Source organism: Streptomyces sp. NPDC012794, assembly GCF_042901085.1.
Taxonomy (GTDB): domain Bacteria; phylum Actinomycetota; class Actinomycetes; order Streptomycetales; family Streptomycetaceae; genus Streptomyces.
Map to the genome: position 1 here is coordinate 1 of NZ_JBIBCI010000023.1, position 56,120 is coordinate 56,120.

A 56,120-nucleotide genomic window follows, 5' to 3' on the forward strand; every position below is an offset into this window, starting at 1 on the left:
TCCGTGCGGTGAGTTCCTAGACAGCTCCCACCACACCGGAGGTCTTCGCCATGTTCAAGACCAGCCGAGTGTCAACAACGCTCGTGATCAATACATCTAGGCCCTGTCGTCAAAGTCCCGCGTGGCGGCGCTGCTTTGACGGCCTAGCGGACGCCCACCGTGAACGCGGCGCGGTAGCCGGAGCCGTCGGGGGTGGGGGAGAGGGTCATCTTCCCGGCGGCGGCCCGGAAGCGGTCGTCGTGCGCGTTGGGGTCGCGGGGGGCCTTGCGGCGCGCGTACGGCTGCCGTCCGTAGACCTCCCTCAGGAAGGTGTCGGGCAGGAAGAACTGCGAGGTCGTCTCGGAGCGCCCGTCGGGGCGGACCTTGAAGTGGATGTGCGGCGCCAGCCCCGCGTACCAGCCGGGCACGATCGTCCGGAAGGCGCAGCGGCCGGAGGCGTCGGTGACCTGGATCCCGCGCAGGTGCGTCTCCTTGCCCTCCGAGTACGCGCCTGCCGCGTCGGCCTGCCAGATGTCGACGGCGGCGCCCGCCAACGGCCGGCAGCCGTCCTTGACGCCCACCACGGTCAGCTCCAGCCGGAGCGGCACGCCCTCGCGGCCCTCCGTGACGTCCGAGCGGGTCCGGCTTCGGCCGGTGTAGTTCGGGCCCGCACCCGACGTCAGGGCCAGGACGCAGTTCGGAGCGGCTGCGCCCGTCGGTGCGGCTCTGCCGGGCGCGTCCGGACGGGCGCAGGCCGCGGTCAGCGCGGCGATACCGGCGGACCCGGCGGTCAGCAGGAGGGCCCGGCGGCTGGTCGGGAAGGTGTCCTCGTCGGTCATGCAGGCCTCTCGCGCGTGCGCCCGGGGCCGTCGCGCTGCGGACGGCCGCCCACCACGGCCACCGTGTCGCACACCGGCGGCCGGGCCCGCGACCGACACACGGCCGACCGGGTCCTCGTAGCGGATGGGGGGCGGCGCGCGGGGGAGAAGCCGCGGGCAACCACCTGAACTGACGAGAGACGGTGAACCGCCGGGGTGATCATGGCCGTGTTGCGGGCCTGGCCGGTGCGGGCTGCGCGATCATCGGCCCGACATGCTCGACACATCGCAGGGTGAGCCGCAGGCTCCCTCCTCCGAGGCCCCCATCGCCCGGGCCGCTGCCACTCTGGCATCCAAGGCCTCGCAGGCCACGACCGTCGCCAAGGCCGCGACAGCCTCCAAGGCCTCCACAGCGTCCACGGCCTCCGACGTGACGGAAGGGCGCGGATGTCTCTACGCGCTCTCCCAGCCGCCGCTGATGATCTTCCTAGCGGTGATCGGGACCCTACTGCTGCTCGCCGCCCTGCACGACCTCTATCTGCTCTGAGACCTCCGGGTGGACGTCCGCCTCCTTGCGGCGGGCCCGGTACGCGGCCACGTGCAGCCGGTTCCCGCAGGTGCGGCTGTCGCAGTAGCGGCGGGAGCGGTTGCGGGAGAGGTCCACGAAGGCGCGTCGGCAGTCCGGGGCCTCGCAGCGGCGCAGCCGTTCCCGCTCGCCGGAGACCACGATGAAGGCCAGCGCCATGCCGCCGTCCGCCGCCAGGTGGTCGCCGACCGAGGCGCCGGGCGCGAAGTAGTGGACGTGCCAGTCGTAGCCGTCGTGGTCGGTCAGCCGCGGGGTGGTGCCGGCCGTGGCCACCAGCTCGTTGATCAGTGCGGCGGCCGCACGGGAGTTCGGTGCCGCGAAGACCTGGGCGAACTTGCCCCGCACCGTCCGCACCCCGGCGAGGTCGCGCGCGCTCAGCTCGCCGACGTCGCTGATCGCGTACTCCTCGACGAAGCCGCGCAGCGCCGGGACGTCGGACAGCCGGTCGGGCCGGTCGGGCTCGGCCGCGGTGTTCACCAGCGCGACGACGACGTCGAGCGCGCGACGGGTGTCGTGGGGGATCTGCACGGGGTCGCTCCCTGGGGCCGGGCCTTGCGGCGGCGGGCCGCTGCCGCCCGCTGGGGGCCGACAATAGCGCCTACCGCCGGAAAGGTACCCGAGCACACCGGCGCCGCCCCCGCGGGTGGCTTCCGCGAGGACAGCGCCGGCACTGCCGTATGTGGTTGTCCCTCCCGCACCGTCGCCCCGAGTCGGACGGTGGGGGGCTGGGGGCCTGGCTCAGCTTTCGGCCAGGATGTGCGACAGCTCCTTGTCGAGGTCGAAGTGCCGGTGCTCGGTCCCGGGTGGGACCGCGGCGTCCGTCCGCTTGAGGAACGACTCGAGGGCTCGGGCGGGTGCCTCGAGCAGCGCTTCTCCCTCCGGTGAGCTCAGGGCGATGCAGACGACGCCCTGACCGTGGCTGCGGGACGGCCAGACGCGGACGTCGCCGGTACCGGTGGGCCGGTGGAGGCCCTCCGCGAGGAGGTCGCGGGCGAACACCCATTCGACCGTTTCCTCGGCGCCGGTGTGGAAGGTGGCGTGCACGGCGTAGGGATCGGCCGTGTCATACCGCAGGCCCGCGGGAACAGGCAGTGAGGACTCGCTCGACACAACGAGGCGCAGGTGCAGCTCGCAGCTGACCGTGGTGTTCATAAGCGCCAGGGCCTTTCGCTCAGTGTGCGCTCGGGGATTCGCACGTCGGCGAAATCGACATGCCACCTACGGTGCCGTTGTAAACCCCTCTGACCGTTTTGCGGACCTCTGGGTCCCTCGGACGGCGGATCCAAACCGGTATGCACGTGTGCTTCCGGCTCCGGTAGATTCGGTGCCATGAATACGGGGAGTGACCGCGGAACCAACGCATCCGCCAGCGGCGAGCCGACCGCCGAAGAGCCGGCGCACGAGTCGAAGGCGCCCGCCTTCATCAAGGCCAACCGCAGCCTGCACCTGAGCTGGCAGGTCGGCGTCTTCATCGTCGGCCTCGCCGTCATCGGCGCGGGCGTCGCCATGCTCGTCCTGCCCGGCCCCGGCTGGGTCGCGATCTTCGCCGGCCTCGCGATCTGGGCCACCGAGTTCGCCTGGGCCTCCCTCGCCCTGCGCTGGACCAAGCGCAAGGTCACCGAAGCCGCGCAGAAGGCCCTCGACCCGAAGGTCCGGCGCCGCAACGTCATCCTCACCAGCGTCGGCCTCACCATCGCGGCCGCGTTGATCGGCTTCTACCTGTGGAAGTACGGCCTCACCCTGCCGTGGAACCTCAAGGACCAGTGAGCCGGTCCGTACCGGCCCGGGGGCGGTCACGGAGCACCGCTGACATGCGGTAATGTTTGCGGTGCGTCCGGGCGATTAGCTCAGTGGGAGAGCACTTCGTTCACACCGAAGGGGTCACTGGTTCGAACCCAGTATCGCCCACCCGGAGCAGAGGCCCGGAGACTCGGAAGAGTCTCCGGGCCTCTGTCGTACCCGGCCGCGCGCCGCCCTCAGCGCAGCCGCCCGAACGCCTCCCGCAGCCTGCGCGCGTCCCGCAGCCGCTTCTCGTACGTCGCCCCCGTCACCAGCAGCAGCAGGCCCGCCAGTGCCGGCGGCAGCCAGCGCGGCAGTACGCCCGCCACCTGCACCACGTACGGCGCCAGCTCGTGCAGCGCCACCGCCGCCAGCGTCGCGCCACCCAGCAGCAGCGGCGCCTGCAGCCGGCGGTGCGCCCCCGCCAGGGTCACCACCAGCGCCGCCGCGCCCAGAAGCAGCGGACGCTGCCAGTGCGCGTCGCCCCAGGCGGCCACCAGGCTCGGCAACAGCGTCACCGCCAGCCCCGGCCCGTACGCGGACCAGGACGAGGCCCCCGGATCCCGGCGGCGGCGCAGCAGCCCCACCGCCAGCGCGGGCACCGAGACCGGCAGCGTGTACGCCTCCGGCACCGTCACCCCCGACGCCGCCAGCCGCACCCACGCGGCCGCCACGAACAGGGCCCCCGCCGCCAGGGCGGCCGCCCGCCGCTCCGGGCGCAGGGCCGCCCCCGCGCAGATCACCCCGGCCAGCCCGAGCACCAGCGCCAGCACCGGCGCGTCCCCCGCCGCGAGCGCCACCGCCACCGCCGGCACCCCGGCCGCCGCCGCCTCGGCCGGGACCCGGACCGGGCCCAGCCGGGGCGCCAGGGCCGCCACCAGGGCCGGGACCGCCAGGACCGCCACCGCCCGCCAGGACCAGCCCAGGCCCGCCACCGCGCCCAGCGCCAGCACCAGCGCCGCCGCGTACCCGACGGCGCCCACCGCGAAGCCCGCCCGTACGGGCACCGGCGCGGCCCTGTGAGCCGCCCCCAGCGCGCAGCCGGCACCCAGCAGCCCGAACACCGCGAAGGTGGCCGTACGGCCGTCCAGGGCGGCCAGGGACAGGTTCAGGGCCCCGAGGGCCGTGCAGCCCGCCGCGGCCCACCCGACGGCCCGCGCCCCCGGCCGCACCGCGACCCGCGAAGCCGCCACCCCGGCCGCCGCCGTCACCGCGAGCTGCGCGGCGAACACCGCCCCGGCCGGCGTGCCCGGCAGCAGCGGCGCCGCGAACAGCCCCGCCCACCCGCACACCACCGCCGACGCCCCGGCCACCGGCCGCGGCAGCACCCCGCCCGGCAGCCACAGAGCGCCCGCCGCGAGCAGCAGCGCAACCGCGAGCGCCGCCCCGGGCCCCGCCGGGTGCGGGGTCGTCCCGGCCCACACCTCGCGCAGCACCCCGGCCCGCGCCACCAGCACCACCGCCACCGCCGACAGCCCGGCCAGCGCCCCCGCGGCGGCCACCCCCGCGCCCGCCCGCAGCAGCCCCCGCCGCACCGGCTCCGGGACGGCCCCCGCCCGCACCGCCGCCGACAGGGCGAGCGCCGCCGCCACCCGCGCCGCCACCGCCCACCACACGGAGCCCGCCCCGGCCGGCACCAGCGCCCCCGCCGCCGACACCGCCGCCAGACCCCCCACCAGGGCGGCCGCCGAAGCCCGCGGCTCGCGCCAGGCCACCGCCACGCCCAGCACGCCCCCCGCCGCCAGCAGCAGCGCCGGACCGGCCGCCCCGGCCCGCGCCAGGGACAGCGCCAGCCCCAGCGCCAGCGCCGCCCCGCCCAGGACCCCCGAGCACACCCACGCCGGCACCCGTACCGCCCGGCGGGCCACCAGCACCGCCAGGCCCGCGTCCAGCGCCGCCGTCGCCAGCAGCGTCGCGCCGGCCCCCAGCGGGTCCGTCCCCGCCGCGGCCGCCGCCAGCGGCAACGGCAGCTGCGCCGCCCCCACCGCGGCGAGCGCCGGCAGCCGCAGCCCCCTCAGGGCCGCCCCGTACCCGGCCCAGAGGCCCGCCAGCGCGGCCGCCGCCCAGGCCGCGTACGCGACGCCGTCGGCGTCCGGCAGCCCGACCGCGTGCACCGCGTACGCGTCCAGCACCGTCAGCAGCAGCCCCACCCCCGCGACCGCCTCGGCCGTCGACCGCAGCCCGCGCCGCAGCAGCGCGGCGGGTGCCGCGAGCGCCGCCACCGTCACGGCCGCCAGCACCGCGGAGCGCCCGCCGATGCCCAGGGAGCCCCAGCTGACGAGGGTGAACGCCAGCGCCGCGACGGCGAGCAGCACCGCGCCGAGCGCCAGCAGCACGTTCTGGGCGCTCGGCTTCGGCGCCCCGGCCGGCGCGGACGGCGGGAACTGCGGGAACTGCGGGAACTGCGGGAACTGCGGGTGCGCCTGCGGCACCGGCTGGGCCAGCACGCGCAGCAGCCAGTCGCGACGGGCCAGCAAGTACACGCGCCGGGTGTCCAGTTGGGCCAGCTCGCCGTCGATGAGCGCCAGCTCCTGGGCCGGCGGCAGGGGGGAGTCCATAGCCGGAGTGTGGCGCCCGTCACGCCATCAGGACATGGGCGTGCCTACTCAGATCACCGCTGAGTACCTACTCGGGCCACCGCCCCGCACCGGCGCCCGCCGGGCCACACTGGAGCCATGCCCCGCTGGACGCACTACCGCTTCCGCAGCGTGTGGGACCTCGACGCCCCGCCCGCGCTCGTCTACTCCCTGCTGGCCGACCCCGCGGGCTACCCCGACTGGTGGCCCCAGATCCGCCGGGTCGAGCGGATCGACGCCCGTACCGGGAACGTCCTGATCCGCTCGGTCCTCCCGTACGGGATCCGCGTCACCCTCACCGAACTGCTCCACGACCCCGGGCGCGGGGTCCTCGAAGCGGCGCTGCGCGGGGACATCGAGGGCTGGGCGCGGTGGACCGTACGCCCCCGGGGCGCGGCCGGAGCCCTCCGCACGCGGGCGGTCTACGAGCAGGAGGTCGAGGTGCGGGCCGCCCCGCTGCGGCGGTTCGCGCTCGCCGGCCGGCCGCTGTTCCGGCTCAACCACGCACTGATGATGCGGGCCGGGCGGCGCGGCCTGCGGGCCCGGCTGGCCGCTCCGCCGGAAGCGGTTTGATCCGGCCCCGGGGCTCTTGTATTGTTCAGTGCGTTCCCGGGCGATTAGCTCAGCGGGAGAGCACTTCGTTCACACCGAAGGGGTCACTGGTTCGATCCCAGTATCGCCCACCGGGACAGGCCGGTCCGTCTGATGACGGACCGGCCTTCCGCATGTCCGGGGCCGTTCCGGAGCTCCGGAACCCGTCGGGCGGCCTGAGGCCGGCGGCTCAGGCCGCCTGCGGCAGGTCCGGACGCAGCGGCCAGTGCGGATCCACCGCCTCCGGAGTGCCCTGCCGGGCGTACCACGCCTGGAGCCCCCGCGCCTGCGCCGCGTGCCACACCGCCTGGAGGGTGTGCAGCTCAGCCGGGCTCAGCCGCTCCAGCCGCGCCGCGAACCGGCGCCCGACCGCCCGTACGACCTCCAGCGCCGCCTGCGCGTCCACCGAGGCGTCGTGCGCCCCCTCCAGGTCTATCCCGTAGTGCGCGCACAGGTCCGTCAGCGTGCGGCGGCCCTTGCGGTAGCGGTCCAGGTGCTTGTCCAGGACCCGCGGATCCAGCACCGTCAGCGGCCTGTTGTCCAGGTACCGCGCCAGCGAGGACGCCCGGTGCCGGCGCAACTCCCGGTCCAGCAGCGTCAGATCGAACGGCGCGTTCATCACCACCACCGGCCGCCCCGCCGCCTGCTGCTCGCCCAGCGCGCGGGCTATCTCCTCCACCACCGGCGCCGGCCAGCGGCCGTTGCGCTGGAGGTGCTCGTCCGTCAGGCCGTGCACCTCCGTCGCTCCCGGCGGCACCGGAACGCCGGGATTGACCAGCCACCGGGTGGAGCGGACCCGGCCGCCCGCACACTCCTGCACGACGAGCGCGGCGGACACGATCCGGTCCTGCTCGACGTCCACCCCGGTGGTCTCCGTGTCGAAAGCGGCCAACGGCCCCTCGTACCAGCGCGTCATGACGAACTCCTCGTTCCCGGTGGGCAGATGGGCCGCACCGGGCACCTCCGCCCACGGAGCGCGCCGACCCCCGCCGAATCCGTGATACCCGGCCTTTTCGCCCCGTACGCCGTTTGGCGGCACCCGGCTGCGGAGACAACTTCTGCGGGGGGTCGTACCCGTGACCACCCGTCACCCCCTCACCCGTTCACGGCAGAGCCGGAAGGCATGGGGAGCCGGCCATGGCGCTCACGCAGCCCGAACCGGGCGGGGTACCGCACGGACAGGGCGATCCGCCGACCGGACCGCTGCGCGGCACACTCGCCACCACCGCCTGCATGGAGACCCTCCAGGTGGGCTACCTCCACGCCGTCGCCGCCGCGGCCGGCTGCTCGCTCTCCCAGCCCTTTCCGGACAACGGCATCGACTGGCACGTGAGCCACGGCGCGCCCGAGCACGTCGTCGACGACGAGGTGACCATCAAGGTGCAGCTGAAGGCGACCTACCAGGTACCGCCCCGCCCCGCCGGGACCAGCTTCGGCTTCACCCTCGACAACGAGCACCTGGTGAAGCTGGCGCGGACGCCGGTCGCCGTCCACAAGATCCTCGTGGTGATGCTCGTCCCGCGGGAGCGGGAACTCTGGCTGAGCGCCGGGCACGACCGGCTCGACCTGCGGCACTGCTGCTACTGGACCAACCTCGCCGGGCACCCCGTCACCGGCAGGCGCCGCACCACCGTACGGATCCCGACCGGGCGGATCTTCGACGACCGGGCGCTGTGCGAGATCATGACCCGCGTCGGGTCGGGAGGGACACCCTGATGGACCGGTACCCGCCGCACCTCGAACCCCTGCCCCGCCCGCGGCCCGCCCCGGGCACTCCCGATCCGGGGCAGGTCGACCCGCAGGTCCTCGGGGCGCTGCTGCACCGCCACGGCTGGCTGAGGCGCGGCGGAGCGGCGGGCCGCTACGGGCGCTGGACCCCGCCGGACCGGGCCGGGACCAGCCTGCTCGTCCCCGAGAACCGGACCTTCCCCGACTGCGCGGACCTCCTGGAAGAGGCCCTGACCGCGCTCTCCCGCAGCGGGGTGCCCTCCGCGCGGGAGGTGCTCTTCGGGCTGAGCGTGCCCAGCGACGAGGTCCGCTGGGAGCGGGAGGTCCCGCCGGGGCCCTACGGGCTCCAGGGCGAGGCCGCATGGCCCGCGCAGGAGCGGCTGCGCTCGGCCGCCCGCCGGCTGCTGCTGGCCGGGGCCCTCGCCGACCGGGCCCGCGCCGGTTACTACGGCGCCCGCCACCGCGCGCAGGCCGAACGCTTCCTCGACGGGGTGCTGGTGGGGCCCGCCCCCGGCGGGCGCAGGCTCGCCGCGTACGTCCCGGTGGCCGCGGGGCGCGGGGCGGTGACGCGGCTGCACCACGCGCTGCACGCGGCCCGTGAGGCGGTGGACTACCGGAGGGCGACCGGCGGCATGGAGGCCTTCGACGCCGCGGTGGCCGCGGGGGTCAGCCGGGAGCTCGCCGAGGCGCTGATCGCGCTCGTACGGGGTTCGGAAGGGGCCCGGATCACACTGGCCTGGGCTCCCGCGGCGGGGGTTCCGGCCGGGTGCGCGGCGCGGCCCGAGCCGGTGGAGTTCTCACCGGGCGACCTGCCGGTGCTGCGCGAGGCCGCCGCCCGCTACACCCGGGCCGAGCCGGCCGTCGCCGTCCGGATCGCGGGGGCCGTGGTCCGGATGCGGCGCTCGGCGTCGCGCGGCGGGGGGACCGTCCGGCTGCGGGTGCTGTCGGGCGCGGAGGTCCCGTACGTCCGGGCCGCCCTCGACGAGGAGGGGTACCGCACCGCGGTCCACGCCCACCTGGCCGGGCTGCCGGTCCGGGTCAGCGGCCGGCTCACCCGCCGGGGCGGCTTCCGCAGGCTGGCGGGGGCCTCGGAGGTGACGCCGGTGCCGCTGGACGAGATGGAGCGGGACCGGCTGATGAAGTCCCTGGACGCGTCCCTCGACGCCGACGAGGTGCTGCCGTCGGACGGCGACTAGGGCGTTTCCCCTCGGATCACCTTGCCGACCTGGTGAGGACGGCGGCGAGGCGGGGTCCGGTGAGGACCGAGGCGGTCCTGCCGTACCGGATGGCCGGACCGCACCGCGCCGTGACGGTCCGTGGGGACTACGTCCACGGCCGGGCCCCCTCTGCGCCTTCGGCCCGATCCCCTCGCGCGGGGCGAGCCGTAACGTGCTCGCCGTACGGATCGTCCGCGCAAGGGGGAAGAGCATGAGCACCGCCGCACCGATATCGCTGGTCACGGGCGGCAACAGGGGCATCGGCCGCGAGACCGCGCGCCGGCTCGCCGGACTCGGTCACACCGTCCTGCTGTCCGCCCGCCGTCCGCAGGACGCCGCACGGGCCGTCGCCGGTCTGGCCCCGGGACTGCCCGGCAGGCTGCTGCCGTGCCGGCTGGACGTGACCGACGCCGACGAGGTCCGTGCCCTCGCCCGGCGCGTGGAGGAGGAGTTCGGGCGCCTCGACGTCCTCGTCAACAACGCGGCCGTCAACTACGACACCTCCCGGCGAGCCGTCTCCGCCGACCTCGACGAGGTCCGCCACACCCTGGAGACCAACCTCTTCGGCGCCTGGCGGACCGTGCGGGCGTTCCTGCCGCTGCTCCGCCGTTCGCCGCGCGCCCGCGTGGTGAACGTCTCCAGCGAATCCGGCTCCCTGGAGCTCATGTCCGGCGGCACCCCCGCCTACGGGGTTTCGAAGGCCGCCCTGAACGCCCTGACCCGCAAGCTCGCCGACGAGCTGCGCGCCGAGGGGATCCTGGTCAACGCCGTCTGTCCGGGATGGGTCGCCACCGACATGGGCGGCCCGGGCGGCGGCCCGGTCGGCGAGGGCGCCGCCGGCATCGTCCGGGCCGCCACCCTGCCCGACTCCGGACCCACCGGCGGCTTCTTCCGGAACGGCGAACCCCTGCCCTGGTAGAGGCATCCGGTGGTCGCGCCGTGGAGGCCCCGCGCCCCCGTCGGGGGGCGACGGACCCTACGGAGCGACCGGTGATGCCGTGTCCCCGGCCCTCCGGAGCTTGTCGCCCCCCAGGGGCGTGGCCGGGTCGCCCCTTTCCACCGTGACCGGGACACCTTCGGTGATCTGCTCCAGGCGGGCCTTCAGGTCCTTCGAGGCGGCTCCCTCGGCGGTGCTCGTCGCCACCACCCCGGAGGCGTCGGCGGCGGGCGAGAAGCTGTAGAGGGGGAAGGCGGGCCGCCCCTGGTCGGCGGTGAGCCGCTCCACGGCGGTGACGAGCGCGCGGTGGGTGTAGCGGCTCAGGTAGAGGTCCGCGCGGCCGGGGTCGACGGAGGGGTCGGCCTTCCCGGCGGCTTCCAGCAGCCGGCGGCCCCGGGCGAGGTCGGTGACGCACACCGCGACCCGCCCGGCCGGGCGGTCGGTGACGTGGGTGCCGTACACGTCGGCGAAGGCGCCGTACCCCTGCGCCGCGACGGCCTGCGACAGGCGTGCGGCCTCGGGGGTGTTCGCGGGCGTGCCGTCGACGGTGGCGGGCGGGGCGCCGGGCCCGGCGCGGTCGTGCCCGGGGCAGGCCGGTGCCCCCTCCAGGGACGGCGGCGCGGGCGGCTCGGCCGCCGGGCCGGAACCGCCGGGGGCCGAGCAGCCGCCGAGCAGCGCGGCGGCGAGACAGGCGAACGTGACGGCGGTACGGCGCATGGTTCCTCGATCCGGCTCGGTTCCCGCTTCGGGTGCCCCTGTGACGTGCCCGGCCGCCGGCCGGTTCCCCGGGCCGGCCGCTACGCGGTGCCGCGCAGGGTGAAGGAGGCCATCCGCAGGCCGGGGACGGGGGTGAAGTCCGCGCCCCGGGTGAAGCCGAGGCGTTCGTAGAGGGCGACCGCCGGGGCGTTGTCCGCGCCGGTGGAGACCTCGACGGGGCGGCCCGGGAAGAGCTCCGCGAGGGCGTGGCGCACCAGCAGCGAGGCGATGCCCCGGCGGAACCGGGCCGGGTCCACGCACAGCCGGTCGACGGACACGCCGTCCGGTGTCTCCTCCCAGGCCAGGAAGCCCGCGACCGCGCCGTCGCCGGTGACCGCGCCCAGCCAGCGCAGCGGCCGCGCCCGCATCGCCTCCAGGCCCTCGCGGAGCGCGGGGATGCCGTCGAAGCCGATCAGCTCCGCCTCCACCGCGTAGGAGGCCAGGCCCACCGCGTGCACGGCGGCCGCCGTCGCGTCGTCGGTGAGGTCCAGCGGGCGGAGCTGCGGCATGAGGGTGTCCCTTCGGGGGGTCGGACGGGAACGGCCCACGCTACCCCCGCCGCGCCGGGCTCGCCGGAGGTTTCCGGGCCGGCCCGGACCCGCCCCGGGGCCCCGGGGTTTAACCGTTTCGCGGCGCGGCCGCTCGGCTCGGTACGATTCAGGCGCGCGGCGTTCGCCCGCGTGCCCCCTGAGTCAGGAGAGACCGGTGTCAGACGTCCGTGTGATCATCCAACGCGATTCCGAGCGGGACGAGCGCGTGGTGGCCACGGGCACTACGGCGGCGGAGCTCTTCGCCGGCGAGCGCACCATCGTCGCCGCGCGCATCGCCGGTGAGCTGAAGGACCTCTCGTACGAGGTGCGGGACGGCGAGACCGTCGAGCCGGTGGAGATCTCCTCCGAGGACGGCCTCAACATCCTGCGCCACTCGACCGCGCACGTCATGGCGCAGGCCGTGCAGGAGCTCTTCCCCGAGGCCAAGCTGGGCATCGGCCCGCCGGTCCGCGACGGCTTCTACTACGACTTCGACGTCGCCAGGCCCTTCACCCCCGAGGACCTGAAGACCATCGAGAAGAAGATGCAGGAGATCCAGAAGCGCGGCCAGCGGTTCGCCCGCCGCGTGGTCTCCGACGAGGCGGCCCGCGAGGAACTCGCCGACGAGCCGTACAAGCTGGAGCTCATCGGCATCAAGGGCTCCGCGTCGACCGACGACGGCGCGAACGTCGAGGTGGGCGGCGGCGAGCTGACCATCTACGACAACCTGGACGCCAAGACCGGCGAGCTGTGCTGGAAGGACCTCTGCCGCGGTCCCCACCTGCCCACCACCCGCAACATCCCGGCGTTCAAGCTGATGCGCAACGCGGCCGCCTACTGGCGCGGCAGCGAGAAGAACCCGATGCTCCAGCGCATCTACGGCACCGCCTGGCCCTCGAAGGAGGAGCTGAAGGCCCACCTCGACTTCCTCGCCGAGGCGGAGAAGCGCGACCACCGCAAGCTCGGCAACGAGCTCGACCTCTTCTCCATCCCGGACGAGATCGGCTCCGGCCTGGCCGTCTTCCACCCGCGCGGCGGCATCATCCGCCGGGTCATGGAGGACTACTCGCGCCGCCGGCACGAGGAGGAGGGCTACGAGTTCGTCTACTCCCCGCACGCCACCAAGGGCGCCCTCTTCGAGAAGAGCGGCCACCTGGACTGGTACGCGGAGGGCATGTACCCCCCCATGCAGCTCGACGGCGGTACCGACTACTACCTCAAGCCGATGAACTGCCCGATGCACAACCTGATCTTCGACGCGCGCGGGCGCTCCTACCGTGAGCTGCCGCTGCGGCTGTTCGAGTTCGGCACCGTGTACCGGTACGAGAAGTCGGGCGTGGTCCACGGCCTGACCCGCGCCCGTGGCTTCACCCAGGACGACGCGCACATCTACTGCACCCGCGAGCAGATGGCCGAGGAACTCGACCGCACGCTCACCTTCGTGCTGAACCTGCTGCGCGACTACGGTCTGACCGACTTCTACCTGGAGCTGTCGACCAAGGACCCGGAGAAGTTCGTCGGCTCGGACGAGGTCTGGGAGGAGGCCACCGCGGTCCTCCAGCAGGTCGCCGAGAAGCAGGGCCTCCCGCTGACCCCCGACCCGGGCGGCGCGGCCTTCTATGGCCCGAAGATCTCCGTGCAGGCGCGCGACGCCATCGGCCGCACCTGGCAGATGTCGACCGTCCAGCTGGACTTCAACCTGCCGGAGCGCTTCGACCTGGAGTACACGGGCCCGGACGGCTCCCGCCAGCGCCCGGTCATGATCCACCGCGCGCTGTTCGGCTCCATCGAGCGGTTCTTCGCGGTGCTGCTGGAGCACTACGCGGGCGCCATGCCGCCGTGGCTGGCCCCCGTCCAGGCGGTCGGCATCCCGATCGGCGACGGGCACGTGGAGTACCTGCAGGAGTTCGCCGCGGCGGCGAAGAAGCAGGGCCTGCGGGTCGAGGTCGACGCCTCCTCCGACCGCATGCAGAAGAAGATCCGCAACCACCAGCGCATGAAGGTTCCGTTCATGATCATCGTCGGTGACGAGGACATGGCCGCGGGCACCGTCTCCTTCCGCTACCGCGACGGCTCGCAGGAGAACGGCATCCCGAAGGACGAGGCGCTGGCCAAGCTGGCCAAGGTCGTCGCCGACCGCGTCCAGGTCTGACCCGGACCGATGCGAGAGCGGGGCCCCCGGAAAGGGATCACTTTCCGGGGGCCCCGCTCGTCGGTCCGGACGAGGTCATATGCTGCGCCTATGACGATTGAGCCGGAGCAGCAGATCGGTGTGGGCACGCAGGACGCGTTCCAGCGTCTGTGGACGCCCCACCGGATGGCCTACATCCAGGGCGAGAACAAGCCGACCGGCCCGGAAGCCGGGGACGGCTGTCCCTTCTGCGGGATTCCGGAGATGTCCGACACCGAGGGCCTGGTCGTGGCGCGGGGCAAGCACGTCTACGCCGTGCTGAACCTCTACCCCTACAACGGCGGCCACCTGATGGTCGTCCCTTACCGTCACGTCGCCGACTACACGGAGCTCGACGCGCCGGAGACGGCGGAGCTGGCGGACCTGACCAAGCGGGCCATGGTCGCGCTGCGCAAGGCCTCTGGGGCGCACGGCTTCAACATCGGCATGAACCAGGGCTCGGCGGCGGGCGCCGGCATCGCCGCTCACCTGCACCAGCACATCGTGCCCCGCTGGGGCGGGGACACGAACTTCATGCCGGTCGTCGGGCACACCAAGGTGCTGCCGCAACTCCTCGCGGACACCCGCCAGATGCTCGCCGACGCTTGGCCGAACGACTAGGTCGTCTCTTTCGGATCTTGCCGGTCAAGCAAGATCCGGAAGAGACGGCCTAGCCCGAGGCGGAGCCGGCAGCGCGGAACGGCCGGCTTAACCCTCCGTACGGCCGGACCGCCGCTCCGCCAGGACGGCCTCGACGTCGAACTCGGCGAGGCCGAGCGGCGGGCCCGGCGGCGGCCGGCGCAGGGCCGTGCGGATCTTCTCGTTGACCTCCGTCAGGATCGCCCTGGCCCGCCGCTCCGTTCCGGCCGCCAGGGCGGCCTCCCGGGCGTCCTCGGCCTCCTTGCGCAGGGCCAGCGCGGGCGGCAGCGTGGAGAAGCCCTCGCGGTGCAGCTTCTCCTTGATCCACCACATCTCGTCGTACGGGGCGTCCAGCGAGGACAGCGGCTGGCCCCAGCCCGGCAGTTTCTCGAACTCGCCCCGGTCGGCGGCCTCTCTGATCTGCCGGTCCACGAAGGACTCGAAGCTGACTCCTGGCGGTTTGCGCTCGGTCACGGTGCTTCCTTCCGGCGGCTGCGGCTCCTCCAGCGTAGCTAGGCGTCGTAGACGTCCGCCTTCCGCGGGGCGGGCTCCTGGACGAGGCCGTTCATGATCGAGGAGCGGTTGGTGAAGGCCGAGGTGTCCACGCCGTTCTCCTCCAGCACCCTGAAGGTCGCCCGGTGTACCGACCGCAGGACCGGGGCCACGGTGCGCAGGGCGTCGTCCGCCATGAAGCGGTGGCGCCACATGGAGCTCGCCCACACGTGCCGCAGGCCGAAGGGCTCGGGCAGGACCAGCTTGCCGCCGAAGTACTCCAGCAGCGGCGGGTACCAGGTCAGGGGGGCGCGCACGGCCAGGCGTACGACTTCCATGGTGTCCACCAGCGGCAGCGGGCGCTCCACGGTCTCCCAGAAGCGGATCGACTTGGGGACCTCGACCACGGGGGCCTTGGACTTGGTGGTGAACAGGCCGTGGACGGGGCCGAGGGCGTGCGCGGTGACGTCCACGCGCAGGGTCTTGTAGAGGACGGTGACCGTGACCAGCATCGTGATGACGAGCTGGCCGTCCCAGAGCGGGTACTGGATGCCGAGGTAGTGCCGGTTGCCGGCGCTGAACTGCTGCTCGTTGCAGATCCGGGTGATCTCGTGCGGCTTGACCAGGAAGGTGTCGACGTCCTCGCCGCTCGGCCGGGCCACTTCGGCGGCGCCCTCGCCGACAGGGGTGACGATCCAGTGCTGGATCGAGGCGGGCGGGAAGCCGCCGGTGTGCAGCGGGCCGCGCTCCAGCTTGCGCAGCTCGGTGTCGATCGCGCGTATGACGTCCCAGCTGCGGAAGGGGTGGATGTCGCGCCCGTCCACCTTCGGGGTCAGCTCCTCGGCCATCTGCCAGCTGCCCCAGCGGGTGCCCATGCCGAGGATGCCCTTGGGGCCGGCGTAGAAGACGGAGTTGCTGCGGTCCTCCGCGGTCAGTTTCGCCAGCTGCCGGCGCAGGTCCTCGCGGGCCTTCTCGTCGGGGTTGCCCGGGACCGCCTCCGGGATCTTGGCGGCGACGGGTGCGCCGCCCCCGAGCAGGCCGTCCCAGCGGGAGCGCAGGTCGGCGGCGGTGGTCTCGCAGATCCGTCGGGCCAGGTACCAGCCGAGGACGGGGGCGAGGAGCGCGCCGAGCAGGTAGAGCTCCAGCAGGCCGCTGCCGGGCTGGCGGTACACGACCCGGTAGAGCAGCACCGCGCCGAAGAGGACCACCCCGACCAGCAGGGCGGTGCCGATCCAGCCGCTCTTCTTGCCCTCGCCGCCGGACAGGGTCCTGCGGAGCTGGAAGAGGCCGAGCCACAGCAGCAGCCCGGGCAGGAACGCCACTCCGCTGACCAGGGTGATCAGGCGCAGCTTGCGGTCGCGTTCCTTGCGGATCCGGGAGGCGGCCAGGCAGTGCTCGACCACGGTCTGCGGGTCGGCGCCGAAGGACTGGATGAGCGGCTTGCGGCCGGCGCCGAGGGTGCGGGCTTCGACGGCGCGGCAGAAGGCCTCGCCGAGGTTGGGTTCGAAGAGGGAGATCTTGGGCGGCTTGACCGAGGCGGGGTGGTTCTCGCTGTTCGCGGTGAGGATGGTCGCCAGCTTGGTGTCCCTGCCGCCGTCGCGGTACGCGGCGGAGGCGAGCGCGTTGGTCGCCGCGGTCTGGCCGCCGCCCCCCTGCAGAGGAATCTGTGCTCCGGGCCTGAAGTCGAAACCGTCGTCCGCCACCGCTGCCCCCATCGCCGTGCCACTGTGCTCTTTGCCCGTGGTGCCGTCGTACTAGTCGTTCCGGTCGTTCCGGTCGTGCTGTACTTCCGTACTGCCGTGCCGCTTTCGCGGCGTGTCGCGCTCTGTTGTGGTCCGTTGTGCTCTCCGTCGCGGCGAAGAGCCTATAGGCGTACTCGTCCCCATGGTCATGGGACAGGGAAATACCGCCCACCGCAAGCGGGTTGGGTGGGCGGCCTCCGGGCGTTATGTCAACTAACTCCCCTTCTGCTCCTGTTCGCGAACTTTGTCCGCGAGATGCGGCGGCATGGGCTCGTGCCGGGCGTACGCGCGGCTGAAGCGGCCCGTGCCGTGGGACACGGAGCGCAGTTCCACGGCGTAGCGGCCGATCTCGATCTCGGGGATCTCGGCCCGCACCCGGGACCGGCCGGGGCCGGCCTGCTCGGTGCCGACGACGCGGCCGCGGCGGCCGGCGAGGTCGTTCATGACCGGGCCGACGTACTCGTCGGGCACCTCGACGTCGAGTTCGGCGACGGGCTCCAGCAGGTGGATCGGGATGTCGGCGGCGGCTTCGCGCAGGGCGAGGGCGCCCGCCGTCTGGAAGGCGGCGTCGGAGGAGTCCACCGAGTGCGCCTTGCCGTCGCGCAGGATGACGCGTACGTCGACCAGCGGATAGCCGGCCGCGACCCCGCGGGCGGCCTGGGCGCGTACGCCCTTCTCCACGGAGGGGATGAACTGGCGGGGCACCGCGCCGCCGACGACCTTGTCGACGAACTCGATGCCGCTGCCGGGCGGGAGCGGTTCGACCTCGATCTCGCAGATGGCGTACTGGCCGTGGCCGCCGGACTGTTTGACGTGCCGGCCCCGCCCGGCGGCCTTGGCGCCGAAGGTCTCGCGCAGGCTGACCTTGTGGGGGACGGGGTCGACCCGGACCCCGTAGCGGGTCTTCAGCCGCTCCAGCACGAGGTCCTGGTGGGCCTCGCCCAGGCACCACAGGACGAGCTGGTGGGTGTGCGGGTTCTGTTCCAGCCGCAGGGTGGGGTCCTCGGCGACCAGGCGGGCCAGGCCCTGGGAGAGCTTGTCCTCGTCGGCCTTGCTGTGGGCCTCGACGGCGAGGGGGAGCAGTGGGTCGGGCATCGGCCAGGGCTCCATCAGGAGCGGGGCGTCCTTGGCGGAGAGGGTGTCGCCGGTCTCGGCGCGGGTGAGTTTGGCCACGCAGGCGAGGTCGCCCGCGATGCAAGCGCCGAGGGTGCGCTGCTGTTTGCCGAAGGGGGAGGTGAGGGCGCCGATCCGCTCGTCTGCTTCGTGGAGGGCACGGCCCTCGGGGCCCCGGTCCTCCGGGCCGTGGCCGCAGACGTGGACGGCCTCCTCGGGGCGCAGGGTGCCGGAGAAGACGCGGACCAGGGAGACGCGGCCGACGTAGGGGTCGGAGGAGGTCTTGACGACCTCGGCGAGGAGCGGCCCGGCCGGGTCGCAGGTGACGTCGGGGCGCAGGGAGCCGTCGGGGGCGGTGACGCCGAGGGGGGCGCGTTCCGCGGGGGTGGGGAAGCCGCCCGTGATCAGTTCGAGGAGTTCCACGGTGCCCAGGCCCTGGCGGGCGCCGTCGGCCGCCGGGGCGGCCATCAGGACGGGGTGGAAGGTGCCCCGGGCGACGGCCCGCTCCAGATCGTCGATCAGTGTCTTGACGTCGATGTCCTCACCGCCGAGGTAGCGGTCCATGAGGGTCTCGTCCTCGCTCTCGGCGATGATCCCCTCGATGAGGCGGGAGCGGGCTTCGTCGATGAGGGCGAGCTCGGCGGGGTCCGGGTCGCGCTCGGCCCGCTCGCCGGAGGTGTAGTCGTACACGCGCCGGGAGAGCAGGCCCAGGAGCCCGTTGACGGGGGAGTGGCCGTCCGGTCCGGCCGGTCCGTGCAGCGGGAGGTAGAGCGGGACGACGGCGTCCGGGTCGTCGGCGCCGAAGATCTCCCCGCAGACGGTGGTCATCTGGGAGTAATCGGCGCGGGCTGCCTCCAAATGGGTGACGACGATGGCGCGCGGCATGCCGACGGCCTCGCATTCGTCCCAGACCATCCGGGTGGCCCCGTCGATCCCGTCGGAGGCGGAGACGACGAAGAGGGCCGCGTCCGCGGCGCGCAGACCGGCCCTGAGTTCCCCGACGAAGTCGGCGTATCCGGGGGTGTCCAGGAGGTTGATCTTGATTCCGGCCCATTCGACGGGGACCAGGGACAGCTGTACGGAGCGCTGGCGGCGGTGCTCGATCTCGTCGTAGTCCGAGACCGTGGTGCCGTCCTCGACCCGTCCGGCCCGGTTCACGGCCCCCGCCGTCAGGGCCAGGGCCTCGACCAGGGTCGTCTTCCCCGCGCCGCTGTGGCCGACCAGCACGACGTTCCGTACGGAATCGGGGCGGTCGGCCGTCAGTGCCCTGCCGGCGGCTCCGGCTTGGTGTGATGTGGCTCCCATGGCGCTCGTGCCTCCTGGTGTCGCGGTGAGGAGGGTGATCGGGGTCCTTCGAGCTTTGCACTGCCGTCACACCGCGTCCATACGTGGTACCGGCCACGGCCGCCCGCGCGGCGGGCGGGTGACACGGGCCCGCCGCGGGCGGCGAGCGGGAGCCAACCGGTGGGTGCGCGGCACTGCGGGCGCGGGGCGCTGGCTACGATGGGCCAGCCGGTGGCCGTGGTGGCCGCTCGGCCCACCGACCCTCTGGGAAGGCCATGCTGAACAAGTACGCGCGTGCGTTCTTCACGCGTGTTCTCACGCCGTTCGCCGCGTTTCTCCTGCGCCGGGGGGTGAGCCCGGATGCCGTCACCCTCATCGGTACGGCCGGAGTGGTGGCCGGGGCGCTGGTCTTCTTCCCCAGAGGCGAGTTCTTCTGGGGCACCATCACCATCACCCTCTTCGTCTTCTCCGACCTGGTGGACGGGAACATGGCCCGCCAGGCGGGGCTCTCCAGCCGCTGGGGGGCGTTCCTCGACTCCACGCTCGACCGGGTGGCCGACGCCGCGATCTTCGGCGGCCTCGCGCTCTGGTACGCCGGTCAGGGGAACGACAACGCCCTGTGCGCGGTGGCGATCTTCTGCCTGGCCAGCGGGCAGGTGGTCTCGTACACGAAGGCCCGCGGCGAGGCGATCGGGCTGCCGGTCGCCGTCAACGGGCTCGTCGAACGGGCCGAGCGACTGGTGATCTCGCTGGTCGCGGCCGGCCTGTCCGGGCTGCAGACCTTCGGCGTCCCCTCGTGGATCGGGGTGCTGCTGCCCGTCGCGCTGTGGATCGTGGCGGCGGGCTCGCTCGTCACGCTGGTGCAGCGGGTGGTCACCGTACGCCGTGAGGCGGCCGAGGCCGACGCGGCGGCCGCCGGCGCCGAGGGCGGGGCGGCCTGATGGGCAAGGCGCAGGACAAGCTGGTCGACGGGCTGTACGGGCTCGGCTGGGCGGGCGTGAAGAAGCTGCCCGAGCCGGCGGCGGTGGCCCTCGGCCGCAGGATCGCCGACGTGGCGTGGAAGCGCCGCGGGAGGAGCGTGCTGCGGCTGGAGTCCAACCTGGCCCGGGTGGTGCCCGACGCGACCCCCGAGCGGCTGCGCGAGCTGTCGCACGCGGGCATGCGTTCGTACATGCGCTACTGGATGGAGTCCTTCCGGCTGCCCACGATGGATCCGAAGCGGTTCTCCACGGATGTCGCGTTCACGGACGAGCACCTGCTGCGCGAGGCCCTCGCCAGCGGGCGCGGAGTCGTCGTGGCCCTGCCGCATCTGGCGAACTGGGACCTCGCGGGCGCCTGGGCCATCGGCCACATCGGTGTTCCCTTCACCACGGTCGCCGAGCGGCTCAAGCCCGAGACGCTCTACGACCGCTTCGTGGCCTACCGCGAGAGCCTGGGCATGGAGGTGCTGCCGCACAACGGCGGCGCCGCCTTCGGCACCCTCGCCCGGCGGCTGCGCTCCGGCGGGCTGGTCTGCCTCGTGGCGGACCGGGACCTGTCGGCTTCCGGGGTCGAAGTGGACTTCTTCGGGGCCACCGCCCGCATGCCGGCGGGGCCCGCCCTGCTGGCCCAGCAGACGGGCGCGGTGCTGCTCCCGGCGACGCTGCACTACGGGGACGAGCCGAAGATGTACGGCCGGTTCCACCCCGAGGTGGAGGTGCCGCGGCAGGGCACGCGGATCGAGAAGACCGCCGCCATGACGCAGGCGGTCGCGGACGCCTTCGCGACGGGGATCGCCGAGCACCCGGAGGACTGGCACATGCTGCAGCGCTTGTGGCTCGATGACCTGGAGGAGCGCCCGTAGTGAAGATCGGCATCGTGTGCCCGTACTCCTGGGACGTCCCGGGCGGCGTCCAGTTCCACATCCGTGACCTGGCCGAGCACCTGATCCGCCTGGGCCACGAGGTGTCGGTGCTGGCCCCGGCGGACGACGAGACCCCGCTGCCCCCCTACGTGGTCTCGGCGGGACGGGCGGTGCCGGTGCCCTACAACGGGTCGGTCGCCCGGCTGAACTTCGGCTTCCTCTCCGCCGCCCGGGTACGCCGCTGGCTGCACGAGGGCGTCTTCGACGTGATCCACATCCACGAGCCGGCCTCGCCCTCCCTGGGCCTGCTGTCCTGCTGGGCGGCCCAGGGCCCGATCGTGGCGACGTTCCACACCTCCAACCCCCGCTCGCGGGCGATGATCGCCGCGTACCCGATCCTCCAGCCGGCGCTGGAGAAGATCAGCGCCCGGATCGCGGTGAGCGAGTACGCCCGGCGCACGCTGGTGGAGCACCTCGGCGGGGACGCCGTGGTCATCCCCAACGGCGTCGACGTCGACTTCTTCGCGCGGGCCGAGCCCAAGGCCGAGTGGAGCGGGGGGACCCTCGGCTTCATCGGCCGCATCGACGAACCCCGCAAGGGCCTCCCGGTGCTCATGGCCGCCTTCCCGGCCATCGCCCGGGCCTGCCCGGACGTACGCCTGCTCGTGGCGGGCCGGGGCGACGAGGAGGAGGCCGTGGCCTCCCTCCCGGCGGAGCTCCGCTCCCGGGTCGAGTTCCTCGGCATGGTCTCCGACGAGGACAAGGCCCGCCTGCTGCGCAGCGTGGACGTCTACGTCGCCCCCAACACCGGCGGCGAGAGCTTCGGGATCATCCTGGTCGAGGCCCTCTCGGCGGGCGCCGCCGTCCTGGCCTCGGACCTCGACGCCTTCGCCCAGGTCCTGGACCAGGGCGCGGCGGGAGAGCTGTTCGCCAACGAGGACGCCGCCTCCCTGGCCGCGGCGGCGACCGCCCTCCTGCGCGACCCGGCCCGGCGCGCGGAACTGAGCGCCCGCGGCTCGGCGCACGTCCGCCGCTTCGACTGGTCGACGGTGGGCGCGGACATCCTCGCCGTGTACGAGACCGTCACCGCCGGCGCGGCCGCCGTCGCCGCCGACGAACGGGTCTCCCTCCGCACCCGCCTCGGCTTCTCGCGGGACACGTAGGCGTCCGCAGCGGGTAGTGTCGCCGCCCGTGATCGAAAACCTTGTCTGGATCGCGGTGGCGCTCGCCGTCGTCGGGGTCTATCTCAGCTGGACCGCCGGGCGGCTGGACCGGCTGCACACGCGGATGGACGCCGCCCGGGCCGCCCTCGACGCGCAGCTCGTGCGGCGGGCCTCCGTGGTGCTGGAGGTGGCCACCTCCGGGGCGCTCGACCCCGCCTCCTCGCTGGTGCTGTACGAGGCCGCGCACGCCGCGCGGCAGGCGGAGGAGGAGCACCGGGAGGTCGCCGAGAGCGAGCTCAGCCAGGCGCTGCGGGCGGTGTTCGCCGACGCCGACCAGGTGGAGGTGCTCAAGGCGGCCCCGGGCGGCGAGGAGGCCGCCGAGGAGCTCGCCGCGGCGGTGCGCCGGGTGCCCATGGCCCGCAGGTTCCTCAACGACTCCGTACGGGCCGCCCGCGCGCTGCGCCGCCATCGCAAGGTGCGGTGGTTCAGACTGGCGGGACACGCGCCGTTCCCGCTGGCCTTCGAAATGGACGATGAGCCTCCGGTGGACCTCGCGGACCGCCCCGCCTGATCCTCATAGGGCCGCGGGGGACAAGTGAAAGAGCCACCGGCTCCACATTGGCCCTTGTAGTGGACTGGTCGGTGGGGTTTTCTCAGCGAGTACCGCCCGTCTTCCCTTTCGAGTTCCTTTCGAGTGAGGTCAACCCGTGAGCACGCTTCCCACCTCTTCCCAGTCCGCTGAGTCGGCCATCGGCACGTCCCGCGTCAAGCGCGGCATGGCCGAGCAGCTCAAGGGCGGCGTGATCATGGACGTGGTCAACGCCGAGCAGGCGAAGATCGCCGAGGACGCCGGCGCCGTGGCCGTCATGGCCCTGGAGCGGGTCCCCGCCGACATCCGCAAGGACGGCGGCGTGGCCCGCATGTCCGACCCCAACATGATCGAAGAGATCATCGAGGCCGTCTCCATCCCGGTCATGGCCAAGTCCCGCATCGGCCACTTCGTCGAGGCCCAGGTCCTCCAGTCCCTCGGCGTCGACTACATCGACGAGTCCGAGGTCCTGACCCCGGCCGACGAGGTCAACCACTCCGACAAGTGGGCCTTCACCACCCCCTTCGTCTGTGGTGCCACCAACCTGGGCGAGGCCCTGCGCCGCATCGCCGAGGGCGCGGCCATGATCCGTTCGAAGGGCGAGGCCGGCACCGGCAACGTCGTCGAGGCCGTCCGCCACCTGCGCCAGATCAAGAACGAGATCGCCAAGCTGCGCGGCTTCGACAACAACGAGCTGTACGCCGCCGCCAAGGAGCTGCGCGCCCCGTACGAGCTCGTCAAGGAGGTCGCCGAGCTCGGCAAGCTCCCCGTCGTGCTGTTCTCCGCCGGCGGTGTCGCCACCCCGGCCGACGCCGCCCTGATGCGCCAGCTGGGCGCCGAGGGCGTCTTCGTCGGCTCCGGCATCTTCAAGTCCGGTGACCCGGCCAAGCGCGCCGCCGCCATCGTGAAGGCCACCACCTTCTTCGACGACCCGAAGGTCATCGCGGACGCGTCCCGCAACCTGGGCGAGGCCATGGTCGGCATCAACTGCGACACCCTCCCCGAGGCCGAGCGCTACGCCAACCGGGGCTGGTAACCAGCATGAGCAATCCCCCCGTCATCGGTGTCCTGGCACTCCAGGGCGACGTACGGGAGCACCTGATCGCCCTGGCCGCGGCGGACGCCGTGGCCAGGCCGGTCCGGCGTCCCGAGGAGCTCTCCGAGGTCGACGCCCTGGTGATCCCCGGCGGCGAGTCCACGACCATGTCCAAGCTCGCCGTGCTGTTCGGCATGCTGGAGCCGCTGCGCGAGCGCGTGCGCGCCGGCATGCCCGTCTACGGCACCTGCGCCGGCATGATCATGCTCGCCGACAAGCTGCTCGACGGCCGTGACGACCAGGAGACGCTCGGCGGCATCGACATGATCGTGCGCCGCAACGCCTTCGGACGCCAGAACGAGTCCTTCGAGGCCCGGATCGACTTCGCGGGCATAGAAGGGGGCCCCGTCGAGGGCGTCTTCATCCGCGCCCCGTGGGTCGAGTCGGTCGGCGCCGCCGCCGAGGTGCTGGCCACGTACGACGGCCACACCGTCGCCGTGCGCCAGGGCAACGTCCTCGCCACCTCCTTCCACCCCGAACTGACCGGCGACGACCGCGTCCACGCGTACTTCGTCGACATGGTGCGCGCGGGGCTGTGACGAGGTCCCGGTAGGATCGTCGGTGAACACTGTTGGTTACGCGAAGGAGACAGGCGGATGTCCGGCCACTCTAAATGGGCTACGACGAAGCACAAGAAGGCCGTGATCGATGCCAAGCGCGGCAAGCTCTTCGCGAAGCTGATCAAGAACATCGAGGTCGCGGCCCGTATGGGCGGCACGGACATCGAGGGCAACCCGACGCTCTTCGACGCCATTCAGAAGGCCAAGAAGCAGTCGGTCCCGAACAAGAACATCGACTCCGCGGTCAAGCGCGCCGCCGGCCTCGAGGCCGGCGGCGCCGACTACGAGACGATCATGTACGAAGGCTACGGCCCCAACGGCGTCGCGGTGCTCATCGAGTGCCTCACCGACAACCGCAACCGTGCCGCCTCCGACGTCCGCGTCGCCATGACCCGCAACGGCGGCTCCATGGCCGACCCGGGCTCGGTCTCGTACCTGTTCAACCGCAAGGGCGTCATCCTCCTGCCCAAGGCCGGCCTCTCCGAGGACGACGTCCTTGACGCGGTCCTGGACGCCGGTGCCGAAGAGGTCAACGACAACGGCGACACCTGGGAGATCATCAGCGAGGCCACCGACCTGGTCGCGGTCCGTACCGCGCTCCAGGAAGCCGGCATCGACTACGACTCGGCCGACTCCAGCTTCGTCCCGACCATGCAGGTCGAGCTCGACGAAGAGGGCGCGCGCAAGATCTTCAAGCTGATCGACGCGCTGGAGGACAGCGACGACGTGCAGAACGTCTTCGCCAACTTCGACGTCTCGGACGAGGTCATGGAGAAGGTCGACGCCTGACCGGCGCCGCGCCTTCCCGCTCTCCCTCCGGCGGGCCGACAGGACACACCCTGTCGGCCCGCCGCTTTGTCAGTGGGGGCGGATAGCCTGCACCGACAGGCGAACGGTGGTCGGAGGAGGGGGCGCGCGTGCGCGTACTGGGCGTGGACCCGGGGCTGACGCGATGCGGTGTCGGCGTGGTCGAGGGGATCGCCGGACGGCCCCTGACCATGATCGGCGTCGGGGTCGTACGGACGCCCGCCGACGCGGAGCTGGGGGACCGGCTCGTCGCGATCGAGGCCGGCATCGAGGAGTGGCTCGATACCCACCGGCCCGAATGCGTGGCCGTGGAGCGGGTTTTCAGCCAGCACAACGTCCGCACCGTCATGGGCACCGCCCAGGCCAGCGCCGTCGCCATGCTGTGCGCCGCGCGCCGCGGGATACCGGTCGCGCTGCACACCCCGAGCGAGGTCAAGGCCGCCGTCACCGGCAGCGGTCGCGCCGACAAAGCGCAGGTCGGGGCGATGGTGACCCGGCTGCTGCGGCTCACCGAACCGCCCAGGCCGGCCGATGCCGCCGACGCGCTCGCCCTCGCCATCTGCCACATCTGGCGGGCCCCCGCCCAGAACCGCCTCCAGCAGGCGGTGGCCCGGCACGCCACCGGCGCGCGCGCCGCGCACGCCCTGAACGCCGTCCACGCGCCGAGCGCCCCGAGCGCGGGCAGGACCCCGAACGCCCCGAAAGGCCGTACCCGATGATCGCCTTCGTCAGCGGCCAGGTCGCCGCGCTCACCCCCACCCTGGCCGTGATCGAGGTCGGGGGCGTGGGGATGGCCGTGCAGTGCACGCCCGGCACCATCGCCGGACTGCGGGTGGGCGAGCAGGCGCGGCTGGCCACCTCGCTGGTCGTACGGGAGGACTCGCTGACCCTGTACGGCTTCGCCGACGACGACGAACGCCAGGTCTTCGAGCTGCTCCAGACCGCGAGCGGCGTCGGCCCGCGGGTGGCCCAGGCGATGCTCGGCGTGCACAGCCCGGACGCGCTGCGGGCGGCCTTCGCCTCGGGGGACGCGAAGGCGTTGACGGCGGTCCCGGGGATCGGGCCGAAGGGCGCGCAGAAGCTGCTGCTGGAGCTGAAGGACAAGCTGGGCGCCCCCGGCCCGGTGGTCGGAGCCCAGCGCGCGCCCGCGTCGGGACCCGCCCCCTGGACCGAGCAGCTCACCGCCGCGCTGATCGGCCTCGGCTATGCCGCACGGGAGGCCGACGAGGCCGTGTCCGCGGTGACGCCGCAGGCCGAGGCCGCCATCGCCGCCGGCGGCTCGGCCCCCGTCCCGCAGCTCCTGCGGGCGGCGCTGCAGTCCCTCAGCCGGGCCCGCTGAGCCGGCGCGGGGCGCGTGCCGGACCCCGTACGAACGCTCCGCAACCGCCGCCCCGGTGGAACGGCCCCCGGCGGGGCCGGGCCGGCGCGGGGGTAACGGCGGGGCCTGGATTGAACAACGCAACGACGGAGAAGGCAGACTGACCACCGTGAACTGGGACGACGACGACACCGGCACCTCCGAGCCCGACAGGCTGGTCACCGCGGCGGCCGACGGGGAGGACACCGCCGTCGAGGCCGCGCTGCGCCCGAAGGACCTCGGCGAGTTCGTCGGCCAGGAGAAGGTCCGCCAGCAGCTGGACCTCGTGCTGAAGGCCGCCCGCCAGCGCGGCGCCACCGCCGACCACGTCCTGCTGTCCGGCGCGCCCGGCCTCGGCAAGACCACCCTGTCCATGATCATCGCCGCCGAGATGGGGGCGCCCATCCGGATCACCTCCGGCCCCGCCATCCAGCACGCCGGGGACCTCGCCGCGATCCTGTCCTCCCTCCAGGAGGGGGAAGTCCTCTTCCTCGACGAGATCCACCGCATGTCCCGGCCCGCCGAGGAGATGCTGTACATGGCCATGGAGGACTTCCGCGTCGACGTGATCGTCGGCAAGGGCCCCGGAGCCACCGCCATCCCGCTGGAGCTGCCGCCCTTCACCCTCGTCGGGGCAACCACGCGCGCCGGCCTGCTCCCGCCGCCCCTGCGGGACCGCTTCGGCTTCACCGGGCACATGGAGTTCTACGCCCCCGTCGAGCTGGAACGCGTCATCCGGCGCTCCGCCGGCCTCCTCGACGTGGAGATCGACACCGCCGGGGCCGCCGAGATCGCCGGCCGCTCCCGCGGCACCCCCCGCATCGCCAACCGGCTGCTGCGCCGCGTCCGCGACTACGCGCAGGTGAGGGCCGACGGAGTGATCACCCGCGAGGTGGCCGCCACCGCCCTCCAGGTGTACGAGGTGGACGCGCGCGGACTGGACCGGCTGGACCGGGCCGTGCTGGAGGCCCTGCTCAAGCTGTTCGGCGGCGGGCCCGTCGGGCTGTCCACCCTCGCCGTCGCCGTGGGGGAGGAGCGCGAGACGGTCGAGGAGGTCGCCGAGCCCTTCCTCGTCAGGGAGGGGCTCCTCGCCCGCACCCCGCGCGGCCGGGTCGCGACCCCCGCGGCATGGGCCCACCTGGGGCTCGCCCCGCCGCAGCCGGGCGGCCGTGGATCAAGCGGACAACAGGGCCTGTTCGGGGCCTGACGGCGCGGAGGTTCGACCGGTCAGGAACTGCGGTGCCATGCTGGGCGTTGTTCCATCGGTGCGGACTCGCCTAGACTCCGCCGATGCCGACCCTTCGGGTCGGCGTGCCCACCCCCGTAGAAATGGCCGCTCCCCGGCGCGGCCGTGCGAAGGATCCTCGTCCCGTGAACAACATCAGCTTCTTGCTCCCGTTCATCGTGCTCATCGGGGCGATGTTCCTGATGACCCGGTCCGCAAAGAAGAAGCAGGCCCAGGCCGCTCAGATGCGTGACCAGATGACGACCGGCACCGGCGTGCGCACCATCGGCGGCATGTACGCCACCGTCAAGGAGATCGGCGAGGACACCGTCACCCTCGAGGTGGCCCCCGGTGTCCACGCGGTCTACGCGAAGAACGCCATCGGCGCCGTGCTGGAGGACGCCGAGTACAACCGGATCGTCCATGGCTTCTCCGAGACTCCGGAGGAGGACGCCCCGGTCGTCCCCGACGACGCCTCCTCGCTGACCGAGGGCGACGCCCCCAAGCTCGACCTGGGCAAGAAGGACGAGCCCAAGGGCGACGACGAGCCGAAGGACGGCAAGACCGACGGCGAGCCCGGCGCCAAGTAGCGTCCGGCAGGGGCCGCGGCGGTGTCCGACCGGCATCCGCCGCGGTTCCCGCAGTGAACTTCTGCGGGGGGCAGGGGTCCCCACCACACATTTCGTGGCCGTCCGCGCGCTGACCCGGCGCGGGACGGTTGGACAGGGAGATACGACAAGGTGGCAGCACCGAAGAAGGGCCGGCGGCCCACGGGGGCTCAGGGGAGGCCGGGGCGTGCCCTGGCCCTCATCCTGATCGCGATGGTGGCGCTCACCGCGGGGATGTTCCTCACGAAGCAGACGACGCCCCGTCTGGGCATCGACCTCGCCGGTGGTACGAGCATCACGCTCAAGGCCAAGAGTGAGCCCGGCAAGCCGGACGCCGTCAACGAGACCAACATGAACACGGCGGTCGGCATCATCGAGCGCCGCGTCAACGGTCTCGGCGTCTCGGAGTCGGAGGTCCAGACCCAGGGCCGCGACCACATCATCGTGAACATCCCCAAGGGGACGAACGAGCAGCAGGCCCGCGAGCAGGTCGGTACCACCGCCCAGCTGTACTTCCGCCCCGTGCTGGCGTTCGCCGACGGCGCTCCCGTCGCTCCCGAGCCGAAGCCGAGCACGCCCGCGAACCCCTCCGCGAGCCCCTCCGCGAGCGGTTCCGGCGCCCCGAAGTCCGAGGGCTCCAAGCCCTCCGCGTCGGCCACCCCGTCGTCCAGCGCCACTTCTCAGGGCCGTGTGCTCAGCGAGGCCCTCAAGGCCCCGGGCACCCCCACTCCCTCGCCGTCGGCGAGCGAGTCGAAGAAGGCAGACGACAACAAGGCCACGCCCCCCGCCTCGGCCCCGGCTCCCGCTCCGACCCCGTCGGCCGACCCGGCCGCGGCGGACCTGCAGGCGAAGTTCGCCGCGCTGGACTGCACCAAGGAGGACCAGCGCGCCGCCGCCGGCAAGGGCGTCAAGCCCGAGGAGCCGATGATCGCCTGTGGTCAGCGCGGCACCGTCTGGGGCAAGTGGCTGCTGGGTCCGGCCCAGGTCAACGGCCAGGACGTGAAGGACGCCCAGGGCGTCATCGACCAGCAGCGCGGTCAGTGGATCGTCACCATGCAGTTCACCGACAAGGGCGCCGACAAGTTCGCCAAGATCACCGGTGAGCTGGCCACCAAGCAGTCCCCGCAGAACCAGTTCGCGATCGTGCTCGACGGCGAGGTCATCTCCGACCCGTCCGTCAGCCAGGCGCTGACCGGCGGCAACGCCGAGATCTCCGGCGGCTTCACCCAGCAGTCCGCGCAGGACCTGGGCAACATGCTCTCGTACGGCGCCCTGCCGCTGTCCTTCCAGGAGGACAGCGTCACCACCGTCACCGCCGCGCTCGGCGGCGAGCAGCTGAAGGCCGGCCTCATCGCCGGCGCCATCGGCCTCGCGCTCGTGGTGATCTACCTGCTCGTGTACTACCGCGGTCTGGCCTTCATCGCCATCGTCAGCCTCATGGTGTCCGCGGTGCTCACCTACACGATCATGGCGCTGCTGGGCAAGGGCATCGGCTTCGCCCTGAACCTGCCCGCCGTCTGCGGCGCGATCGTCGCGATCGGCATCACCGCCGACTCGTTCATCGTGTACTTCGAGCGCATCCGTGACGAGATCCGCGAGGGCCGCACCCTGCGTCCGGCCGTCGAGCGCGCCTGGCCGCGGGCCCGCCGCACGATCCTGGTCTCCGACTTCGTGTCGTTCCTCGCCGCCGCCGTGCTCTTCATCGTCACGGTCGGCAAGGTCCAAGGCTTCGCCTTCACCCTGGGTCTGACCACCCTCCTCGACGTGGTCGTGGTGTTCCTGTTCACCAAGCCGATCATGACCCTGATGGCCCGCACGAAGTTCTTCTCCAGCGGGCACCCGTGGTCCGGGCTCGACCCGCAGCGGCTCGGCGCCAAGCCGCCGCTGCGCCGGTCCCGCCGCAGCGCGCCCGTTCCCGCCCCCGTCGACGCAAAGGAGGCGTGAGAGATGTCGAAGCTGGGAGATCTCGGCGCCAAGCTGTACCGCGGTGATGTCGGCTACGACTTCGTCGGCAAGCGCTTTCTCTGGTACGGCGTTTCCATCCTGATCACCATCACGGCGATCGTGGCCCTGGCCGTCCAGGGCCTCAACATGGGCATCGAGTTCAAGGGCGGGGCCGTCTTCACCACCCCGAAGACCACCGTCTCCGTCGCCAAGGCGACGGAGAGCGCGGAGAAGGCCTCGGGGCACGACGCGATCGTCCAGGAGCTCGGCACCGGCGGCCTGCGCATCCAGATCTCCGGTCTGGACACCGACTCCGCCGCGTCCGTGAAGAAGCAGCTCGGCACCGAGCTCAAGGTCGACGCGGCCCAGATCAACGCCGACCTGGTCGGCCCGAGCTGGGGCGAGCAGATCGCGAACAAGGCCTGGACCGGCCTCGGCGTCTTCATGATCCTCGTGGTGATCTACCTGGCCATCGCCTTCGAGTGGCGGATGGCCGTGGCCGCGCTCATCGCGCTGATCCACGACCTCACCATCACCGTCGGTGTGTACGCGCTGGTCGGCTTCGAGGTCACCCCGGGCACCGTGATCGGTCTGCTCACCATCCTCGGCTACTCCCTCTACGACACCGTCGTCGTCTTCGACGGTCTCAAGGAGGGCTCGAAGGACATCACCAAGCAGACCCGCTACACCTTCAGCGAGATCGCCAACCGCAGCATCAACGGCACGCTGGTCCGCTCGATCAACACGACCGTCGTCGCACTGCTCCCGGTCGCCGGCCTGCTCTTCATCGGCGGCGGCTTCCTGGGCGCGGGCATGCTCAACGACATCTCGCTCTCGCTGTTCGTCGGCCTCGCGGCCGGCGCGTACTCCTCCATCTTCATCGCGACCCCGCTGGTCGTGGACCTGAAGGAGCGCGAGCCGGCGATGAAGGCGCTGACCAAGCGGGTGCTCGCGAAGCGCGCCGCCGGCGGTGCCAAGGGCGAGGACGCCGACGCGGACGCCGAGCCGGAGGACTCCGCGCAGGTCGTGGCCCAGGGCGGCCAGGGGAGGCGGCGCCGGTGACCGCGGCCTCCACTCCCGAACTGCGCGAGCTGCTGCTCGGCCGCATCAAGGACGTCCTGGACTACCCGAAGCCCGGCGTGGTGTTCAAGGACATCACCCCGCTGCTCGCCGACCCGAAGGCCTTCGCGGCGCTGACGGAGGCGCTGGTGGAGCTGGCGGTCCGGTACGGGGCGACGAAGATCGTCGGCCTGGAGGCGCGCGGGTTCATCCTCGCGGCCCCGGTCGCCGTACAGGCGGGCATCGGCTTCGTGCCCGTACGCAAGGCCGGCAAGCTCCCGGGCGCCACGCTCGGGCAGTCGTACGAGCTGGAGTACGGCACCGCCGAGATCGAGGTCCACGCGGAGGACCTGTCGGCGGGTGACCGGGTCATGGTCATCGACGACGTCCTCGCCACCGGCGGCACCGCCGAGGCCTCGCTGGAGCTGATCCGGCGGGCCGGTGCCGAGGTCGCCGGCGTGGCGGTCCTGATGGAGCTGTCCTTCCTCCCGGGGCGGGCCAAGCTGGCCCCCTCCCTGGCGGGCGCCCCGCTGGACGCCCTGATCGTGATCTGACCCCCCTGCCTGCGTGAGCGGCGGGTTCCCGGGACACCCGGGAGCCCGCCGCTTCCGTGTGCGGGGCCGGCCGCCGCAGGCCGGGCCGTGCGGGCCCGGGGGCGGTGTCCCGGGGAGCGACCACGGAGAACAGGGCGGCACAACCCTCGCTACCATGGGTTATCCGGACCTGCCCGGGCCCCCGGATCCTCCCCCGGACGCCGTCCGGGGGGACCCCCAGAGGAGCGCTCTTGCCAGACGAGGTCCAGCCACTCTCCGCCGCACAGCCCGACCCGCAGGCCGAGCGGGCCGCGGCGGCCGCGGCCACGCCCCCGCCGGCCCCGCCGGTCAAGCCCGTGCCGGCCAGGCCGGCCGGGTCCTCCAACCGCGTGCGCGCCAGGCTGGCGCGCCTCGGCGTGCAGCGTTCCAACCCGTACAACCCGGTACTGGAACCTCTGCTCCGCATAGTCCGCAGCAATGACCCGAAGATCGAAACGGCGACGCTGCGCCAGATCGAGCAGGCCTACCAGGTCGCCGAACGCTGGCACCGCGGCCAGAAGCGCAAGAGCGGCGACCCGTACATCACCCACCCGCTCGCGGTGACCACCATCCTCGCCGAGCTGGGCATGGACCCCGCCACCCTGATGGCGGGCCTGCTGCACGACACCGTCGAGGACACCGAGTACGGCCTGGAGCAGCTCCGCCGCGACTTCGGCGACGCGGTCGCCCTCCTCGTCGACGGCGTCACCAAGCTGGACCGGGTCAAGTTCGGCGAGGCCGCGCAGGCCGAGACCGTGCGCAAGATGGTCGTCGCCATGGCCAAGGACCCGCGCGTCCTGGTCATCAAGCTCGCCGACCGCCTGCACAACATGCGCACCATGCGCTACCTCAAGCGGGAGAAGCAGGAGAAGAAGGCCCGCGAGACCCTCGAGATCTACGCGCCGCTGGCCCACCGCCTCGGCATGAACACGATCAAGTGGGAGCTCGAAGACCTCGCCTTCGCGATCCTCTACCCCAAGATGTACGACGAGATCGTGCGGCTCGTCGCCGAGCGGGCCCCCAAGCGCGACGAGTACCTGGCCGTCGTCACCGACGAGGTGCAGGCCGACCTGCGCGCGGCCCGGATCAAGGCCACCGTCACCGGCAGACCCAAGCACTACTACAGCGTCTACCAGAAGATGATCGTCCGCGGCCGTGACTTCGCGGAGATCTACGACCTGGTGGGCATCCGCGTCCTCGTGGACACCGTCCGGGACTGCTACGCCGCCCTCGGCACGGTGCACGCGCGCTGGAACCCGGTCCCCGGCCGGTTCAAGGACTACATCGCGATGCCCAAGTTCAACATGTACCAGTCGCTCCACACGACGGTCATCGGGCCCAGCGGCAAGCCGGTCGAGCTCCAGATCCGCACCTTCGACATGCACCGCCGCGCCGAGTACGGCATCGCCGCGCACTGGAAGTACAAGCAGCAGACCGTCGCCGGGGCCTCGAAGGTCCGCACCGACGTCCCGCAGGCCGCCAAGGGCAGCGCCGGCCACGACACGGTCAACGACATGGCCTGGCTGCGCCAGCTGCTCGACTGGCAGAAGGAGACCGAGGACCCGGGCGAGTTCCTGGACTCGCTGCGCTTCGACCTCTCCCGCAACGAGGTCTTCGTCTTCACCCCCAAGGGCGACGTCATCGCGCTGCCCGCCGGCGCGACCTCCGTGGACTTCGCGTACGCGGTCCACACCGAGGTCGGCCACCGCACCATCGGCGCGCGGGTCAACGGGCGGCTCGTCCCGCTCGAATCGACCCTGGACAACGGCGACCTGGTCGAGGTGTTCACCTCCAAGGCCGAGGGCGCGGGCCCCTCCCGGGACTGGCTCGGCTTCGTGAAGTCCCCCCGGGCCCGCAACAAGATCCGGGCCTGGTTCTCCAAGGAGCGCCGCGACGAGGCCATCGAACACGGCAAGGACGCCATCGCGCGGGCCATGCGCAAGCAGAACCTGCCGATCCAGCGGATCCTGACGGGCGACTCCCTGGTCACCCTGGCGCACGAGATGCGCTACCCGGACATCTCCTCCCTGTACGCGGCGATCGGCGAGGGCCACGTGGCCGCGCAGGGCGTCGTGCAGAAGCTGGTGCAGGCCCTCGGCGGCGAGGAGGCCGCCAACGAGGACATCGAGGAGAGCGTCCCGCCGTCGCGCGCCCGCGGCAAGCGGCGCGGCAACGCCGACCCCGGTGTGGTCGTCAAGGGCGTCGACGACGTGTGGGTGAAGCTGGCCCGCTGCTGCACCCCGGTCCCGGGCGACCCGATCATCGGCTTCGTCACGCGGGGCAGCGGCGTATCGGTTCACCGCGCCGACTGCGTCAACGTCGACTCCCTCTCCCAGCAGCCCGAGCGGATGCTGGAGGTGGAGTGGGCGCCGACCCAGTCCTCCGTCTTCCTGGTCGCCATCCAGGTCGAGGCGCTCGACCGGTCCCGCCTGCTGTCGGACGTCACCCGGGTCCTGTCGGACCAGCACGTGAACATCCTCTCCGCGGCCGTGCAGACCTCCCGCGACCGGGTGGCCACCTCCCGGTTCACCTTCGAGATGGGCGACCCGAAGCACCTGGGCCACGTCCTGAAGGCCGTACGGGGCGTCGAGGGCGTCTACGACGTCTACCGCGTCACCTCGGCCCGCCGGCCGTAGGCCACGACGCCTGACACGACCGTGGGCGCCGCCCCCCGAGGGGACGGCGCCCACGGTCGTACCGGGCGGCGGCCGGATCAGGGGCAGCCCCACCAGACGAAGTTGAGATTGCCGCCGAAGAAGGCGGAGACGGCGGTGGCCGAACCGACGATCCACACCACGGTGCTCCTGCGGGCCCGGGCCAGGGCCAGCGCGAACGGGAACAGCAGCGGGAAGGCCGGCATGATGAAGCGCATCTTCGAGGAGTAGAAGCCCGCGCCGCCCAGCGCCATCAGCATGATCATGGCCGCGAAGACCCACAGGACCACCGGGGGCCGGCGCCTGCGCGTCATCAGGACGAACAGCACCACGGCCGTGACCACCGTCAGCGAGACCACCAGGTGGTTGAGGGTGATGTGCCCCTCGGTGAAGGTCCGCTTCAGCTCGTTGAGGGTGTAGAGACCGCCGTCGTAGACGGACCCCCACCGGCGCTGCAGCTCGAAGTAGCCGTCCCAGCGGCCGAAGTGCAGGCCCACGTAGCCCACGTACCCGAACCAGCCCAGCGGGGCGATCAGCGAGGCCACGACGATCCGGCCCACGGCCGGACGCTGCGCACGCCGCTTGCGGCGCCACTGCACGTACTCCCAGACGCCCGCCAGCACCACGGCCGCGACGATCGCGGACCCGGAGGGCCGGGTGGCTCCGGCGAAGAAGGCCAGCACACCGGCCGTCAACCAGGACTTCGCCATCACCGCGTACATCGCCCACACCGACAGGGCGATGAACACCGGCTCGGTGTACGCCATCGACTGGACCAGCGCCGTCGGCACGATCGCGAACAGGGCGCAGGTGAAGAGGGCGACCCGGCGTCCGTAGATCCTGTCCGTGACGGCGAAGATCCCCCACGCGGCGATCACCGACGCGAACAGCGCCACCCCGATCGCCGCCCACATCACGGGCAGCTGCGTGACGTTCGCGGTCCACCGCACCAGCATCGGGTAGACGGGGAAGAACGCCATGTGGCAGCCCGGCCCCACCGGGGCGCAGGACGCGGGCATCTCCGTCGTCAGACCGTGCTCGGCGATGTGCAGGTAGAAGTCGGAGTCCCAGCGCCCGCCCAGGACTTCCAGCAGCCCCACGCCCTCGCGGTGGGCCCAGACGGCCATCACGGCGAGCCCGGTGGCGCGCAGCGAGATGTGGATCAGCAGCGCCTTCCGGGCGCGCTTCAGGGAGGCGAGTACGCGCCGTCCGGCCCCCCGGGGTCCCCGCCCCCTCTTGTCGCCGACGGGCCGGGCAGCGAGAAGGGGGTCTGGGACATCAGCGCGTATATGGGTGTGCGTCACAATCGATCCTGGTCGCCCGGCAGAGAGCCGCCCGGGGCGGCACCGTACAACGGTACACATGCGTCAGGTGTGACGGACGCGCAGCCCGCGTCCGAACCGCAGGACGAACGGGACGCACTGACAGGGCCCGCGCACGGTACGCGCGAGCCCCCGGCCGAGGGGCCGGGAAGGCCCCGGCCGCCGCTCGCCCCGGAACGCCGGACGGGCACCACCGGACCGAACCGGTGGTGCCCGTCCGCACGAACGGCCGGCGTCAGCCGCCGAACTCCTCCAGGCCCTTCAGCGCCTGGTCCAGCAGGGCCTGCCGGCCCTCCAGCTCGCGGGACAGCTTGTCCGCCTTCGCGTTGTTGCCGGCCGCGCGCGCCGCGTCGATCTGCTCACGCAGCTTGTCGACGGCCGCCTGGAGCTGCCCCGTCAGCCCGGCGGCGCGGGCCCGCGCCTCCGGGTTCGTACGGCGCCACTCGCCCTCCTCGGCCTCCTGGATGGCCCGCTCCACGGCGTGCATCCGGCCCTCGACCTTGGGACGGGCGTCGCGCGGCACGTGGCCGATGGCCTCCCAGCGCTCGTTGACGGAGCGGAACGCGGCCCGGGCCGCCTTCAGGTCCGTCACCGGGAGGAGCTTCTCCGCCTCGGCGGCCAGCTCCTCCTTCAGCTTCAGGTTCTCGACCTGCTCGGCGTCACGCTCCGCGAAGACCTCGCTGCGCGCCGCGAAGAAGACGTCCTGCGCACCGCGGAAACGGTTCCACAGGTCGTCCTCGGCCTCGCGCTGCGCCCGGCCCGCCGCCTTCCAGCTGTCCATCAGTTCGCGGTAGCGGGCGGCCGTCGGACCCCAGTCCGTCGACTTCGACAGCGCCTCGGCCTCCGCGACCAGCTTCTCCTTGGCCTTGCGGGCGTCCTCGCGCTGGGCGTCGAGCGCGGCGAAGTGCGCCTTGCGGCGCTTGGAGAAGGCGGAGCGGGCGTGCGAGAAGCGGTGCCACAGCTCGTCGTCCGACTTGCGGTCGAGCCGGGGCAGACCCTTCCAGATGTCCACGAGCGCGCGCAGCCGCTCACCGGCACTGCGCCACTGGTCGCTCTGCGCCAGCTGCTCCGCCTCGGTGACCAGGGCCTCCTTGGCCGAACGGGCCTCGTCCGCCTGCTTGGCCTTCTGGACCTTGCGCTCCTCGCGCCGCGAGTCCACCGTCGCCGCCAGCTTGTCGAGCCGGACGCGCAGCGCGTCGAGGTCACCGACGGCGTGGTGCTCGTCCACCTGCGTCCGCAGGTGCTCGATGGCCGTATGGGCGTCCTTGGCGGACAGATCGGTGGTCCGCACCCGCCGTTCGAGGAGGCCGATCTCGACCACCAAGCCCTCGTACTTGCGCTCGAAGTAGGCCAGGGCCTCCTCGGGGGTGCCCGCCTGCCACGAGCCGACGACCTGCTCGCCCTCGGAAGTACGCACGTACACGGTGCCGGTCTCGTCGACTCGGCCCCACGGGTCGCTGCTCACAGCGCCTCCTCCACCTGATGCCCGCCGGGGGTAAGCCCCCGGGCATCGTCCACAGTTTCCTGGGGCGGGCAGCGCCCGCCCTGCACAACGCCAACATAGGCGACCGCCGGGCCGGCTGTCCGCATCCCGCACGACGGAATATCGACGTACGGGCGGCGGGCCGCCGCCCCGGGGCCGCGCCGCCCGTCAGTTCTTGGTGACGGTGCCCTTCTCGATGGTCACCGGGGTCTTGGGGGCCCCGTCCTGGGCCCCGTCGGCGGTCCCGGCCTTGGCGACCTCCTCCAGCACCTTCAGCCCGGCCGCGTCGATCTTGCCGAAGGGGGTGTAGGACGGGGCGAGCGGGCTGTCCTTGTAGACCAGGAAGAACTGGCTGCCGCCGGTTCCGGGGCGGCCGGTGTTGGCCATCGCCACCGTGCCCGCCGGGTAGATCACCTGGCCCTGCTCGTTCGGCTTGCCCAGGGCGTCCAGGTTCTCGTCCGGGATGTTGTAGCCGGGGCCGCCCATGCCGGTGCCCTCCGGGTCGCCGCACTGCAGGACGAAGATCCCGCCGGTCACCAGGCGGTGGCACTTGGTCTTGTCGAAGAAGCCCTTGTCGGCGAGCGACTTGAACGAGTTGACCGTCTGGGGCGTCTTCGCCGCGTCCATCTCGAACGTGACGTCGCCCGCGCTGGTCTTCAGGCCGAAGGTGTACTTCGCCTTGTCGTCGATGGCCATCGCGGGGGAGGGGGACTTCTTCGGCGTGGGCGCCGACGGGGACGACGAGGGGTCGGCCGCCGCGTCCTTCGTGTCCTCGCCGTCGAAGACACCGCCCACGACGAGGCCGACCAGCGTGGCGATCACCACGGCCGCGGCCGCGCCGATGACCGCCAGGCGCTGCCGCGACTTGCGGCGGGCCTCCGCGCGGCGCTTCTGCTGGCGCTCGTACTTCTCCCTGGCGAGCTGTCGCCGACGCTGATCGCTCGTGACCACCGGGTCGTCTCCTTGTGCGTCTCTGATATCGCTGTCCGGGCTGGGTTAGGCCGTACCGTATATGGGTTCGCTGTGTAATGAAGGCCGCCGGTAGGCTCTGAGCAGCAGATTCCGATCCGCTGCCTCCCGCCGGACGACGATTGAGGACGAACGTGCTGATTGCCGGATTCCCCGCCGGGGCCTGGGGCACCAACTGCTACCTGGTCGCCCCCGCCGCCGGTGAGGAGTGCGTCATCATCGACCCGGGCCACCAGGCCGCCCAAGGAGTCGAGGAGACGCTGAGGAAGCACCGTCTCAAGCCCGTCGCGGTCGTCCTCACCCATGGCCACATCGATCATGTGGCCTCGGTGGTCCCGGTGTGCGGAGCACACGACGTGCCGGCCTGGATCCACCCCGAGGACCGCTACATGATGAGCGACCCGGAGAAGGCCCTCGGCCGTTCCATCGGCATGCCGCTCATGGGGGAGCTGACCGTGGGAGAGCCGGACGACGTCCGCGAGCTCGGCGACGGCAGCCGGCTCAAGCTCGCCGGGATGGAGTTCTCGGTGGCGCACGCGCCCGGGCATACCAAGGGGTCGGTGACCTTCCGGATGCCCGAGCAGGCCGACGTCCCGCCGGTCTTCTTCTCGGGCGACCTGCTCTTCGCCGGCTCCATCGGACGCACCGACCTGCCCGGCGGCTCCCACGCCGAGATGCTCCAGTCGCTGGCCCGCGTGTGCCTGCCGCTGGACGACTCGACGGTGGTGCTGTCCGGCCACGGTCCCCAGACCACCATCGGCCGCGAGCGCGCGACCAACCCGTACCTGCGGGAGGTCGCCGCCGGCCCGGGGGGCGACACCGCCGCCCCACGACGAGGAATGTGACGAGTTTCGTGAGCACCTTCAAGGCCCCCAAGGGCACGTACGACCTGCTGCCGCCCCGGTCCGCCACCTTCCTGGCGGTCCGCGAGGCGATCGCCGCGCCCCTGAAGAACTCGGGCTACGGCTACGTCGAGACCCCCGGGTTCGAGGACGTCAAGCTGTTCTCGCGCGGTGTCGGCGAGTCCACCGACATCGTCAGCAAAGAGATGTACACCCTCACGACGAAGGGGGGCGACGAGCTCGCCCTGCGCCCCGAGGGCACCGCCTCGGTGCTGCGAGCCGCCCTCCAGGGCAACCTGCACAAGCTCGGCGGCCTGCCCGTCAAGCTCTGGTACTCCGGTTCGTACTACCGCTACGAGCGCGCCCAGGCGGGCCGCTACCGCCACTTCTCGCAGGTCGGGGCGGAGGCCATCGGCGCCGAGGACCCGGCACTGGACGCCGAGCTGATCATCCTCGCCGACCAGGCGTACCGGTCGCTGGGCCTGCGCGACTTCCGCATCCTGCTGAACTCGCTCGGCGACAAGGAGTGCCGCCCGGTGTACCGGGAGGCGCTGCAGACCTTCCTGCGCGGCCTGGACCTCGACGAGGAGACCGTCCGCCGGGCCGAGATCAACCCGCTGCGCGTCCTCGACGACAAGCGGCCCGAGGTGCAGAAGCAGCTGGTGGGCGCGCCCGTGCTGCGCGACTACCTGTGCGACGCGTGCAAGGCGTACCACGAGGAGGTCCGCACCCTGGTCTCGGCCGCCGGTGTCGCCTTCGAGGACGACGAGAAGCTCGTGCGCGGCCTCGACTACTACACCCGCACCACCTTCGAGTTCGTCCACGACGGCCTGGGCTCGCAGTCCGCGGTGGGCGGCGGCGGCCGTTACGACGGCCTGTCCGAGATGATCGGCGGACCGGCACTGCCGTCGGTCGGCTGGGCGCTCGGCGTGGACCGGACCGTGCTCGCGCTCGAGGCCGAGGGCGTGGAGCTGGACATCCCGGCCTCCACGGCCGTGTTCGCGGTGGCGCTGGGCGAGGCCAAGCCGGCCGTGTTCGCCCTGGTGACCGAGTTGCGCAAGGCCGGCGTCGCGGCCGACATGTCGTACGGGGGCAAGGGCCTCAAGGGCGCCATGAAGGACGCGAACCGCAGCGGCGCGCGCTTCGCGATCGTCGCGGGCGACCGCGACCTCGCCGACGGAGTGGTCCAGCTCAAGGACCTGGAGTCCGGGGAGCAGACCGCCGTGGCGGTCGCCGACGTGGTCGCCGAGGTACGGGCCCGGCTGGCCTGACACCAGCGTCCTCCGGTGGCGGGGCGGGGAAGGATCCCCGTCCCGCCACCGGCGTTCCCGGGCCGTCCTTATCTCCGCCGAACGGATGGCGGACGCCCCCGTACGGCACAATGGCCCTGCTTGATGACCTTGCGGACGCGGAGCGGGCGGGATCGGGATGACGACAACAGGCGCAGGCGCGGACACCGCTGCGCGGACCGTCGGCGCGAGCCGGGCACTGGCCTGGCTGCTGGTGACAACCGGAGCGGCGGGGCTGCTGGCCGCCTGGGTGATCACCATCGACAAGTTCAAGCTGCTCGAGGACCCGAACTTCACCCCCGGCTGCTCCCTGAACCCGATCGTCTCCTGCGGCAACATCATGAAGAGCGAGCAGGCGGCCGTCTTCGGCTTCCCCAACCCGATGCTGGGCCTGGTCGCCTACGGGATCGTGATCTGCGTCGGCATGAGCCTGCTGGCCGGGGCCCGGTTCGGCCGCTGGTACTGGCTGGCCCTGAACGCCGGCACCCTCTTCGGCGTCGGATTCTGCACCTGGCTGATGTACCAGTCGCTGTACAACATCAACTCGCTCTGCCTGTGGTGCTGCCTGGCCTGGGCCGCCACCATCCTGATGTTCTGGTACGTCACCTCCCACACCGTGCGCCAGGGCCTGCTGCCCGCCCCCGGCTGGCTGCGCGGCTTCCTCGACGAGTTCACCTGGGTGCTGCCCGTGCTGCACATCGGGATCATCGGCATGCTGATCCTGACCCGCTGGTGGGACTTCTGGACCTCCTGAGCGCGGCCGCCCTGTCGGTGGGCTCGCTTAGGCTTCCGGTGTGGAACCAGATCTCTTCACCGCCGCCGCCGAGGACCGCCAGGAGAAGGACCCCGCGAGCTCCCCGCTCGCCGTCCGCATGCGCCCGCGCAACCTGGACGAGGTCGTCGGCCAGCAGCACCTGCTGAAGCCGGGCTCGCCGCTGCGCCGGCTGGTGGGGGAGGGCGCCGGGGGGCCGGCCGGAGCCTCGTCGGTGATCCTCTGGGGACCGCCCGGCATCGGCAAGACCACTCTCGCCTACGTGGTCAGCCAGGCCACGAAGAAGCGGTTCGTCGAGCTGTCGGCGATCACGGCGGGGGTCAAGGAGGTCCGGGCCGTCATCGAGGGCGCCAAGCGCGCCGCCGGCGGCTACGGCAAGGAGACCGTCCTCTTCCTCGACGAGATCCACCGGTTCAGCAAGGCGCAGCAGGACTCGCTGCTGCCCGCCGTGGAGAACCGCTGGGTCACCCTGATCGCGGCGACCACCGAGAACCCGTACTTCTCGATCATCTCCCCGCTGCTGTCGCGCTCGCTGCTCCTCACGCTGGAACCACTGACCGACGAGGACCTGAGCGCGCTGCTGCGGCGCGCGCTGACGGAGGAGCGGGGGCTGGGCGGGGCGGTGTCCCTGCCGGCCGAGGCGGAGGCACACCTGCTGCGCATCGCCGGCGGCGATGCCCGCCGGGCGCTGACCGCGCTGGAGGCCGGGGCCGGCTCGGCCATCGCCAAGGGCGAGGAGGAGATCACCCTCCAGACCCTGGAGGAGGCCGTGGACCGGGCGGCCGTCCGCTACGACCGGGACGGCGACCAGCACTACGACGTGGCGAGCGCCCTGATCAAGTCGATCCGGGGCTCGGACGTGGACGCGGCGCTGCACTACCTGGCCCGGATGATCGAGGCGGGGGAGGACCCCCGGTTCATCGCCCGGCGCCTGATGATCTCCGCGAGCGAGGACATCGGCCTCGCGGACCCGACTGCCCTGCCGCTGGCGGTGGCGGCGGCCCAGGCGGTGGCGATGATCGGCTTCCCGGAGGCCGCGCTGACCCTGTCGCACGCCACGATCGCGCTGGCCCTCGCCCCGAAGTCGAACACCGCCACGACCGCGATCGGCGCCGCGCTGGCCGACGTACGGGCCGGGCTGGCCGGGGCGGTTCCGGCGCACCTGCGGGACGGGCACTACAAGGGCGCGGCGAAACTGGGGCACGCGGTGGGCTACGTCTACCCGCACGACGTGCCGGGCGCCATCGCCGCGCAGCAGTACGCCCCGGACGAGATCCACGGCAAGCGGTACTACGAGCCGACGCGGTACGGCGCCGAGGCGCGCTACGCGGACGTGGTGGAGAAGGTCCGGGAACGGCTGCGGGGCGGCGGCCCCGCCTCCGCGTGACCTCAGCGCGCGGCGGCGAACAGGGCGCGCATCGCCCGGCGCAGCCCGCAGACGTCCGCCACCGGCTCGGGGAAGTCGAACCGGGCGTCGAAGGAGGTCCGGCCGGGGCCCCGGCTGAAGCGCACGCGCAGCCCGAGCCGGTCCAGGGCCAGCGGGACGGCGGTCGTCCCGGCCGCCGCGCGCGGGCCCAGCAGCGCGCACAGGTCGGCCACCCGGTCGGCGTGGGCGGAGGCGAGGTGCTGGAGCAGCTCGGTCTCGTGGGCGGCCAGCGGGTCGGGCTCGGCCGCCGCCAGCTCGTCGGGGTCAACCGGGCCGGTGCCCCACAGGTCGTCCAGCGAGATCTCGCCGACCTCCAGGCGCAGCATCGTCCAAGCGGGGCGGCCGGTGTACGGCGGGTCCTGCGACTCGCTCAGGCCCAGCAGCTCGCCCACCGGCCGCCGCTCCACGAGCAGCGCCGCGCAGGCCGCGCGGGCCTCCCCGCGCACCGTGGTCAGCCACCCGGAGAGCCGGGCGCGGCCTCGGATACGATGGGGCACGGACACCGGCGCCACATCCGTGATCTCGATCACGGCGGTGAGGTCGTCGTCCTGGGCGTGAGCGGCAGCCCTGGCAGCCGCGGATTCCCCTGATACCAGGAGGATCACGTCCCCGTCCGGGGTGACGGTCCGCGCGGCCGGCACCCCTGTCCACCACTCGGCCTGGTCAGGAGCACCCGGCAGCGTGAGGGATACTGAGGCGTTGGACTCTACGAGGGTTCGTACGCGTTCGGCTCCGGTGAGCTGCCGAACGCCTTCCCTGGGACGCGGCTGACCTTGCCTATCGTCGTCGAAAGCGGATTCCGTTTCGTTGGAACCCGAACTGCGGCGCGCACTGGGCAGGGGGATCCCATGTGGTCGAGACATTACGTCCTCCTCGCTAAGGTAAGCCTCACCTAACTTACATGGAGGTAGGTTCCACGTGAACCAGAAGCGACCCAAGGTCAAGAAGTCCCGTGCCCTCGGCATCGCCCTGACGCCGAAGGCCGTCAAGTACTTCGAGGCCCGCCCCTACCCGCCGGGCGAGCACGGCCGTGGCCGCAAGCAGAACTCGGACTACAAGGTCCGTCTGCTCGAGAAGCAGCGTCTGCGCGCCCAGTACGACATCTCCGAGCGCCAGATGGCCCGCGCGTACGACCGCGCGAAGAAGGCCGAGGGCAAGACGGGCGAGGCGCTGGTCGTCGAGCTCGAGCGTCGTCTGGACGCCCTGGTCCTGCGTGCCGGCATCGCCCGCACCATCTACCAGGCCCGCCAGATGGTCGTCCACGGCCACATCGAGGTCAACGGTGGCAAGGTCGACAAGCCGTCGTTCCGTGTCCGTCCGGACGACGTCATCACCGTGCGCGAGCGCAGCCGCGAGAAGCACCCCTTCCAGGTCGCCCGCGAGGGTGGCTACGCCGGTGAGGGCGAGACGCCGCGCTACCTGCAGGTCAACCTGAAGGCCCTGGCCTTCCGCCTCGACCGCGACCCGAACCGCAAGGAAATCCCGGTCATCTGCGACGAGCAGCTCGTCGTCGAGTACTACGCCCGCTGATCCGGCGGCCGTAGCCCTCACAGGCTGGTATCGGCCCGCCGTCCCCTCCGGGGGGCGGCGGGCCTTTCCGTTCCCGGGCGCGGCCCGGCAGCCCACTGGGCCCGCAGCACCAGCGCCTCCAGCGTCAGCTGCCGCCCCTCGTCCGCGTACGCCGCGTACCGCTCCGGGCCCAGCACCTCACCGGCCCGCTCCTGGCACAGCAGCCGGGGCGCGTTGAAGTACCCCGACCCGAAAAGCCGCAGGCCGACCCCGTCCCACATCGGCTCCGCCGCTCCCTGGAGCACCGCCGCCTCGGCCGCCGCCCCCTCGGTGACCGTGACCAGTGCCAGCAGCTCCACCGCCAGCACGAGCCCGACCAGGTCGCGGAAGGTGTGGTTCACCGTCACGCACTCGGTCAGCAGCCGCCGGGCACGGGCCGGGTCCCCCTCGTCCAGGGCCGCGTACGCCAGCACGTACAAGGCGTACGCCTTCGTCCAGCGCTCCCCGCGTTCCAGGCAGACGTCCCGGACCTCCTCGCACAGCGCGACCGCGCCCGCCAGGTCGCCCTGGAAGGCCCGCGCCATCGCGAGCTCCACCTGGCACATCAGCACGTTGCTGTTCAGCTCCCCGGCCTCCCGGTAGCGCTCCAGCGCCTCGCCCAGCAGCTCCCCGGCCCGCGCCATCTCGTCCGAGACCAGCGCCAGGCACCCCAGCCGGTGCACCGCGTACGCGGCCGCCACCCGGTTCCCCGTGAGTTGCGCGCGGTCCCGGCACTCGTGCAGCGCGCCCATCGAGGCCACCGCGTCACCCTGGAGCGCCGCCACGTACCCCAGCACCCACAGGGCCTTCAGCCGCGAGCCCTCGTACTCCTCGCCCTCACCGGCCTGCCCCGGCCCGGACTCCAGGCTGCGCGCCAGCCAGTGCCGGCCCTCGGTGAGCCGGCCGCAGCCCGCCCAGTAGAACCACAGGGTCCCCGCCAGGTACTGCCCCAGGTGCTGCTCCCCGGGCTCCTCCAGGCAGCACTCCAGGGCCAGGCGCAGATTCGGCAGCTCCGCCTCCATCAGCGCGGCCACCTCCTGCTGGCGCGGGCCGAACCAGTCCAGCTCGCACCACGTGGCCAGCCCCACGTACCAGTCCCGGTGGCGCCGCCGCAGCCGCCCGGCGTCACCGAGCGACTCCAGCCACCCCGCCCCGTACAGCCGTACGGTCTCCAGCATCCGGTAGCGCACCCCCGCCGGCGTCTCCTCCCGCGCCAGCACCGACTGCGCGAGCAGCTCCCCGACCAGGTCGAGCACGCTGTCCGCCGGCAGGTCCGGACCCGAGCACACGTACTCCGCGGCGTCCAGGTCGAACCGCCCGGCGAACACCGACAGCCGGGCCCACAGGAGCCGCTCCGCCGGGGTGCACAGCTCGTGGCTCCACCCGATCGCCGTCCGCAGTGCCCGGTGCCGCGGCAGCGCCCCGCGCGCCCCGCCGGTCAGCAGCGCGAACCGGTCCTCCAGCCGGGCCAGGACCTGCTCCGGGGAGAGCACCCGCAGCCGGGCCGCCGCCAGCTCCAGGGCCAGCGGGATCCCGTCGAGCCGGGCGCACAGCTCGGTGAGGGCCGACCGGACGGCCGCCGTCACCGCGAAGCCGGGGTCGGCGGCCGCGGCCCGTTCGGCCAGCAGGGCCAGGGCCTCCGCGGGGGCGGGCGGGGCCAGCGGGAAGAGCGCCTCCCCGTCCAGGCCGAGCGGGCGCCGGCCGGCCGCCAGCACCCGCAGGCCGGGGGAGCGGCGCAGCAGCCCGCCCAGCAGGGCGGCCGCCTCGTCGACCAGCTGTTCGTACCCGTCGAGGACCAATAGGAGACGGCGACCGGCCAGGTGTTCGGCCAGGACCGCGCGGGGCGGGCGGACGGTGTGGTCGGTGAGGCCGAGGGCCTCGGCCAGGGTGAACTCCAGCAGCGCCGGATCGCGCAGGGCGGCCAGCTCGGCCAGCCAGACGCCGTCGCAGTAGCGTTCCTGCTGCTCCCCGGCGGCCGCTCGGGCCGCGGCCAGCGCCAGCCTGGACTTCCCCACGCCGCCCATCCCCGTGACGGTGACCAGCCGGGACGACTCCAGGAGCCGCGCGACCGCGGCCAGTTCGGCACCCCGCCCGACGAAGGAACTCAGCTCCGAGGGAAGATTGCCCGGCGTCACTCGTCGGTTGGGTCGCTGTCGCATGGGACACGGAGAGTACTGTTCCGGACGCGCCGCGTACAAGACGGGTCCGCGCGGGCGTGCGCCGGACCCGGAATTCCGGTACTGCGGCGGATCTCCGGCGCGATAGGGTCGGAGGAAGACTTTTCTCCGTAGTTCAATCCGTAGGCAAGCTGATCAGGGAGCGGTGCAACGTGTCCGGTGGAGAGGTGGCCGGCATCCTCGTGGCCGTCTTCTGGGCCATCCTGGTGTCCTTCCTCGCCGTGGTCCTGGTACGGCTCGCGCAGGTGCTCCGCGCGGCTACCAAGCTCGTGGCCGACGTCACCGAGCAGGCCGTCCCGCTGCTGGCCGACGCCTCGACCACCGTCCGCTCCGCGCGCACCCAGCTCGACCGGGTCGACGCCATCGCGAGCGACGTCCAGGAGGTCACCTCCAACGCCTCCGCGCTGTCCTCCACCGTCGCCACCACCTTCGGCGGCCCCCTGGTCAAGGTCGCGGCCTTCGGCTACGGCGTGCGCAAGGCGCTGGGCCGCACGGAGGACGCCCCGCAGAAGACCACCCGGCGAACCGTGATCGTCGGCCGTACGGTGCCGTCGGCCCGGCGCCGGAAACAGAAGGGCTGAGACCGCCGATGTTCCGCCGAGCCTTCTGGTTCACCGCAGGCGCCGCCGCCGGCGTGTGGGCCACCACCAAGGTCAACCGGCAGCTGAAGAAGCTGACCCCGGAGAGCCTCGCCGCCCAGGCCGCGGACAAGGCCGTGGAGGCCGGGCACCGCCTCAAGGAATTCGCCCTCGACGTCCGGGCGGGAATGACCCAGCGCGAGGACGAGCTGAACGACGCACTGGGGCTGCACCAGGACCCCGGGATGCCCGACAACGTCACCGCCCTCCCCGGGCCGCGGCGGCTGCGGGCCATCGCGCACCACCAGAACGACCAGAACACCCACCGTTCGAGCAAATCGACGGTCACGCCCAACCGGAATGAGGACCACTGATGGAGTCGGCTGAAATCCGCCGCCGCTGGCTGAGCTTCTTCGAGGAGCGCGGTCACACCGTTGTCCCTTCGGCGTCGCTCATCGCGGACGACCCGACTCTGCTGCTGGTCAACGCGGGCATGGTCCCCTTCAAGCCGTACTTCCTCGGCGAGACGAAGCCCCCCGCCCCCCGGGCCACCAGCGTGCAGAAGTGCGTCCGTACGCCGGACATCGAAGAGGTCGGCAAGACCACCCGCCACGGCACGTTCTTCCAGATGTGCGGCAACTTCTCCTTCGGGGACTACTTCAAGGAAGGCGCCATCAAGTACGCCTGGGAGCTGCTGACCAGCTCCGTGGCGGACGGCGGCTACGGCCTGGAGCCCGAGAAGCTCTGGATCACGGTCTACCTCGACGACGACGAGGCCGAGACGATCTGGCGCGACGTGATCGGCGTTCCCGCCGAGCGCATCCAGCGCCTGGGCAAGAAGGACAACTTCTGGTCCATGGGCGTCCCCGGCCCCTGCGGCCCCTGCTCCGAGATCAACTACGACCGCGGCCCGGAATTCGGCGTCGAGGGCGGCCCGGCCGTCAACGACGAGCGCTACGTGGAGATCTGGAACCTGGTCTTCATGCAGTACGAGCGCGGCGCCGGCGACGGGAAGGAGGACTTCCCGATCCTCGGCGACCTGCCGTCGAAGAACATCGACACCGGCCTCGGCCTCGAACGCCTCGCGATGATCCTGCAGGGCGTGCAGAACATGTACGAGACCGACACCCTGCGCGTGGTCATGGACAAGGCCACCGAGCTCACCGGCGTGCAGTACGGCGCCGCGCAGCACACCGACGTCTCGATGCGCGTGGTCGCCGACCACATGCGCACCTCCGTCATGCTCATCGGCGACGGCGTCACCCCCGGCAACGAGGGCCGCGGCTACGTGCTGCGCCGCATCATGCGCCGCGCCATCCGCAACATGCGCCTCATGGGTGCCACGGGCCCGGTCGTCCAGGACCTGATCGACGTCGTGATCGACACGATGGGGCAGCAGTACCCCGAGCTCGTCACCGACCGCAAGCGCATCGAGACCGTCGCCCTCGCCGAAGAGGCCGCCTTCCTGAAGGCCCTCAAGGGCGGCACCAACATCCTCGACACCGCGGTGACCGAGACCAAGGCCGCCGGCGGCACGGTCCTCTCCGGCGACAAGGCGTTCCTGCTCCACGACACCTGGGGCTTCCCGATCGACCTCACCCTGGAGATGGCCGCCGAGCAGGGCCTCTCCGTGGACGAGCCGGGCTTCCGCCGCCTGATGCAGGAGCAGCGCGACCGCGCCAAGGCCGACGCCAAGGCCAAGAAGACCGGCCACGCCGACATGTCGGCCTACCGGGAGATCGCCGACGGCGCCGGCGCCACCGAGTTCACCGGCTACGCCACCACCCAGGGCGAGTCCACCATCGTCGGCCTGCTGGTCAACGGCGTCTCCTCGCCCGCCGCCTCCGAGGGCGACGAGGTCGAGGTCGTCCTCGACCGCACCCCCTTCTACGCCGAGGGCGGCGGTCAGCTCGCCGACCAGGGCCGCATCAAGCTCGACACCGGCGCCGTCATCGAGGTCCGCGACGTGCAGCAGCCCGTCCCCGGCGTCTCCGTGCACAAGGGCTCCGTCCAGGTCGGCGAGGTGACGGTGGGCGCCTCCGCGTACGCCGCCATCGACGTCAAGCGCCGCCGGGCCATCGCCCGCGCCCACTCGGCCACCCACCTGACCCACCAGGCGCTGCGCGACGCCCTCGGCCCGACGGCCGCCCAGGCCGGCTCCGAGAACAGCCCCGGCCGCTTCCGCTTCGACTTCGGTTCCCCGAACGCCGTCCCCGGCACGGTCCTCACCGACGTCGAGCAGAAGATCAACGACGTGCTCTCCCGCGAGCTCGACGTCACCGCCGAGATCATGAGCATCGACGAGGCCAAGAAGCAGGGCGCCATCGCCGAGTTCGGCGAGAAGTACGGCGAGCGGGTCCGCGTCGTCACCATCGGCGACTTCTCCAAGGAGCTGTGCGGCGGCACGCACGTCGGCAACACCTCCCAGCTGGGTCTGGTGAAGCTGCTCGGCGAGTCCTCCATCGGCTCCGGCGTGCGCCGCGTCGAGGCCCTGGTCGGCGTCGACGCGTACAACTTCCTCGCCAAGGAGCACACGGTCGTCGCCCAGCTCCAGGAGCTGGTCAAGGGCCGTCCGGAGGAGCTGCCGGAGAAGATCGCCTCCATGCTCGGCAAGCTGAAGGACGCCGAGAAGGAGATCGAGAAGTTCCGCGCGGAGAAGGTCCTCCAGGCCGCCGCCGGTCTCGCCTCCAACGCCCAGGACATCCGCGGTGTCGCCCTCGTCGTCGGCCAGGTGCCGGACGGCACGGGCGCCGACGACCTGCGCAAGCTGGTCCTCGACGTCCGCGGCCGCATCCAGGGCGACCGGCCGGCCGTCGTCGCGCTGTTCACCGTGGCGAACGACCGCCCGCTGACCGTCATCGCCACCAACGAGGCGGCCCGCGAGCGCGGCCTCAAGGCCGGTGACCTGGTCCGCGCCGCCGCCAAGACCCTCGGCGGCGGCGGTGGCGGCAAGCCCGACGTGGCCCAGGGCGGCGGCCAGAACCCGGGCGCCGTGCCCGAGGCCATCGCGGCCGTCGAGCGCCTCGTGGCAGAGACGGCCTGACGATGAGCCTGCGCCGCGGCCGCCGACTGGCCATCGATGTCGGAGACGCCCGGATCGGGGTCGCCTCCTGCGACCCCGACGGGGTGCTCGCCACGCCGGTGGAGACCGTCCCGGGCCGGGACGTCCCCTTCGCCCACCGGCGGCTGCGGCAGCTCGTCGAGGAGTACGAGCCCCTCGAAGTCGTGGTCGGCCTCCCCCGCTCGCTCAGCGGGCGGGAGGGACCGGCCGCGGCCAAGGTGCGCGCATTCGCGAACGAACTGGCCAAGGGAATCAAGCCGGTGACCGTGCGTCTGGTGGACGAGCGGATGACGACGGTCACCGCCGCCCAGGGCCTGCGGGCCTCCGGGCGCAACGCGAAGAAGGGCCGGTCGGTCATCGACCAGGCGGCCGCTGTGGTCATCCTCCAGAACGCTCTTGAGACCGAACGGGTATCAGGTAATCCGCCCGGTGAGTGCGTCGAAGTGGTTGTCTGATCGCGATACGGTAACGTTCCGCGCGATGAGACGGCATTCGAACAGCCGTCGCTCACCACCAAAGAGGCGGAACCGGGTGTCGCGGCCGACGTAAGCCGCGGCCTTCGTCTCGCGGCTCTAGGGGACCGATGACTGAGTATGGCCGGGGCGGTGGCTCCGAACCGTGGCACCCCGGGGACCCGTTGTACGGGGACCAGGGGTGGACCGCGCACCAGACGCAGCAGGCGCAGGTGCCCTACGCCGGCGACCCGCAGCAGCAGTACGCGCAGCCGCAGGAGCCGCACTACCACCAGCAGCACACGGGGCAGTACCCGCAGCAGTACGACGAGCAGGGCTACGCCCAGCAGGTCCAGTACCAGCAGATGGGGCAGCCCATGGCGCCCCAGCCGATGGTCCCTCAGCCGGCGTACGACGGCGGGGGCGGCGGCCAGGGCTGGGACACCGGCCAGGGCCAGTACGCGGCCGCCGCCGTCCAGGTCGACCCGTACGCGGGCGCGGACCCGTACGCCCAGCAGGCCGTCGGGGCCTACCCCGGTGAGGCCCCCGACCTGTACACCACCCCCGAGGCCTACCCGCCTCCGCAGCCGCCCGGCCTGCGCCACCTGGAACCGGACCCGGTCGAGGAGCCGCTCGCCGAGGAGCCCGAGGAGGAAATCCTCCCCGCGGCCGACGGCGACGAGCCGCCCTCGCGCGGGCGCCGCGCCGGCGGCCGGGCCAAGGGCGGCAAGGGCGGCAAACAGAAGAAGCGCAGCGGCACGGCCTGCCTGCTCGCCGCCGTGGTGATCATCGGCGTCGTCGGCGGTGGCGGCTACTACGGCTACACCTACCTCCACGACCGCTTCGCCCCGGCCGAGGACTTTGCCGGTGAGGGCACCGACGAGATCGTCGAGGTCGAGATCCCCAAGGACGCCGGCCTCGGCCAGATGGGCCGCATCCTCAAGCAGGCCGGCGTGGTCGCCAGCGCCCAGGCGTTCGTCGACGCGGCGAACGCCAACCCCAAGGGCAAGTCGATCCAACCCGGCATCTACCCGATGAAGAAGAAGATGTCGTCCTCGGCCGCCGTCGCGCTGATGATCGACCCCAGCAAGCTCAACGTCATCACCATCGGCGAGGGCTGGCGGAACACCAAGATCTACGAGGCCATCGACAAGAAGCTCGGCAAGCCGGACGGCACCACGAAGGACATCGCGCTGCGCGAGGCCAAGAACCTCGGCCTGCCGGCCTGGGCCGGGAACAACCCGAAGCTTATCGACCCGCTGGAGGGCTTCCTGCTCCCCGCGCGCTACGACCTGAAGAAGGACAGCACGCCCGAGTCGCTGCTCCGGCAGATGGTCAAGAACGCGGCCGACAAGTACACGGAGATGGGGATCGAGGGCAAGGCCAAGGAACTGGGCCTGGACAGCCCGCTCCAGGTGGTCACCGTCGCCAGCCTCGTCAACGCCGAGGGCAAGAACCACGACGACTTCCGCAAGATGGCCGAGGTGGTCTACAACCGCCTCAAGAAGACCAACGACGTCACGAACCAGAAGCTCCAGTTCGATTCGACGTACAACTACATCAAGAACCAGAGCGAGATCAACTTCAACCTGAAGGAAGCCCAGGCCTTCGACCACCCGTACAACACGCACTTCGTCAGGGGACTGCCGCCCGGCCCGATCGGGAATCCCGGCGCGGACGCGGTGAGCGCTACGCTCAACCCCGACCACGGCGGATGGATGTTCTTCGTGTCGGTCGACGGCGACAAGACGACCTTCACCAAGACCTACGACGAGCACCTGAAGCTCGTCGCGGAGTTCCAGGAGCGCCAGGCGCAGAAGAAGAACGGCGGGTAGGCAGGACATGTCACGGATACGGGCCGCGGTGCTGGGTTCGCCCATCGAGCACTCCCTCTCACCGGTGCTGCACCGCGCCGCGTACCGGGAGCTCGGCCTCGACGCCTGGAACTACGACAGGTTCGAGATCGACGAGGCCGCGCTGCCCGCCTTCGTGGCCGGCCTCGGCCCGGAGTGGGCCGGGCTGTCGCTGACCATGCCGCTCAAGCGGGCGGTCATCCCGCTGCTCGACGGGATCAGTGACACCGCCGCCTCGGTGGAGGCCGTCAACACGGTCGTCCTCACCGAGGACGGCCGCCGCCTCGGCGACAACACCGACATCCCCGGGATCGTCGCCGCGCTGCACGAGCGCGGCGTCGACGAGGTGCCCGCCGCCGCCGTCCTGGGGGCGGGCGCCACCGCCTCCTCGGCGCTCGCCGCCCTCGCCCGGATCTGCACCGGCGAGGTCACCGCGTACGTCCGCTCGCGCGCCCGCGCCGACGAGATGCTCCGGTGGGGCGAGCGGCTCGGCGTCGACGTGCGCACCGCCGACTGGTCGGACGCGGCGCAGGCGCTCGGAGCCCCGCTGGTGATCGCCACCACCCCGGCCGGTGCCACGGACGAGCTGGCCACGGCCGTCCCCGCGGCGCCCGGCACCCTCTTCGACGTCCTCTACGACCCCTGGCCCACCGCCCTGGCCGCCTCGTGGTCCGGACGCGGCGGCACCCTCCTCGGCGGCCTCGACCTGCTCGTCCACCAGGCCGTGCTCCAGGTCGAGCAGATGACCGGCCGCACCCCCGGCCCGCTGGCGGCCATGCGGGCCGCCGGGGAAGCGGCCCTGCGCGCCCGCCACTGACGCCCCGCGCGCCCGCGCGTAGGAAGCGGATAGCCGGACCCGCCACCATCGCCGCGTACCCTCCCCGGCCACCGCCGGGGGACCCCCAGTCCGTCAGCTGGACCGAGATCGGCTCGACGGCCCGGACGTGGGAGGATTCGGGTATGGCGGTCCCGTCCGCGCTCCCCCCGGCCACCGCCGGGAGGGCCCCGGGGAGGCGCCGCCGCTGTACCAGGCGCGAGCATGAGGAGCATCGTTGAGCAGGTTGCGTTGGCTGACCGCGGGAGAGTCGCACGGACCGGCCCTGGTCGCGACGCTGGAGGGCCTTCCCGCCGGCGTCCCGGTCACCACCGAGCTGGTGGCCGACCACCTGGCGAGGCGCCGGCTCGGCTATGGCCGCGGTGCCCGCATGAAGTTCGAGCAGGACGAGATCACCTTCCTCGGCGGCGTCCGCCACGGGCTGTCCCTGGGCTCCCCGGTCGCGGTCATGGTCGGGAACACCGAGTGGCCTAAGTGGGAGACGGTGATGTCGGCCGACCCGGTCGACCCCTCGCTGCTCAAGGACACCGGCCGCAACGCGCCGCTGACCCGCCCCCGCCCCGGCCACGCCGACCTCGCGGGCATGCAGAAGTACGGCTTCGACGAGGCCCGCCCGATCCTGGAGCGCGCCAGCGCCCGCGAGACGGCCGCCCGCGTCGCCCTCGGCGCCATCGCCCGGTCCTTCATCAAGGAGGCCGCCGGCATCGAGATCGTCTCGCACGTGGTGGAGCTGGCCTCGGCCAAGGCCCCCTACGGCGTCTACCCGACCCCCGCCGACGTCGAGAAGCTCGACGCCGACCCGGTGCGCTGCCTCGACGCCGACGCGTCGAAGGCGATGGTCGCCGAGATCGACCAGGCCCACAAGGACGGCGACACCCTCGGCGGCGTCGTCGAGGTGCTCGCGTACGGCGTGCCCGTCGGCCTCGGCTCCCACGTCCACTGGGACCGCCGCCTCGACGCCCGTCTCGCCGCCGCGCTCATGGGCATCCAGGCCATCAAGGGCGTCGAGGTCGGCGACGGCTTCGACCTGGCCCGCGTGCCCGGCTCGAAGGCGCACGACGAGATCGTCTCCACCCCCGAGGGCCTCAAGCGCACCTCCGGCCGCTCCGGCGGCACCGAGGGCGGCCTGACCACCGGCGAGCTGCTGCGCGTACGCGCCGCGATGAAACCCATCGCGACCGTGCCGCGCGCCCTCGCCACCGTCGACGTGGCCACCGGTGAGGCCACCGTGGCCCACCACCAGCGTTCCGACGTCTGTGCCGTGCCCGCCGCGGGCATCGTCGCCGAGGCCATGGTGGCGCTGGTGCTGGCCGACGCCGTGGTCGAGAAGTTCGGCGGCGACTCGGTCCCCGAGACCCGCCGCAACGTCCGGTCGTACCTCGACAACCTGCAGATCCGGTGACCGGCGGCCCCCGGGTCGTACTCGTCGGCCCCATGGGCTCCGGCAAGTCCACGGTGGGCGGCCTGCTCGCCCGCCGGCTCGGCGTCCCCTACCGGGACACCGACGCGGACATCGTCGCGGCCCAGGGCCGGGAGATCTCCGACATCTTCGTCGACGAGGGCGAGCCGTACTTCCGTGAGCTGGAACGCGAGGCCGTGGCCGCCGCCGTCGCCGAGCACACCGGAGTCCTCGCCCTCGGCGGCGGCGCCGTCCTCGACGAGGGCACCCGCGCCCTGCTGAGCGGGCTGCCCGTCGCCTACCTGTCGATGGACGTCGAGGAGGCCGTGCGCCGCGTCGGGCTCGGCGCCGCCCGCCCGCTGCTCGCCGTCAACCCGCGCCGCCAGTGGCGCGAGCTGATGGAAGCCAGGCGCCACCTGTACACCGAAGTCGCGCGCGTCGTGGTGGCCACCGACGACCGCACCCCCGAAGAGGTCGCCCAGGCGGTCCTCGACGCTCTGGAGTTGAAGGACGTATGACAGACCAGGTGACGCGGATCCACGTCGGCGCCAGTGCCGGACACGACGCGTACGACGTGCTGGTCGGCCGGCAGCTGCTCGGCGAGCTGGGCGGCCTGATCGGCCCGAAGGCCCAGCGGGTCGCCGTGATCCACCCCGAGGCGCTGGCCGAGACCGGCGAGGCGCTGCGCGCGGACCTGGCGGAGCAGGGCTACGAGGCGGTCGCCATCCAGGTGCCGAACGCCGAGGAGGCCAAGACCGTCGAGGTGGCCGCGTACTGCTGGAAGGCGCTCGGCCAGTCCAACTTCACCCGCACCGACGTCATCGTCGGCGTCGGCGGCGGCGCCACCACCGACCTGGCGGGCTTCGTCGCGGCCAGCTGGCTGCGCGGGGTGCGCTGGATCGCCGTGCCGACCACCGTCCTCGCGATGGTGGACGCGGCCGTCGGCGGCAAGACCGGCATCAACACCGCCGAGGGCAAGAACCTCGTCGGGGCCTTCCACCCGCCGGCCGGGGTGCTCTGCGACCTCGCCGCGCTGGAGTCGCTGCCGGTCAACGACTACGTCAGCGGCCTGGCCGAGGTCATCAAGGCCGGGTTCATCTCCGACCCGGTGATCCTCGACCTGATCGAGGAGGACCCGGCGGCGGCCCGTACGCCCGCCGGCCCGCACACGGCCGAGCTGATCCGCCGCTCCATCCAGGTCAAGGCCGACGTGGTCTCCAGCGACCTCAAGGAGTCGGGGCTGCGGGAGATCCTCAACTACGGCCACACCCTCGCGCACGCCATCGAGAAGAACGAGCGCTACAAGTGGCGGCACGGTGCGGCGGTCTCCGTCGGCATGGTCTTCGCCGCCGAGCTCGGCCGGCTGGCAGGGCGGCTGGACGACGCCACGGCCGACCGCCACAAGGCGGTGCTCGCCTCCGTGGGCCTGCCGCTGACCTACCGCGGCGACCAGTGGACCAAGCTGCTCCAGACCATGCAGGTCGACAAGAAGTCCCGCGGCAACCTGCTGCGCTTCATCGTCCTGGACGGGCTGGCCAAGCCCACCGTGCTGGAGGGCCCCGACCCGGCCCACCTCGTCGCCGCCTACGGCGAGGTCTCCGCGTGAGCCGCCGGGTGCTGGTTCTGAACGGCCCGAACCTGGGCCGGCTCGGTTCCCGCGAGCCCGACGTGTACGGCGCCACCTCGTACGCCGGTCTCGT

53 protein-coding genes and 2 tRNA genes (1 of these 55 running past the window's edge) are annotated in these 56,120 nt (G+C 72.5%); 40 read left to right on the top strand and 15 right to left on the bottom strand.

The window, feature by feature from the left end; genetic code table 11:
- Nucleotides 1-143 precede the first annotated feature (143 nt).
- Entirely contained in the window at nt 144-818 is a 675-nt protein-coding gene (locus ACFY7H_RS29875) for an intradiol ring-cleavage dioxygenase (RefSeq protein ID WP_388944365.1), read from the bottom strand.
- Between the two features lie 253 nt (nt 819-1,071).
- On the opposite strand from ACFY7H_RS29875, the gene ACFY7H_RS29880 reads away from it, so the two are divergent.
- Nucleotides 1,072-1,344: a hypothetical protein gene (locus ACFY7H_RS29880; protein ID WP_388944554.1), complete on the top strand. Its 273-nt coding sequence runs from the start codon at nt 1,072-1,074 to the stop codon at nt 1,342-1,344.
- Here ACFY7H_RS29880 and ACFY7H_RS29885 read toward each other — a convergent pair.
- Both ACFY7H_RS29885 and ACFY7H_RS29890 read right to left on the bottom strand, forming a co-directional pair.
- Nucleotides 1,303-1,911, bottom strand: a complete 609-nt coding sequence (locus ACFY7H_RS29885; protein WP_388944368.1) for a CGNR zinc finger domain-containing protein — start codon at nt 1,909-1,911, stop codon at nt 1,303-1,305. The two genes, ACFY7H_RS29880 and ACFY7H_RS29885, sit on opposite strands and share 42 nt — an antisense overlap.
- Before the next feature lie 210 nt (nt 1,912-2,121).
- Nucleotides 2,122-2,535, bottom strand: a complete 414-nt coding sequence (locus ACFY7H_RS29890) for an SsgA family sporulation/cell division regulator (protein WP_030011909.1) — start codon at nt 2,533-2,535, stop codon at nt 2,122-2,124.
- Between the two features lie 177 nt (nt 2,536-2,712).
- Between ACFY7H_RS29890 and ACFY7H_RS29895 the strand changes: the two genes are divergently transcribed.
- Nucleotides 2,713-3,150: a TIGR02611 family protein gene (locus tag ACFY7H_RS29895; protein ID WP_388944371.1), complete on the top strand. Its 438-nt coding sequence runs from the start codon at nt 2,713-2,715 to the stop codon at nt 3,148-3,150.
- Between the two features lie 69 nt (nt 3,151-3,219).
- Nucleotides 3,220-3,291 (top strand) — tRNA-Val (locus ACFY7H_RS29900).
- Nucleotides 3,292-3,359: 68 nt separating this feature from the next.
- Here ACFY7H_RS29900 and ACFY7H_RS29905 read toward each other — a convergent pair.
- Nucleotides 3,360-5,720 (bottom strand): SCO7613 C-terminal domain-containing membrane protein, encoded by a 2,361-nt coding sequence (locus tag ACFY7H_RS29905; protein ID WP_388944374.1) that lies wholly within the window; start codon nt 5,718-5,720, stop codon nt 3,360-3,362.
- A gap of 117 nt (nt 5,721-5,837) precedes the next feature.
- Here ACFY7H_RS29905 and ACFY7H_RS29910 point away from each other — a divergent pair, with 117 nt between their 5' ends.
- Together ACFY7H_RS29910 and ACFY7H_RS29915 are read left to right on the top strand one after the other, a co-directional pair.
- Nucleotides 5,838-6,311, top strand: coding sequence for an SRPBCC family protein (locus ACFY7H_RS29910; RefSeq protein WP_388944377.1), 474 nt, complete (start codon nt 5,838-5,840; stop codon nt 6,309-6,311).
- A gap of 38 nt (nt 6,312-6,349) precedes the next feature.
- Nucleotides 6,350-6,421, top strand: a tRNA-Val gene (locus ACFY7H_RS29915).
- A gap of 98 nt (nt 6,422-6,519) precedes the next feature.
- On the opposite strand, the gene ACFY7H_RS29920 is transcribed toward ACFY7H_RS29915, so the two are convergent.
- Nucleotides 6,520-7,245: a 3'-5' exonuclease gene (locus ACFY7H_RS29920; protein WP_388944380.1), complete on the bottom strand. Its 726-nt coding sequence runs from the start codon at nt 7,243-7,245 to the stop codon at nt 6,520-6,522.
- Nucleotides 7,246-7,466: 221 nt separating this feature from the next.
- Between ACFY7H_RS29920 and ACFY7H_RS29925 the strand changes: the two genes are divergently transcribed.
- The 3 genes from ACFY7H_RS29925 (at nt 7,467) to ACFY7H_RS29935 (ending at nt 10,193) form a co-directional block, all read left to right on the top strand.
- Nucleotides 7,467-8,045: a DUF4365 domain-containing protein gene (locus ACFY7H_RS29925; protein ID WP_388944383.1), complete on the top strand. Its 579-nt coding sequence runs from the start codon at nt 7,467-7,469 to the stop codon at nt 8,043-8,045.
- The gene (locus tag ACFY7H_RS29930) at nt 8,045-9,253 is read left to right on the top strand and encodes a hypothetical protein (RefSeq protein ID WP_388944386.1); all 1,209 of its coding nucleotides are present in this window, start codon (nt 8,045-8,047) and stop codon (nt 9,251-9,253) included. The genes ACFY7H_RS29925 and ACFY7H_RS29930 overlap by 1 nt, the downstream gene beginning before the upstream one ends.
- A 232-nt stretch (nt 9,254-9,485) precedes the next feature.
- Nucleotides 9,486-10,193: an SDR family NAD(P)-dependent oxidoreductase gene (locus tag ACFY7H_RS29935; RefSeq protein WP_388944389.1), complete on the top strand. Its 708-nt coding sequence runs from the start codon at nt 9,486-9,488 to the stop codon at nt 10,191-10,193.
- Nucleotides 10,194-10,250: 57 nt separating this feature from the next.
- Here ACFY7H_RS29935 and ACFY7H_RS29940 read toward each other — a convergent pair whose 3' ends face one another.
- Together ACFY7H_RS29940 and ACFY7H_RS29945 are read right to left on the bottom strand one after the other, a co-directional pair.
- Nucleotides 10,251-10,928, bottom strand: coding sequence for a hypothetical protein (locus tag ACFY7H_RS29940; RefSeq protein WP_388944392.1), 678 nt, complete (start codon nt 10,926-10,928; stop codon nt 10,251-10,253).
- An 80-nt stretch (nt 10,929-11,008) separates the two neighbouring features.
- Nucleotides 11,009-11,476, bottom strand: a complete 468-nt coding sequence (locus ACFY7H_RS29945) for a GNAT family N-acetyltransferase (protein WP_388944394.1) — start codon at nt 11,474-11,476, stop codon at nt 11,009-11,011.
- Nucleotides 11,477-11,672: 196 nt separating this feature from the next.
- On the opposite strand from ACFY7H_RS29945, the gene thrS reads away from it, so the two are divergent.
- The gene (gene thrS, locus ACFY7H_RS29950; RefSeq protein ID WP_388944397.1) at nt 11,673-13,649 is read left to right on the top strand and encodes a threonine--tRNA ligase; all 1,977 of its coding nucleotides are present in this window, start codon (nt 11,673-11,675) and stop codon (nt 13,647-13,649) included.
- Between the two features lie 90 nt (nt 13,650-13,739).
- On the top strand, nt 13,740-14,288 hold the full coding sequence (locus ACFY7H_RS29955; protein ID WP_388944400.1) for an HIT family protein: 549 nt from the start codon (nt 13,740-13,742) through the stop codon (nt 14,286-14,288).
- Nucleotides 14,289-14,375: 87 nt separating this feature from the next.
- Here ACFY7H_RS29955 and ACFY7H_RS29960 read toward each other — a convergent pair whose 3' ends face one another.
- The 3 genes from ACFY7H_RS29960 to ACFY7H_RS29970 form a co-directional block, all read right to left on the bottom strand.
- Nucleotides 14,376-14,780, bottom strand: a complete 405-nt coding sequence (locus ACFY7H_RS29960; protein WP_388944403.1) for a DUF1992 domain-containing protein — start codon at nt 14,778-14,780, stop codon at nt 14,376-14,378.
- A gap of 38 nt (nt 14,781-14,818) precedes the next feature.
- Nucleotides 14,819-16,513 (bottom strand): hypothetical protein, encoded by a 1,695-nt coding sequence (locus tag ACFY7H_RS29965; protein WP_388944406.1) that lies wholly within the window; start codon nt 16,511-16,513, stop codon nt 14,819-14,821.
- Between the two features lie 240 nt (nt 16,514-16,753).
- Entirely contained in the window at nt 16,754-18,958 is a 2,205-nt protein-coding gene (locus tag ACFY7H_RS29970; protein WP_388944409.1) for an elongation factor G-like protein EF-G2, read from the bottom strand.
- A gap of 254 nt (nt 18,959-19,212) precedes the next feature.
- Between ACFY7H_RS29970 and pgsA the strand changes: the two genes are divergently transcribed.
- The 15 genes from pgsA to ACFY7H_RS30045 all read left to right on the top strand — a co-directional run bounded on the left by pgsA (nt 19,213) and on the right by ACFY7H_RS30045 (nt 34,396).
- A complete protein-coding gene (gene pgsA / locus ACFY7H_RS29975; protein ID WP_388944412.1) occupies nt 19,213-19,878 on the top strand; it encodes a phosphatidylinositol phosphate synthase in 666 nt (221 codons plus the stop codon).
- Nucleotides 19,878-20,780 (top strand): phosphatidylinositol mannoside acyltransferase, encoded by a 903-nt coding sequence (locus tag ACFY7H_RS29980; protein WP_388944415.1) that lies wholly within the window; start codon nt 19,878-19,880, stop codon nt 20,778-20,780. The genes pgsA and ACFY7H_RS29980 overlap by 1 nt, the downstream gene beginning before the upstream one ends.
- A complete protein-coding gene (locus ACFY7H_RS29985; protein ID WP_388944418.1) occupies nt 20,780-21,943 on the top strand; it encodes a glycosyltransferase family 4 protein in 1,164 nt (387 codons plus the stop codon). Before ACFY7H_RS29980 ends, ACFY7H_RS29985 begins: the two co-directional genes overlap by 1 nt.
- Before the next feature lie 28 nt (nt 21,944-21,971).
- Nucleotides 21,972-22,514 (top strand): hypothetical protein, encoded by a 543-nt coding sequence (locus tag ACFY7H_RS29990; RefSeq protein WP_388944421.1) that lies wholly within the window; start codon nt 21,972-21,974, stop codon nt 22,512-22,514.
- A 136-nt stretch (nt 22,515-22,650) separates the two neighbouring features.
- The gene (pdxS, locus tag ACFY7H_RS29995; RefSeq protein WP_388944424.1) at nt 22,651-23,568 is read left to right on the top strand and encodes a pyridoxal 5'-phosphate synthase lyase subunit PdxS; all 918 of its coding nucleotides are present in this window, start codon (nt 22,651-22,653) and stop codon (nt 23,566-23,568) included.
- Between the two features lie 5 nt (nt 23,569-23,573).
- Entirely contained in the window at nt 23,574-24,167 is a 594-nt protein-coding gene (gene pdxT / locus ACFY7H_RS30000; protein WP_388944427.1) for a pyridoxal 5'-phosphate synthase glutaminase subunit PdxT, read from the top strand.
- A gap of 57 nt (nt 24,168-24,224) precedes the next feature.
- On the top strand, nt 24,225-24,977 hold the full coding sequence (locus ACFY7H_RS30005) for a YebC/PmpR family DNA-binding transcriptional regulator (protein WP_388944430.1): 753 nt from the start codon (nt 24,225-24,227) through the stop codon (nt 24,975-24,977).
- A 128-nt stretch (nt 24,978-25,105) separates the two neighbouring features.
- On the top strand, nt 25,106-25,714 hold the full coding sequence (gene ruvC, locus ACFY7H_RS30010; RefSeq protein ID WP_388944432.1) for a crossover junction endodeoxyribonuclease RuvC: 609 nt from the start codon (nt 25,106-25,108) through the stop codon (nt 25,712-25,714).
- Nucleotides 25,711-26,334, top strand: coding sequence for a Holliday junction branch migration protein RuvA (gene ruvA, locus ACFY7H_RS30015; RefSeq protein ID WP_388944436.1), 624 nt, complete (start codon nt 25,711-25,713; stop codon nt 26,332-26,334). Before ruvC ends, ruvA begins: the two co-directional genes overlap by 4 nt.
- A 148-nt stretch (nt 26,335-26,482) precedes the next feature.
- Nucleotides 26,483-27,559: a Holliday junction branch migration DNA helicase RuvB gene (gene ruvB / locus ACFY7H_RS30020; RefSeq protein WP_388944439.1), complete on the top strand. Its 1,077-nt coding sequence runs from the start codon at nt 26,483-26,485 to the stop codon at nt 27,557-27,559.
- Nucleotides 27,560-27,723: 164 nt separating this feature from the next.
- Nucleotides 27,724-28,167: a preprotein translocase subunit YajC gene (gene yajC / locus ACFY7H_RS30025; RefSeq protein WP_388944442.1), complete on the top strand. Its 444-nt coding sequence runs from the start codon at nt 27,724-27,726 to the stop codon at nt 28,165-28,167.
- 150 nt (nt 28,168-28,317) lie between these two features.
- Entirely contained in the window at nt 28,318-30,129 is a 1,812-nt protein-coding gene (secD, locus tag ACFY7H_RS30030; RefSeq protein WP_388944445.1) for a protein translocase subunit SecD, read from the top strand.
- 3 nt (nt 30,130-30,132) lie between these two features.
- Entirely contained in the window at nt 30,133-31,191 is a 1,059-nt protein-coding gene (gene secF, locus ACFY7H_RS30035) for a protein translocase subunit SecF (protein WP_388944448.1), read from the top strand.
- Complete coding sequence (locus ACFY7H_RS30040) at nt 31,188-31,742, top strand: adenine phosphoribosyltransferase (RefSeq protein WP_388944450.1); 555 nt, start codon at nt 31,188-31,190, stop codon at nt 31,740-31,742. The genes secF and ACFY7H_RS30040 overlap by 4 nt, the downstream gene beginning before the upstream one ends.
- 230 nt (nt 31,743-31,972) lie before the next feature.
- The gene (locus ACFY7H_RS30045) at nt 31,973-34,396 is read left to right on the top strand and encodes a RelA/SpoT family protein (RefSeq protein ID WP_388944453.1); all 2,424 of its coding nucleotides are present in this window, start codon (nt 31,973-31,975) and stop codon (nt 34,394-34,396) included.
- 77 nt (nt 34,397-34,473) lie between these two features.
- Here the strand turns inward: ACFY7H_RS30045 and ACFY7H_RS30050 are convergent, their stop codons facing one another.
- From ACFY7H_RS30050 to ACFY7H_RS30060, 3 genes are all read right to left on the bottom strand, one after another.
- Nucleotides 34,474-35,718, bottom strand: a complete 1,245-nt coding sequence (locus ACFY7H_RS30050) for a hypothetical protein (RefSeq protein ID WP_388944456.1) — start codon at nt 35,716-35,718, stop codon at nt 34,474-34,476.
- A gap of 253 nt (nt 35,719-35,971) precedes the next feature.
- Nucleotides 35,972-37,201: a DUF349 domain-containing protein gene (locus tag ACFY7H_RS30055; RefSeq protein ID WP_388944458.1), complete on the bottom strand. Its 1,230-nt coding sequence runs from the start codon at nt 37,199-37,201 to the stop codon at nt 35,972-35,974.
- A gap of 186 nt (nt 37,202-37,387) precedes the next feature.
- Nucleotides 37,388-38,170 (bottom strand): peptidylprolyl isomerase, encoded by a 783-nt coding sequence (locus tag ACFY7H_RS30060; protein ID WP_388944461.1) that lies wholly within the window; start codon nt 38,168-38,170, stop codon nt 37,388-37,390.
- Between the two features lie 152 nt (nt 38,171-38,322).
- Here ACFY7H_RS30060 and ACFY7H_RS30065 point away from each other — a divergent pair, with 152 nt between their 5' ends.
- The 4 genes from ACFY7H_RS30065 (at nt 38,323) to ACFY7H_RS30080 (ending at nt 42,478) form a co-directional block, all read left to right on the top strand.
- Nucleotides 38,323-39,033, top strand: coding sequence for an MBL fold metallo-hydrolase (locus ACFY7H_RS30065; protein ID WP_388944464.1), 711 nt, complete (start codon nt 38,323-38,325; stop codon nt 39,031-39,033).
- 8 nt (nt 39,034-39,041) lie between these two features.
- Entirely contained in the window at nt 39,042-40,301 is a 1,260-nt protein-coding gene (hisS, locus tag ACFY7H_RS30070) for a histidine--tRNA ligase (protein WP_388944467.1), read from the top strand.
- Between the two features lie 157 nt (nt 40,302-40,458).
- Nucleotides 40,459-41,073, top strand: a complete 615-nt coding sequence (locus ACFY7H_RS30075; RefSeq protein WP_388944470.1) for a vitamin K epoxide reductase family protein — start codon at nt 40,459-40,461, stop codon at nt 41,071-41,073.
- 40 nt (nt 41,074-41,113) lie between these two features.
- A complete protein-coding gene (locus ACFY7H_RS30080) occupies nt 41,114-42,478 on the top strand; it encodes a replication-associated recombination protein A (protein ID WP_388944473.1) in 1,365 nt (454 codons plus the stop codon).
- A 2-nt stretch (nt 42,479-42,480) separates the two neighbouring features.
- On the opposite strand, the gene ACFY7H_RS30085 is transcribed toward ACFY7H_RS30080, so the two are convergent.
- Complete coding sequence (locus ACFY7H_RS30085) at nt 42,481-43,380, bottom strand: DUF2470 domain-containing protein (RefSeq protein WP_388944477.1); 900 nt, start codon at nt 43,378-43,380, stop codon at nt 42,481-42,483.
- A gap of 55 nt (nt 43,381-43,435) precedes the next feature.
- On the opposite strand from ACFY7H_RS30085, the gene rpsD reads away from it, so the two are divergent.
- A complete protein-coding gene (rpsD, locus tag ACFY7H_RS30090) occupies nt 43,436-44,047 on the top strand; it encodes a 30S ribosomal protein S4 (RefSeq protein ID WP_007263048.1) in 612 nt (203 codons plus the stop codon).
- 17 nt (nt 44,048-44,064) lie between these two features.
- Here rpsD and ACFY7H_RS30095 read toward each other — a convergent pair whose 3' ends face one another.
- Complete coding sequence (locus ACFY7H_RS30095; RefSeq protein WP_388944482.1) at nt 44,065-46,224, bottom strand: ATP-binding protein; 2,160 nt, start codon at nt 46,222-46,224, stop codon at nt 44,065-44,067.
- A 170-nt stretch (nt 46,225-46,394) separates the two neighbouring features.
- Here ACFY7H_RS30095 and ACFY7H_RS30100 point away from each other — a divergent pair, with 170 nt between their 5' ends.
- The 10 genes from ACFY7H_RS30100 to aroQ all read left to right on the top strand — a co-directional run.
- A complete protein-coding gene (locus ACFY7H_RS30100) occupies nt 46,395-46,823 on the top strand; it encodes a DUF948 domain-containing protein (RefSeq protein WP_388944484.1) in 429 nt (142 codons plus the stop codon).
- Nucleotides 46,824-46,831: 8 nt separating this feature from the next.
- Entirely contained in the window at nt 46,832-47,194 is a 363-nt protein-coding gene (locus tag ACFY7H_RS30105) for a DUF6167 family protein (protein WP_388944487.1), read from the top strand.
- Nucleotides 47,194-49,863: an alanine--tRNA ligase gene (gene alaS, locus ACFY7H_RS30110; protein WP_388944490.1), complete on the top strand. Its 2,670-nt coding sequence runs from the start codon at nt 47,194-47,196 to the stop codon at nt 49,861-49,863. Before ACFY7H_RS30105 ends, alaS begins: the two co-directional genes overlap by 1 nt.
- Nucleotides 49,864-49,865: 2 nt before the next feature.
- Nucleotides 49,866-50,336: a Holliday junction resolvase RuvX gene (gene ruvX, locus ACFY7H_RS30115; RefSeq protein WP_388944493.1), complete on the top strand. Its 471-nt coding sequence runs from the start codon at nt 49,866-49,868 to the stop codon at nt 50,334-50,336.
- A 128-nt stretch (nt 50,337-50,464) separates the two neighbouring features.
- The gene (gene mltG / locus ACFY7H_RS30120; protein ID WP_388944496.1) at nt 50,465-52,168 is read left to right on the top strand and encodes an endolytic transglycosylase MltG; all 1,704 of its coding nucleotides are present in this window, start codon (nt 50,465-50,467) and stop codon (nt 52,166-52,168) included.
- Nucleotides 52,169-52,175: 7 nt separating this feature from the next.
- Complete coding sequence (locus ACFY7H_RS30125) at nt 52,176-53,003, top strand: shikimate dehydrogenase (RefSeq protein ID WP_388944499.1); 828 nt, start codon at nt 52,176-52,178, stop codon at nt 53,001-53,003.
- Between the two features lie 235 nt (nt 53,004-53,238).
- A complete protein-coding gene (aroC, locus tag ACFY7H_RS30130) occupies nt 53,239-54,423 on the top strand; it encodes a chorismate synthase (RefSeq protein WP_388944502.1) in 1,185 nt (394 codons plus the stop codon).
- Nucleotides 54,420-54,938: a shikimate kinase gene (locus ACFY7H_RS30135; RefSeq protein ID WP_388944505.1), complete on the top strand. Its 519-nt coding sequence runs from the start codon at nt 54,420-54,422 to the stop codon at nt 54,936-54,938. The genes aroC and ACFY7H_RS30135 overlap by 4 nt, the downstream gene beginning before the upstream one ends.
- Nucleotides 54,935-56,026: a 3-dehydroquinate synthase gene (gene aroB / locus ACFY7H_RS30140; RefSeq protein ID WP_388944507.1), complete on the top strand. Its 1,092-nt coding sequence runs from the start codon at nt 54,935-54,937 to the stop codon at nt 56,024-56,026. The genes ACFY7H_RS30135 and aroB overlap by 4 nt, the downstream gene beginning before the upstream one ends.
- Nucleotides 56,023-56,120 carry the 5' end (the start) of a type II 3-dehydroquinate dehydratase gene (gene aroQ, locus ACFY7H_RS30145; protein ID WP_388944510.1) on the top strand. Its footprint extends 343 nt past the window's final position, so only the first 98 of its 441 coding nucleotides appear in the window; its start codon is at nt 56,023-56,025; its stop codon lies off the right edge, out of view. The genes aroB and aroQ overlap by 4 nt, the downstream gene beginning before the upstream one ends.

What these genes read in the sequence shown, in the direction of transcription:
- ACFY7H_RS29875 (WP_388944365.1), bottom strand. Translation starts at nt 818, where the DNA reads ATGACCGACGAGGACACCTTCCCGACCAGCCGCCGGGCCCTCCTGCTG.
- ACFY7H_RS29880 (WP_388944554.1), top strand. Translation starts at nt 1,072, where the DNA reads ATGCTCGACACATCGCAGGGTGAGCCGCAGGCTCCCTCCTCCGAGGCC.
- ACFY7H_RS29890 (WP_030011909.1), bottom strand. Translation starts at nt 2,535, where the DNA reads ATGAACACCACGGTCAGCTGCGAGCTGCACCTGCGCCTCGTTGTGTCG.
- ACFY7H_RS29895 (WP_388944371.1), top strand. Translation starts at nt 2,713, where the DNA reads ATGAATACGGGGAGTGACCGCGGAACCAACGCATCCGCCAGCGGCGAG.
- ACFY7H_RS29905 (WP_388944374.1), bottom strand. Translation starts at nt 5,720, where the DNA reads ATGGACTCCCCCCTGCCGCCGGCCCAGGAGCTGGCGCTCATCGACGGC.
- ACFY7H_RS29910 (WP_388944377.1), top strand. Translation starts at nt 5,838, where the DNA reads ATGCCCCGCTGGACGCACTACCGCTTCCGCAGCGTGTGGGACCTCGAC.
- ACFY7H_RS29920 (WP_388944380.1), bottom strand. Translation starts at nt 7,245, where the DNA reads ATGACGCGCTGGTACGAGGGGCCGTTGGCCGCTTTCGACACGGAGACC.
- ACFY7H_RS29925 (WP_388944383.1), top strand. Translation starts at nt 7,467, where the DNA reads ATGGCGCTCACGCAGCCCGAACCGGGCGGGGTACCGCACGGACAGGGC.
- ACFY7H_RS29930 (WP_388944386.1), top strand. Translation starts at nt 8,045, where the DNA reads ATGGACCGGTACCCGCCGCACCTCGAACCCCTGCCCCGCCCGCGGCCC.
- ACFY7H_RS29935 (WP_388944389.1), top strand. Translation starts at nt 9,486, where the DNA reads ATGAGCACCGCCGCACCGATATCGCTGGTCACGGGCGGCAACAGGGGC.
- ACFY7H_RS29940 (WP_388944392.1), bottom strand. Translation starts at nt 10,928, where the DNA reads ATGCGCCGTACCGCCGTCACGTTCGCCTGTCTCGCCGCCGCGCTGCTC.
- ACFY7H_RS29945 (WP_388944394.1), bottom strand. Translation starts at nt 11,476, where the DNA reads ATGCCGCAGCTCCGCCCGCTGGACCTCACCGACGACGCGACGGCGGCC.
- ACFY7H_RS29955 (WP_388944400.1), top strand. Translation starts at nt 13,740, where the DNA reads ATGACGATTGAGCCGGAGCAGCAGATCGGTGTGGGCACGCAGGACGCG.
- ACFY7H_RS29965 (WP_388944406.1), bottom strand. Translation starts at nt 16,513, where the DNA reads ATGGGGGCAGCGGTGGCGGACGACGGTTTCGACTTCAGGCCCGGAGCA.
- ACFY7H_RS29970 (WP_388944409.1), bottom strand. Translation starts at nt 18,958, where the DNA reads ATGGGAGCCACATCACACCAAGCCGGAGCCGCCGGCAGGGCACTGACG.
- pgsA (WP_388944412.1), top strand. Translation starts at nt 19,213, where the DNA reads ATGCTGAACAAGTACGCGCGTGCGTTCTTCACGCGTGTTCTCACGCCG.
- ACFY7H_RS29980 (WP_388944415.1), top strand. Translation starts at nt 19,878, where the DNA reads ATGGGCAAGGCGCAGGACAAGCTGGTCGACGGGCTGTACGGGCTCGGC.
- pdxT (WP_388944427.1), top strand. Translation starts at nt 23,574, where the DNA reads ATGAGCAATCCCCCCGTCATCGGTGTCCTGGCACTCCAGGGCGACGTA.
- ACFY7H_RS30005 (WP_388944430.1), top strand. Translation starts at nt 24,225, where the DNA reads ATGTCCGGCCACTCTAAATGGGCTACGACGAAGCACAAGAAGGCCGTG.
- ruvA (WP_388944436.1), top strand. Translation starts at nt 25,711, where the DNA reads ATGATCGCCTTCGTCAGCGGCCAGGTCGCCGCGCTCACCCCCACCCTG.
- secF (WP_388944448.1), top strand. Translation starts at nt 30,133, where the DNA reads ATGTCGAAGCTGGGAGATCTCGGCGCCAAGCTGTACCGCGGTGATGTC.
- ACFY7H_RS30075 (WP_388944470.1), top strand. Translation starts at nt 40,459, where the DNA reads ATGACGACAACAGGCGCAGGCGCGGACACCGCTGCGCGGACCGTCGGC.
- ACFY7H_RS30085 (WP_388944477.1), bottom strand. Translation starts at nt 43,380, where the DNA reads ATGTCTCGACCACATGGGATCCCCCTGCCCAGTGCGCGCCGCAGTTCG.
- ACFY7H_RS30095 (WP_388944482.1), bottom strand. Translation starts at nt 46,224, where the DNA reads ATGCGACAGCGACCCAACCGACGAGTGACGCCGGGCAATCTTCCCTCG.
- ACFY7H_RS30105 (WP_388944487.1), top strand. Translation starts at nt 46,832, where the DNA reads ATGTTCCGCCGAGCCTTCTGGTTCACCGCAGGCGCCGCCGCCGGCGTG.
- alaS (WP_388944490.1), top strand. Translation starts at nt 47,194, where the DNA reads ATGGAGTCGGCTGAAATCCGCCGCCGCTGGCTGAGCTTCTTCGAGGAG.
- ruvX (WP_388944493.1), top strand. Translation starts at nt 49,866, where the DNA reads ATGAGCCTGCGCCGCGGCCGCCGACTGGCCATCGATGTCGGAGACGCC.
- mltG (WP_388944496.1), top strand. Translation starts at nt 50,465, where the DNA reads ATGACTGAGTATGGCCGGGGCGGTGGCTCCGAACCGTGGCACCCCGGG.
- ACFY7H_RS30125 (WP_388944499.1), top strand. Translation starts at nt 52,176, where the DNA reads ATGTCACGGATACGGGCCGCGGTGCTGGGTTCGCCCATCGAGCACTCC.
- aroB (WP_388944507.1), top strand. Translation starts at nt 54,935, where the DNA reads ATGACAGACCAGGTGACGCGGATCCACGTCGGCGCCAGTGCCGGACAC.